This is a genomic window from Chryseobacterium sp. CS3K3.1 (genome assembly GCF_059515165.1).
This window is the reverse complement of sequence record NZ_JCAKRV010000020.1, coordinates 57,672-102,521: the sequence shown is the minus strand read 5'-3', so window position 1 is coordinate 102,521 and position 44,850 is coordinate 57,672. Positions and strand designations below refer to the sequence as shown.

General features: G+C 36.7%; 50 protein-coding genes (1 of these 50 cut by a window edge). 17 read left to right on the top strand and 33 right to left on the bottom strand.

Translation table 11 applies throughout. The features are described 5' to 3' along the window. Positions 1-47: 47 nt before the first annotated feature. The 3 genes from AC5YGI_RS17810 to AC5YGI_RS17800 form a co-directional block, all read right to left on the bottom strand. The gene (locus AC5YGI_RS17810) at positions 48-512 is read right to left on the bottom strand and encodes a hypothetical protein (protein WP_330746813.1); all 465 of its coding nucleotides are present in this window, start codon (positions 510-512) and stop codon (positions 48-50) included. A gap of 24 nt (positions 513-536) precedes the next feature. Continuing rightward, the gene (locus AC5YGI_RS17805) at positions 537-992 is read right to left on the bottom strand and encodes a lipocalin-like domain-containing protein (RefSeq protein WP_330746814.1); all 456 of its coding nucleotides are present in this window, start codon (positions 990-992) and stop codon (positions 537-539) included. A gap of 119 nt (positions 993-1,111) precedes the next feature. Beyond that, positions 1,112-3,121 (bottom strand): hypothetical protein, encoded by a 2,010-nt coding sequence (locus tag AC5YGI_RS17800; protein ID WP_442879189.1) that lies wholly within the window; start codon positions 3,119-3,121, stop codon positions 1,112-1,114. A 156-nt stretch (positions 3,122-3,277) separates the two neighbouring features. Between AC5YGI_RS17800 and AC5YGI_RS17795 the strand changes: the two genes are divergently transcribed. Beyond that, positions 3,278-3,892 (top strand): DUF4377 domain-containing protein, encoded by a 615-nt coding sequence (locus AC5YGI_RS17795; protein ID WP_330746816.1) that lies wholly within the window; start codon positions 3,278-3,280, stop codon positions 3,890-3,892. A gap of 156 nt (positions 3,893-4,048) precedes the next feature. Here the strand turns inward: AC5YGI_RS17795 and AC5YGI_RS17790 are convergent, their stop codons facing one another. Both AC5YGI_RS17790 and AC5YGI_RS17785 read right to left on the bottom strand, forming a co-directional pair. Further along, the gene (locus AC5YGI_RS17790) at positions 4,049-4,987 is read right to left on the bottom strand and encodes an SPFH domain-containing protein (protein ID WP_110010426.1); all 939 of its coding nucleotides are present in this window, start codon (positions 4,985-4,987) and stop codon (positions 4,049-4,051) included. A gap of 202 nt (positions 4,988-5,189) precedes the next feature. Then, a complete protein-coding gene (locus tag AC5YGI_RS17785) occupies positions 5,190-6,545 on the bottom strand; it encodes a deoxyguanosinetriphosphate triphosphohydrolase (protein ID WP_330747668.1) in 1,356 nt (451 codons plus the stop codon). 203 nt (positions 6,546-6,748) lie between these two features. Here AC5YGI_RS17785 and AC5YGI_RS17780 point away from each other — a divergent pair, with 203 nt between their 5' ends. Then, complete coding sequence (locus tag AC5YGI_RS17780; RefSeq protein WP_330746817.1) at positions 6,749-7,378, top strand: class I SAM-dependent methyltransferase; 630 nt, start codon at positions 6,749-6,751, stop codon at positions 7,376-7,378. A gap of 89 nt (positions 7,379-7,467) precedes the next feature. Continuing rightward, complete coding sequence (locus AC5YGI_RS17775; RefSeq protein ID WP_330746818.1) at positions 7,468-8,202, top strand: DNA-formamidopyrimidine glycosylase family protein; 735 nt, start codon at positions 7,468-7,470, stop codon at positions 8,200-8,202. Positions 8,203-8,353: 151 nt separating this feature from the next. Here AC5YGI_RS17775 and AC5YGI_RS17770 read toward each other — a convergent pair whose 3' ends face one another. Both AC5YGI_RS17770 and AC5YGI_RS17765 read right to left on the bottom strand, forming a co-directional pair. Then, positions 8,354-9,076 carry a LytR/AlgR family response regulator transcription factor gene (locus tag AC5YGI_RS17770; RefSeq protein WP_202838607.1) on the bottom strand — a complete coding sequence of 241 codons (723 nt, stop codon included), beginning with the start codon at positions 9,074-9,076 and terminating at the stop codon, positions 8,354-8,356. Further along, complete coding sequence (locus AC5YGI_RS17765) at positions 9,076-10,152, bottom strand: sensor histidine kinase (protein ID WP_330746819.1); 1,077 nt, start codon at positions 10,150-10,152, stop codon at positions 9,076-9,078. Before AC5YGI_RS17765 ends, AC5YGI_RS17770 begins: the two co-directional genes overlap by 1 nt. Before the next feature lie 187 nt (positions 10,153-10,339). Here AC5YGI_RS17765 and AC5YGI_RS17760 point away from each other — a divergent pair, with 187 nt between their 5' ends. Both AC5YGI_RS17760 and AC5YGI_RS17755 read left to right on the top strand, forming a co-directional pair. Then, the gene (locus AC5YGI_RS17760; protein WP_330746820.1) at positions 10,340-10,777 is read left to right on the top strand and encodes a hypothetical protein; all 438 of its coding nucleotides are present in this window, start codon (positions 10,340-10,342) and stop codon (positions 10,775-10,777) included. Positions 10,778-11,013: 236 nt separating this feature from the next. Beyond that, a complete protein-coding gene (locus tag AC5YGI_RS17755) occupies positions 11,014-11,670 on the top strand; it encodes a glycosyltransferase family 32 protein (RefSeq protein WP_330746822.1) in 657 nt (218 codons plus the stop codon). On the opposite strand, the gene AC5YGI_RS17750 is transcribed toward AC5YGI_RS17755, so the two are convergent. Continuing rightward, positions 11,667-12,002, bottom strand: coding sequence for a DMT family transporter (locus AC5YGI_RS17750; RefSeq protein WP_330746823.1), 336 nt, complete (start codon positions 12,000-12,002; stop codon positions 11,667-11,669). The genes AC5YGI_RS17755 and AC5YGI_RS17750 overlap by 4 nt on opposite strands. 1,026 nt (positions 12,003-13,028) lie before the next feature. Here AC5YGI_RS17750 and AC5YGI_RS17745 point away from each other — a divergent pair. From AC5YGI_RS17745 to AC5YGI_RS17725, 5 genes are all read left to right on the top strand, one after another. After that, a complete protein-coding gene (locus AC5YGI_RS17745) occupies positions 13,029-13,748 on the top strand; it encodes an AAA family ATPase (RefSeq protein WP_330746824.1) in 720 nt (239 codons plus the stop codon). Continuing rightward, complete coding sequence (locus AC5YGI_RS17740; RefSeq protein ID WP_330746825.1) at positions 13,745-14,485, top strand: YggS family pyridoxal phosphate-dependent enzyme; 741 nt, start codon at positions 13,745-13,747, stop codon at positions 14,483-14,485. Before AC5YGI_RS17745 ends, AC5YGI_RS17740 begins: the two co-directional genes overlap by 4 nt. Before the next feature lie 522 nt (positions 14,486-15,007). Beyond that, positions 15,008-15,181, top strand: coding sequence for a hypothetical protein (locus AC5YGI_RS17735; RefSeq protein ID WP_185114222.1), 174 nt, complete (start codon positions 15,008-15,010; stop codon positions 15,179-15,181). Between the two features lie 137 nt (positions 15,182-15,318). Continuing rightward, positions 15,319-16,215 carry a hypothetical protein gene (locus AC5YGI_RS17730; RefSeq protein ID WP_496169092.1) on the top strand — a complete coding sequence of 299 codons (897 nt, stop codon included), beginning with the start codon at positions 15,319-15,321 and terminating at the stop codon, positions 16,213-16,215. 76 nt (positions 16,216-16,291) lie between these two features. Then, positions 16,292-16,804 (top strand): hypothetical protein, encoded by a 513-nt coding sequence (locus tag AC5YGI_RS17725; RefSeq protein WP_202838600.1) that lies wholly within the window; start codon positions 16,292-16,294, stop codon positions 16,802-16,804. 272 nt (positions 16,805-17,076) lie between these two features. On the opposite strand, the gene gcvP is transcribed toward AC5YGI_RS17725, so the two are convergent. Further along, positions 17,077-19,935 (bottom strand): aminomethyl-transferring glycine dehydrogenase, encoded by a 2,859-nt coding sequence (gene gcvP, locus AC5YGI_RS17720; RefSeq protein WP_330746827.1) that lies wholly within the window; start codon positions 19,933-19,935, stop codon positions 17,077-17,079. A gap of 474 nt (positions 19,936-20,409) precedes the next feature. On the opposite strand from gcvP, the gene AC5YGI_RS17715 reads away from it, so the two are divergent. Continuing rightward, entirely contained in the window at positions 20,410-20,559 is a 150-nt protein-coding gene (locus AC5YGI_RS17715; protein WP_164723264.1) for a hypothetical protein, read from the top strand. Position 20,560: 1 nt separating this feature from the next. On the opposite strand, the gene AC5YGI_RS17710 is transcribed toward AC5YGI_RS17715, so the two are convergent. From AC5YGI_RS17710 to tpx, 23 genes are all read right to left on the bottom strand, one after another. Continuing rightward, the gene (locus AC5YGI_RS17710; RefSeq protein WP_496169091.1) at positions 20,561-21,208 is read right to left on the bottom strand and encodes a J domain-containing protein; all 648 of its coding nucleotides are present in this window, start codon (positions 21,206-21,208) and stop codon (positions 20,561-20,563) included. 356 nt (positions 21,209-21,564) lie between these two features. Beyond that, positions 21,565-22,209, bottom strand: a complete 645-nt coding sequence (locus tag AC5YGI_RS17705) for an alpha/beta hydrolase (protein ID WP_496169090.1) — start codon at positions 22,207-22,209, stop codon at positions 21,565-21,567. Positions 22,210-22,351: 142 nt separating this feature from the next. Then, a complete protein-coding gene (locus tag AC5YGI_RS17700; protein ID WP_330746830.1) occupies positions 22,352-22,609 on the bottom strand; it encodes a hypothetical protein in 258 nt (85 codons plus the stop codon). Positions 22,610-22,701: 92 nt separating this feature from the next. Beyond that, entirely contained in the window at positions 22,702-23,034 is a 333-nt protein-coding gene (locus AC5YGI_RS17695) for a hypothetical protein (protein WP_047433535.1), read from the bottom strand. Positions 23,035-23,045: 11 nt separating this feature from the next. After that, a complete protein-coding gene (locus AC5YGI_RS17690) occupies positions 23,046-23,600 on the bottom strand; it encodes an RNA polymerase sigma factor (RefSeq protein WP_228406519.1) in 555 nt (184 codons plus the stop codon). Between the two features lie 755 nt (positions 23,601-24,355). Beyond that, on the bottom strand, positions 24,356-26,359 hold the full coding sequence (locus AC5YGI_RS17685; RefSeq protein ID WP_330746831.1) for a S9 family peptidase: 2,004 nt from the start codon (positions 26,357-26,359) through the stop codon (positions 24,356-24,358). Positions 26,360-26,530: 171 nt separating this feature from the next. Then, the gene (locus tag AC5YGI_RS17680) at positions 26,531-26,989 is read right to left on the bottom strand and encodes a DoxX family protein (protein ID WP_330746832.1); all 459 of its coding nucleotides are present in this window, start codon (positions 26,987-26,989) and stop codon (positions 26,531-26,533) included. Between the two features lie 94 nt (positions 26,990-27,083). Beyond that, entirely contained in the window at positions 27,084-27,542 is a 459-nt protein-coding gene (locus AC5YGI_RS17675) for an SRPBCC family protein (protein ID WP_496169089.1), read from the bottom strand. A gap of 84 nt (positions 27,543-27,626) precedes the next feature. Beyond that, a complete protein-coding gene (locus tag AC5YGI_RS17670) occupies positions 27,627-28,055 on the bottom strand; it encodes an SRPBCC domain-containing protein (RefSeq protein ID WP_330746833.1) in 429 nt (142 codons plus the stop codon). Between the two features lie 143 nt (positions 28,056-28,198). Beyond that, positions 28,199-29,032, bottom strand: a complete 834-nt coding sequence (locus AC5YGI_RS17665; protein WP_454511174.1) for an SDR family oxidoreductase — start codon at positions 29,030-29,032, stop codon at positions 28,199-28,201. Positions 29,033-29,079: 47 nt separating this feature from the next. After that, the gene (locus AC5YGI_RS17660) at positions 29,080-29,946 is read right to left on the bottom strand and encodes a VOC family protein (protein ID WP_330746835.1); all 867 of its coding nucleotides are present in this window, start codon (positions 29,944-29,946) and stop codon (positions 29,080-29,082) included. Positions 29,947-30,081: 135 nt separating this feature from the next. Beyond that, the gene (locus AC5YGI_RS17655; protein WP_330746836.1) at positions 30,082-30,321 is read right to left on the bottom strand and encodes a helix-hairpin-helix domain-containing protein; all 240 of its coding nucleotides are present in this window, start codon (positions 30,319-30,321) and stop codon (positions 30,082-30,084) included. A gap of 36 nt (positions 30,322-30,357) precedes the next feature. Next, on the bottom strand, positions 30,358-30,771 hold the full coding sequence (locus AC5YGI_RS17650; protein WP_110010389.1) for an SRPBCC family protein: 414 nt from the start codon (positions 30,769-30,771) through the stop codon (positions 30,358-30,360). A gap of 79 nt (positions 30,772-30,850) precedes the next feature. Next, on the bottom strand, positions 30,851-31,282 hold the full coding sequence (locus AC5YGI_RS17645) for a VOC family protein (protein ID WP_062675266.1): 432 nt from the start codon (positions 31,280-31,282) through the stop codon (positions 30,851-30,853). 91 nt (positions 31,283-31,373) lie between these two features. Continuing rightward, on the bottom strand, positions 31,374-32,150 hold the full coding sequence (locus tag AC5YGI_RS17640; protein ID WP_496169088.1) for an alpha/beta fold hydrolase: 777 nt from the start codon (positions 32,148-32,150) through the stop codon (positions 31,374-31,376). A gap of 2 nt (positions 32,151-32,152) precedes the next feature. Continuing rightward, positions 32,153-32,653 (bottom strand): DinB family protein, encoded by a 501-nt coding sequence (locus AC5YGI_RS17635; protein WP_330746838.1) that lies wholly within the window; start codon positions 32,651-32,653, stop codon positions 32,153-32,155. A gap of 254 nt (positions 32,654-32,907) precedes the next feature. Beyond that, on the bottom strand, positions 32,908-33,321 hold the full coding sequence (locus AC5YGI_RS17630) for a hypothetical protein (RefSeq protein WP_496169087.1): 414 nt from the start codon (positions 33,319-33,321) through the stop codon (positions 32,908-32,910). Positions 33,322-33,346: 25 nt separating this feature from the next. After that, positions 33,347-33,757 carry a VOC family protein gene (locus AC5YGI_RS17625; RefSeq protein WP_137906013.1) on the bottom strand — a complete coding sequence of 137 codons (411 nt, stop codon included), beginning with the start codon at positions 33,755-33,757 and terminating at the stop codon, positions 33,347-33,349. Between the two features lie 96 nt (positions 33,758-33,853). After that, complete coding sequence (locus AC5YGI_RS17620) at positions 33,854-34,261, bottom strand: VOC family protein (protein ID WP_202838588.1); 408 nt, start codon at positions 34,259-34,261, stop codon at positions 33,854-33,856. A 77-nt stretch (positions 34,262-34,338) separates the two neighbouring features. Beyond that, positions 34,339-34,929: a Crp/Fnr family transcriptional regulator gene (locus tag AC5YGI_RS17615; protein WP_454511169.1), complete on the bottom strand. Its 591-nt coding sequence runs from the start codon at positions 34,927-34,929 to the stop codon at positions 34,339-34,341. 259 nt (positions 34,930-35,188) lie between these two features. Then, positions 35,189-36,403: a DUF763 domain-containing protein gene (locus tag AC5YGI_RS17610; RefSeq protein WP_496169084.1), complete on the bottom strand. Its 1,215-nt coding sequence runs from the start codon at positions 36,401-36,403 to the stop codon at positions 35,189-35,191. 107 nt (positions 36,404-36,510) lie between these two features. Then, complete coding sequence (locus AC5YGI_RS17605) at positions 36,511-36,858, bottom strand: VOC family protein (protein ID WP_330746843.1); 348 nt, start codon at positions 36,856-36,858, stop codon at positions 36,511-36,513. A 71-nt stretch (positions 36,859-36,929) separates the two neighbouring features. Then, on the bottom strand, positions 36,930-37,430 hold the full coding sequence (gene tpx / locus AC5YGI_RS17600) for a thiol peroxidase (RefSeq protein WP_062675275.1): 501 nt from the start codon (positions 37,428-37,430) through the stop codon (positions 36,930-36,932). A gap of 359 nt (positions 37,431-37,789) precedes the next feature. Between tpx and AC5YGI_RS17595 the strand changes: the two genes are divergently transcribed. Continuing rightward, positions 37,790-40,009 (top strand): NADP-dependent isocitrate dehydrogenase, encoded by a 2,220-nt coding sequence (locus tag AC5YGI_RS17595; RefSeq protein ID WP_330746844.1) that lies wholly within the window; start codon positions 37,790-37,792, stop codon positions 40,007-40,009. 5 nt (positions 40,010-40,014) lie between these two features. After that, complete coding sequence (locus AC5YGI_RS17590) at positions 40,015-41,313, top strand: hypothetical protein (protein ID WP_330746845.1); 1,299 nt, start codon at positions 40,015-40,017, stop codon at positions 41,311-41,313. 38 nt (positions 41,314-41,351) lie between these two features. Here AC5YGI_RS17590 and AC5YGI_RS17585 read toward each other — a convergent pair whose 3' ends face one another. Continuing rightward, positions 41,352-41,690, bottom strand: coding sequence for a winged helix-turn-helix transcriptional regulator (locus tag AC5YGI_RS17585; RefSeq protein WP_496169082.1), 339 nt, complete (start codon positions 41,688-41,690; stop codon positions 41,352-41,354). 100 nt (positions 41,691-41,790) lie between these two features. On the opposite strand from AC5YGI_RS17585, the gene AC5YGI_RS17580 reads away from it, so the two are divergent. The 4 genes from AC5YGI_RS17580 to AC5YGI_RS17565 form a co-directional block, all read left to right on the top strand. Next, positions 41,791-42,537 carry an SDR family oxidoreductase gene (locus AC5YGI_RS17580; RefSeq protein ID WP_496169080.1) on the top strand — a complete coding sequence of 249 codons (747 nt, stop codon included), beginning with the start codon at positions 41,791-41,793 and terminating at the stop codon, positions 42,535-42,537. 172 nt (positions 42,538-42,709) lie between these two features. Next, complete coding sequence (locus tag AC5YGI_RS17575; protein WP_496169078.1) at positions 42,710-43,693, top strand: heme-binding domain-containing protein; 984 nt, start codon at positions 42,710-42,712, stop codon at positions 43,691-43,693. Next, positions 43,690-44,133 (top strand): hypothetical protein, encoded by a 444-nt coding sequence (locus tag AC5YGI_RS17570; protein ID WP_496169076.1) that lies wholly within the window; start codon positions 43,690-43,692, stop codon positions 44,131-44,133. The genes AC5YGI_RS17575 and AC5YGI_RS17570 overlap by 4 nt, the downstream gene beginning before the upstream one ends. A gap of 77 nt (positions 44,134-44,210) precedes the next feature. Continuing rightward, positions 44,211-44,850: the 5' portion of a sensor histidine kinase gene (locus AC5YGI_RS17565; RefSeq protein WP_496169074.1), read on the top strand. The gene runs 374 nt beyond the window's last position; only the first 640 of its 1,014 coding nucleotides appear in the window; the start codon lies at positions 44,211-44,213; its stop codon lies beyond the right edge, outside the window.

The following is a 44,850-nucleotide window of genomic DNA, read 5'->3' as shown; positions in this document are numbered from 1 at the left end:
AACCTTTACTTTTAGATTGAGATTGCTTCACCTTCGGTTCGCAATGACTATATGTTGGTAGAATTCTGTTTATTCTGATGGAGTTTCTTCCCTATCATATATCCTGTTGAAGGCAGAATAAATGACAGTACAACCGGAAATAACAATGCTATGCCTGAGCCCTCAAGAATAACTGTCAGAGGAAAAAGATATCCGTTATAAACAAGCAGTGCCAATGTAAAAAGAAAACTGTCACTATTACCTGTAGAAAGAATATTAAAATCATTACCAAACTGATCAAACAAGCCGGAACAAAGGAATAAGAAGACATTCACAAAAAACATCCATAGGACCGTTCTGTAGATCATTCCTTTTTTTGCATTCAGATATCCGCCGAGGATCAGAAATAAAGACAAAATTCCGGAAACGACATAATCCAGTCCTGATACATCAACTTCACTGCCCATTCTTCCAAAGAAATACATGCCATACAATACCAGATTCAGGAGATAGATGACTGTTACATAATTCATACGTTAAAAATTTTATGTTTACGGTTAGTATTGTTTTTCAAGTATGTCGTAATGAACCGTGTTGGCTATTTTTTCAGCGAATGCATCTCCGTTTACTTTTTTCGGTTCAGGAATATAGCTTGAAAAGGTTATCGTATGATCTTTATTGATTGTTACTTCCACTTCTTCAAGGATATTTTTATCATCTACATAAAACTGGATCCTGTTTTCAACAATCCTCCAAAAAGACAGTCTTGGTTCAGATGGACTGCAGTCACCCGACTTCCCTTCTACATAATTATAAATGGCAAAACCATCTTCCCTGATGGCATAATTTCTCATCAGGCGGCAGTTATCGAATTCTTTTATCACTTTATTTTTACCTTCATAAAATCCGGCTTCCTTCAGTTTCCAGAATCCTGTAACGTTTTCTTTGGTTAATTTTTGGGCACTGACCAGAGAAACGGTCAGAAAAGAGGCAAGAAAAAATATCTTAGACATAATGAATTTGTGTTTTTTTGATTGTAAACGAATATAATAGTGAGTAAAGAATTACGGCGGGCGGCTTCGCCGCCCGCCGTAATTCTAAACCTTAAACTTTAAACTTTAAATTCAAAGCTCTATTTAAACTTCTTCTTAAAACTGAATTTAAGCATATTCATGAGTCCCGGTTCAATGATATCAATTCCCAATCCGAAATTGCTGTCGGCAACAGTATGATGATCTGTTCGGAATTGTTCAAACTCACTTTGCGGAATTTCAATATTGATCAGAGGATTGTATTCAATATAAACACTTGCCCCGTTTTTGTGTACTTTTTTTCGGCTTTTATAGTCAAAATACGGGTTGGATATTGTACTTTCCTGAACTGTATATTTTTCTTCAACATCAATTTTCTGATCCGTCTGCAAATTAATTTCATATTTCTCACTGTCGAAATTATGCCAGAAAGGTAAATCTTTATGGATGAAATCTCTTGCACTCGCCTTCACTACATTCCGGTCAAAGTACATCAGAAAACGGTTTTTCTGTGGATCCACAAAGTAAGGATTTTCAATGGTTGCAGTATATTGGATCTTAACTTCATTCAGTCTTTTATCATCACTTACTACATCAATAGCAGCATCTTTGAATACGTTTCGGACATCTGTACCATTGCGGTCGCCTGAATAATTAAGCGCATAGAAAAGGAAGCTGTTCCAGCTGTCTATAATTTCTCTTTTATTGGTACTTTTAAAATACCTTCTCATAGCATTGGCTCTGTTTCCTTTATAAGTCGTTGATAAAGTAAGCTTTCCGGTATTGCCCTGTGCATTTAAATCTACTCTTTCATCAATACAAAAATAAGGGAATTTATAAGATTTTCTTACCTGAAGCTCCTGATCTTTCTTCACTTCCAGATAATGCATAAAATAGATAAAACCTCTGTTTTCAATCAATCCGAATTCATCACGGATGGTTGCATCAATGAAATATTCTTCACCCTTATAATTCACTTTTACAACAACATGATTGAAACTTAACAAGGATGGCAGATAGTATTTAATATAATAATCCGTATTAAAATTAACCAGCACTACAGAGGCGTCTACTCCTATATAATCAAGGATTACTTTCAATAAAACCGATTTTGCCTTACAATCGCCCTGTTTATTTTCATACGTTACTGATGGTTCCTGTGGCTTATGACCATTCATTTCATCTGCATTGAAGACATAATAGATATGATTTTGTACATATTCTATGGCAAACTGCAGTTTTTCATCCTGATCAGCAATGGCATCCAGTTTTTCAACCAGATTGGGAGCAAAATCCTGTAAAGAAGACTTGTTAAAAATTTCCTCATAGAACGGTACAATATAGTTGGAAAGGTCTTTCCAGTTACTTTCTGTAGCAAAATCTACATAAGGAAAAATTTCACGACCTGAATCTACAGGGTTGATATAATTCTCTTCTTCAATGACAAATCTGTCTCCTTTTTTCAGATAACTGATCTCCGGTTCAAGGACATTTCCCTGCTCATCTCTGAAAAATGTTTTTTTATAGGCAATAGTCTGTTCACGTTCGTTGATGAACGTAAATTTAAAACTTCCATAAGCCCAATAGTTATCGGGACTTACCCAGACATACTTTGAGAATTCCTTTCTTAGAAAATCACGGTCTGTAAACTCTTTGATCCTTGAATCTTCCAAGATCAGAACATCATACAGCCTAAGATCTTTAATGGTAATATTGATTTTTTTATTACTGCTAAGAACTCCTCCACTGCTTTGGTTTTCACTGTCGAGAACCTTTATTTTTGTGTCCGGAATCTTATCGATCAGCACTCCATCCCTCAACACACTGATTCTGTGAATCTGGTAAACTTCATTTTCCTCCACAATCACATCAGAAACAGAAGCTCTTTCCAGGTTTCCAGGTTCGTTCAGAGTATACGCCATGCAGACGTACTCACTGTTTTCCGTATTGCTTGTATAGTATTTTTTGTCTAAAAAATAGCAGTAATCACGACCTTCATCAATTTGTCTTCTGGCAAATTCGGAGTCTTTGATTCGGTTCTTTATTTCCTCATCCCCGATATTTCCTGCCCACATTTCAGGTTTTTGAATCCTGTAATTTTCAACTTGCATTTGATTATCCATATTTATTATAAGAATTATATTTTGGTTAGTGTTTAAGAAATTCAAATTAAACAATTAAAAAAGTAAAAAACAATAGCAGAAGTACTACAAATTCAGTATTTTTTTTCGGCACAGTAATTGCGAGGTATGGGGAAAATCAAGTTTATGAAAAGTATAGCAACAATTCTAAAAGGGACAGCACCCGCATTAGCATTATTCGCAATGACGCAATGTACAACCACAGCCAATGCATCCGCAGGTGATGAAAAAACATTCATCGTAGGACCACAAACAGCAGATTGTACAGGAGTAGCTCCTATGAAATGTCTGCAGGTAAAAGAAAACGCTTCCGGAAACTGGACGAATTTCTACAGCAATATCGAAGGATTCACTTATGAACCGGGATATGAATATGTTTTAAAAGTAAAAACAGAAAAAATTGAAAATCCTCCGGCTGACGGATCTTCCATAAAATACACTTTGGTAAAGCAGGTTTCTAAAACGAAAAAAGCAGAACTGGCAGCCGATGAAAAAACAATTATCATAGGACCACAAACCGTAGAGTGTTCTGCCGGAGCCGGCCGTATGCAATGCATGCAGGTAAAAGAAAGTACTTCTGCAGACTGGACGAATTTCTACAGCCCTATTGAAGGCTTCACTTATGAGCCGGGTTACGAATATGTTTTAAAAGTAAAAACAGAAAAAATCGCTAATCCTCCGGCAGATGCTTCTTCCATCAAATATACATTGGTGGAACAGGTTTCTAAAACGAAGAAATAATCAATAAAAAACCGCTTCTGAAAATTCAGAAGCGGTTTTTTATTGCTGGAAGCTGGAAGAACGAAGCCAGAAGTTGCTTTTGGACGATCCGAAAAAGTCAGCAAATGATCCATTTTTAAGTGTTTATTTCTGTCTTTCTTTTTACTTTCTTTTATCTTAAAACCCAGTCTCTTTTTGTGGAGGATCAGGATATTTTCCTTTCGTAGCCTCTCCTACTGTGTTGGCTGTTGTCATCGCCACTACAAGATCGTTCAGCATTCCGCTGGCTGCTGTGGGTGAATTGGGAAGGAGTACAAGATTACTTCTGTTGCTGGCGCCCACAGAATGTAAAGTATCATAATGCTGTGTCACCACAATCAATGCTGATGCTTCATGAGAATTGATATCCACATTATTCAGCATTCTTACAGACTCTTCAAGCCCTTTGGCAATTTCTCTTCTCTGGTCGGCAATTCCCTGCCCTTGTAATTTCTTGGATTCTGCTTCTGCTTTTGCCACCGCAACAATTCTGATTCTTTGTGCTTCAGATTCGTATTCAGCAGCGGTTTTTTCTCTTTCTGCTGCATTGATCCTGTTCATGGCATGTTTTACCTGCTCATCCGGATCAATATCTGTTACCAAAGCTTTGATAATATCATATCCATAACTGTTCATGGCATCCTGAAGCTCGCTTTTCACCGCAATGGCCACGTCATCTTTTCTTACAAAAACATCATCAAGCTTCAGCTTGGGAACTTCTGCTCTTACGACATCAAAAACAAAAGAAGTAATTTGATTTTCAGGATTTTCCAAACGATAATAAGCATCTCCCACCTGGCTTCTGATGACCTGATACTGAACAGAAATTTTCATTTTGATGAAAACATTGTCTAATGTTTTGGTGTCAATCATGACATCCAGCTGCTGAATTCTCAGATTAAGTCTTTTGGCAATCTGATCTATGATGGGCAGCTTAAGGTGAAGACCTGAATGCTTTACCGCACGGAATTTCCCGAAACGTTCTATAATTGCTGCTGTTTCCTGCTTAACGACAAAAAACGAAGCGAATAAAATGATAAGCCCGAAGAAAATAACGGGTGCAAAATATATACTCATAGTTTTAATTTTTATTAATATGTTGTCACACCACCTGTTTTTGTTAAAAACATTTTTGTAAGTAGCTGCTTAAATATAAGAAAAATAAAAATAGAGTTAATTACAAATTTTAGAGTAAAAGTCACTCTAAACCATAAAAAAGCCTCCACTTTAATGCAGGCATTAATTGAAGAGGCTTGTGAATTATTACAGTAAATAGAATCTACACGGTCATTCCGATGTCTATTCCTTTAATTTTTCTATATAAATCGGTCGCATAATTATCTGTCATTCCTGAAACGAAATCAATCACGCCAAGAACTTTCTGATAATCAGTGCCGTCATTGTAAATAAATTGCTTTGGAATAAGTTTCAAAGCTTTTTCATCATAGGATTTTCTGTTGTCCTTAGACTTCAGAATAGAGGGAATAAAATGATCCAGCAATTCGTACATTACGTTATACCCTGCATTTTCAATTTCAACAACAGCTTTATGATTGTAAATTTTTTCTACCGAGAAACTCTCAATATCCTGTAATGCTTTGTTTTCTTTCTTGTAAATATCAAGTAAGCCGTTGCCAAGATTTCCTTCAAGAATTGTTTCAAAGTTATGCTTATACATCTCAATCGACTTATTGATCAAGGCATTGATTACTTTTGCTCTTAAATAAGAAATCTGTTCGTTTTCATTAGAGATGGAGCTTAATTTTGTTTCAATTCTCTGAACATCATCCGTCTCCGATTTTACCAGCTCGAAAAACAGGTTTTTGCAGTCTGCTGTGGAAACAATTCCCAATCTGTGGGCATCTTCCATATCAATGATATTGTAACAGATATCGTCAGCCGCTTCTACCAGCCACACAAAAGGATGTCTTTTGAAAATGTGAGGTTCTTCACTTTCGGAAATAAGTTGTGTTCCTTTGGCAATTTCCAGAAAAATATCTTTTTCATTCTGGAAAAACCCGAATTTCTTCCTGTGAATAATTCCTTTCTTTTTCGCTACCGCTTCACACGGATATTTTGCAATACTTGCCAGTGTAGAGAATGTCAGCTGGATACCACCAGCATCTTTTCCTTGCTGCTGTTGTGCCAGTACTCTGATGGCGTTGGCATTTCCTTCAAAATTAACCAGATCCGCCCACTCCTTTTCATTGAACTTAGATTTCAGATCCTTTTCATTTCGTTCAAAATAGCTTGCAATAGCATCTTCCCCGGAATGTCCGAATGCAGGATTTCCCACATCATGGCACAAACACGCTGCTGCAATTACATTTCCTAAGTTATAGAGATAAAAATTCTTTGAATCTTCAGTAAGGTCGTTTTTAAAATCTTCAGCAATAAATTCACCGATAATACTTCCTAAACTTCTTCCTACGGATGATACTTCCAGAGAATGCGTAAGTCTGTTGTGCACAAAAACACTTCCCGGAAGAGGAAAAACCTGCGTTTTATTCTGCAGTCTTCTGAAGGCAGAAGAGAAGATAATTCTATCGAAATCCCTTTGAAAATCAGTTCGCGAAGCTTTGGTCTGTGGATTGTTTCCTGTACGTTGATTGGTGAAAATCTGGTTTAAATTCATCATTTTTCAAAATTACTCCAAATTTTAATTGTACGGAATAGTATTTAGATTTTTATTAGTGAGATCTTCCATTCAAAAAATCTATTATAGTAAACGTTTTTTAGGGATCGGAAAACTTGATGAAATATTTTACATTTGGTGTAACTAATACATTGAAGATTATGAATGATTCTTCTTCATGTCAATTTTAAATTCTTAATACAATGACAGACAACACATGGCTCAACAGATGGGACGAAAGGTACAGCACCAAAGAGTTTGCGTATGGAACAGAACCCAACAATTATCTCAGACAACAATTAACACGGTTAACGCCCGGAAAAATACTTTTTCCTGCTGAAGGTGAAGGCCGGAATGCAGTTTTCGCAGCAACACAGGGATGGCAGGTTTCAGCTTTTGATATCAGTGCAAACGGCAGAAATAAAGCGTTACAACTTGCAGAACAACTGGAAACCACCATTGATTATCAGGTTGGAGAACTTTCAACGTTGAACTATCAGAAAGAACAATTTGATGCCATTGCTCTTATTTATGCTCATTTCCCGGGAGACATTAAATCTTCTATCCATCAGATGCTGAATCAGTATCTGCGTAAAGGCGGTTTTATTATTTTCGAAGCTTTCAGTAAAAACCATCTTGAATATATTGCAAAGAACGAGAAAGTAGGCGGTCCAAAGGATATTGAATCCTTATTTTCTATTGAAGAAATCAAAGCTGATTTTCCGGATTATGATATTATTGAATTAGCAGAAACAGAAATAGAACTCAATGAGGGACTATTTCACAACGGGACAGGTTCCGTCATTCGTTTTGTAGGACAAAAACTTGCCTAAAAATATTTTAAACAGGTTTGTTTTGGGATAAAAATCAGGTTTTATTCAGCTATGGAATATTATTTGAATCTTTATCTCAAAACAAACGTATGCCTGAAGGTCCATCCATCATATTAATGAAAGAAAGCCTGCAGCCATTTGCAGGACAGCAAGTGACAGAAGTTTCAGGGAATGCCCAATTTGAGAAAGATTCTTTCATTGGCCAGACTCTTCTCGAAATCCGTACTTTTGGAAAACAGACTTACCTCGTTTTTGAAAAAGCAGCCATCCGGATTCATTTATTAATGTTTGGCTCTTATAGCATTGATGAGCAGACCAAGCCGGATAAAAGTTTGCGTTTAGCCTTGTTTTTCGCTACCGGAAGTATTTATTTTTATACCTGCTCTGTGAAATCCGTAGATCTTGATTTTCTCTCCAGCATTGATTGGGAAGCCGATGTGATGAGCGATCAGTGGAATCCCAAAAAAGCAGAAGAGAAATTGAAATCCAATCCGAAAATGATGGTTTGTGATGCATTGATGAATCAGGATATTTTTTCGGGTGTGGGAAATATTATTAAAAATGAGGTTCTTTTCAGGATTGGCGTACAGCCGGAAAGCTTAGTGGGTAATCTTCCAGCTAAAAAAAGAAAAGAATTAATCGCTGAAGCCAGAAATTACAGTTTCGATTTTCTGAAATGGAAAAGAGAATTTGTTCTGAAAAAGCACTGGCTGGTTCATACAAAATCGGTGTGTCCGGTTTGTGGACAAAAATTGGTTAAGAAACAAACCGGCGTAGGAAAAAGAAGAAGTTTTTATTGTGAAAAGGATCAGAAGCTTTATTGAATAAACCGCTATTTTTATGTTTTGGCTGAAGCCGTTGATTGTTTTTATTTGTCTAACGGGCTTAGCTATTTTTTTCCACTGATTACACAGATTTACACCAATTTTCTAATCATTTGACTGATATTATAGCTCATTACCTATTACTCATGTATTAGTCTGAGTTGAGAAGACCTCCCGCAAATCTTGTAAAAAACTCGGAGCGGTAGACTTCACCAAGAGGAATTTCGGAATCTTCAATGTATATATTATGATTGTCAAATGAATCTATATAATTCATATTCACCACGTAGGATTTGCTGACTCTGATAAAGGTTTCCCCGGAAATCTTCTGATGAATGGTTTTCAAATTCATTGCAGTGATCAGCTTTTGCTGCTTTGTATGAATAACGACATAGTCTTTGAGCCCTTCAATAAATTTGATATCTGAAAAACTGATTTTATAGAACCTGCGTTCTGCCTTTATGAACAGGAAGTCTGCGGTATTAGATTCTACCGTATTTTTCACGGTATTCTTAGATAAAAGTTCGGTGTAAAGTACCGCTTTATCAATTGCTTTTTCCAGCCTTTGAGGATCAATAGGTTTCAAAAGATAATCTACTGCTTCCAGTTCATAGCTTTTCAGGGCATACTGGGAATAGGCAGTTGTAAAAATGATCAGTGATTTTTTCGGAAGCATTTCTGCAAATTCAAGACCTGTTACCATAGGCATTTCTATATCAAGGAAAATAAGATCTACCTCATTATCTTTAAGAAATTCGAGAGCAGAAAGCGCATTGGAAAATTCCCCAAGGATACCGATACCGGAAATTTCAGCGATCAGCGATCTCATCTCGGATCTTGCCAGAGGTTCATCATCAATTATAATACAATTCATCACACGGGAATTTTTAAATTTACACTATATTCTGTATCATCAGATTCTATCTTCAAATCAAAAGTATCATTATAAAGAAGTTCCAGTCTTCTTGTGATATTGGCGAGCCCAAGTCCACTGCTCCTTTTGTCCGCAGGAAGATAACCTGCACTTCTTGAATTCACACATCTGAAATAAAGCAGCCGATTATCGATATTGATTTCTATTTTCACACAGGATTCTCTTCCACTAAGATCCACACTATGTTTTACCGCATTTTCTACAAAAGTGGTAAACAGATTCGGAGGAATAAAGGTACTGCTTATTATTCTGTGATCAATATTGACCTGAATGTCAAAAGAGAAATTGTCCCGTCTTATTTTTTCAAGATTTAAAAAATTGGACAGGAAATCAATCTCTGAAGTCAGCAACGTTTTTTCTTCGCTGTTTTCATACAGCTGATATCTCAGAAACTCGGAAAGTTTTACAATGACTACAGATGCTTTGGCCGGATCTGTTCGGATCAATGCTTTTACATTATTCAGCATGTTGAACAAAAAATGCGGATTGATCTGGTTTCTCAATTCGTTCAGTTCCATATTCAGGGTAAGATTGCTCAGTTCATTGATTCTTTTATTATCACTGATCCATTTCTGCAGCAGTTTGATGGTTGTGGTTGTCATAATAATCGGAATGCACATCAGAACACCTTCATAGATTCCTCCCTTTTCATTTTCTCTGAGAATATTTTTCACCCTGAATTCTTCAAAGAAGGTTTTGAAGCCATACCCGATGAAATTAAGTCCCACCACACCCATAAGAACCAGCAGTACAAGATAAGTGACATATTTTGTTTTAAAGAAAAACCGGGGAACCAATACATATATATTAATGTAGACCATTGCGATCAGAATCACATACACAAAGAATAATACATAGTACTGATATATTCCGGAATACCAGTGCCAGAATCTTGCGCTGTACAGTAAAAAGAAAAAGAAGATCAGGAACAGCAGATGCCTTCGGAATCCATATTTCGCTTCCACCAGAAAATCGATCACAAAGGTTTCTTCAAATTTCCAAGGGCTATATTTCATATGGCAGGCTCATTTTATTACAAAAATAGGCAATAACGGAAATTAAAGTTGTTTTATTATACAAAACCGGTATTTTATTATACCAATGATCATCCTTCAGGATTTTGTATAAAATACCAGCCATTTTGTATAAAAACTAATTTGTGTTCTCCTTTTCTCTATTTCTTTGTGTTGTAAATGAACACATATGGAATTAACCACTTTTCAGGAACTGACTCAGGAAATATCACAGGAATGTTTTTTTATGACAGCTTCTCAACAGGAAGAAAAAGTAATACAGCTTATCGATCTTCATCATTTTATAGAATGTTTTGATGCAAAAATAAAAATTCTCAGCTATCTGCATCATTCCATTAATATTGTAAACCATGAAGGGAAGAAAAAAGGAATTCTGTTTTGTGACCTGAAACATTCTGCCGTTCCCGACAGCAATACATCTGAAGAGTTTAGAAGAAGATTTGGGCTCTCAGAACTCTGGTTTGTTTTTGTAGAGGAAACATTTGTGCCTGATACCGCCTGCTACACTGATGCAATTATTGAAAACAGCCTGGATATATTCTACGACAGGATTTTCACCTTCAATTTTTTCCAATCCATCATTCAGCCATTAAAAAAAGAAAACTGATTTTACAATATCTGAACTTATTATTAAAATTTACAATCTGGGAGATTAAAAAAAAATTAAAATTTTCTTCTTCCGGCTTTTAACCATTTCTTCAAAATACAATCAAAAAACAAAGCCGGCATAAGCTGTTTCAAATTTCAGGAATTCCCTCCTCCTTATGAAAACTCTTATTACTGCATGCACATCACTGATGAAAAGGATTTAAGAATTTGTATAAGGATTATTAAAAACAGGACATGGCAGTACCCAAACAAATATTTCAGACTTTTAAAACTAAAAAACTTCCTTTGATAACACGATATCACATCTGGAATATGAAAAGGAAGAACCCGGAATACAGCTATTTCTTTTATGATGACAGTGATATTGAAAAATTTCTCATAAAAGAATTTCCTCCCAACTATATTGAAACCTACCATAAACTGACAATTGGCGCTGCAAAAGCTGACTTTTTCAGGTACGCTGTTTTATATAAAAAAGGAGGCATCTATCTGGATATTGACAGCAGTATCGTAAAGCCTTTCCGTGAACTTATCAAAGAAAGTGACGAAGCGGTGATCAGTGCGGAAAGACATGCCAATTTATATGTGCAATGGGGACTTATTTTTAATAAAAACCATCCTTTTCTTAAGAAGACATTAGAACTGATGCTTGATAATATCAATAATCACCGGTATCCGAATGATGTACATGCTACTACTGGTCCTACTGTCTTCAGTAAGGGCATAAAACAGTCTCTTGCTGAAAATCCTTCTATTCCTTTTACTTTGTTTGACGGCATTGAGTTCAGGGGCTTTTTAAAGTTCAAATATAAACTGGGTAAGTTCTTTTTATACAAAAAAAGGTCTGAACATTGGAAGCAACAGCAAATGCAGCAGGATATTATTGTTTAATGAGTTCCCATTTTTGAGAATACATTGATAATAATCACTCCGGTTACAATCAGGGCAATACCAATGATAGCCGGCAGATCCGGTATCTGTTTGAAGGCTACCACTCCGATCATCGTTATAAATACAATCCCTACGCCGGACCAGATGGCGTAGGTAATTCCTACAGGAATCTGACGAAGGGTAAGGCTTAAAAAATAAAAAGCGCAGGCATATCCGGCAACTGTTACTACAGATGGCCATAGTTTGGAAAATTCCTCAGATTTTTTTAGAAAAGTAGTAGCAATAATTTCAAATATGATTGCTAAGGCAAGAAAAATATAACTGCGTCCCATAAATTCATTCTTTATACAAAAGTAGTAAAAGCCTCCGGGTAATTCAAAAACAAGGCATCCAAGCCATCAGTCAGCAGACAGTCTTATTTTCAGTTGTGACACAAACTTCTATTTCTCTCTGACATGAAATATGACAGCTGACAAAAATTCCAACATAGAAATCAGTGTTAAAAATAAATTTTATTAACATAAAAATCTGTATGAAGTAAAAAATTAACGTTCAAAAAATACGCTTTAAAACAATATTATGCTAAGCATTATTTATTATTTGTTTTATCAAGTCCAATATGGAAGTCGATAAACGATTAACACATTCACATAATTTTACAGATAGAATAATAAAAGTATTAATAAATTCCAAATAATATATTAATTTACTGTAAACAAAAATTCACCATTACATGAACCTGAAACACGCTAATACACTGATAAACATCATAGTATTTTACTTTGGCACATGATTTGAAAGTAGTAATATTGCAATTGAAAGATTGATAAAAAAAAGTCAAATAATTAAAAATAATACAAAATGATAACTTATATCGGTATCGCAACAGGTTTAGTCGTAATTACATCATATTTCATGACAGTAAGAAGAGAAAGAAACTAATCTTAAAACAAAACAAGCCTATAGAAAATCTATACTAATTATATTGTTTTATGTTTTTAGTCTGAGAGATCAGATCGCTCTTTTACCCATCGGGTAAAAGGGTCCAAAAACATAAGCAGAAAGATCTTAGTTTCATAACAAATTTTAATATCCAATGAATAAAGCCGGTCGCAAGTCTGGCTTTATTTTTTTTATCAGGAGATTTCTGTAAAATGTAAAAGGTGTATTTCCCACAGATTCCGAGGATTTTCAGCGATGTTTAGGAATATTTACAGAATATGCTGCTTTGTTCGTTAGCGGCCATTCATCATTTATAATCCATTTTACGCTGGACCAGCTGTTTATTATTTTTCAGGATTCTTTTTGACATCCAATAAAGCTTTATCTTTGTTTACTCAATATTTTTAATTGTCATTATGAATCTGTACAACCTTATTATTCAAGACAAAGAACAGGTAAATCTTAACGAAGTATTTCTCAACGCAAACAACAGGGAACAGCTTGTACAGCTTATCAAGGAGCATGCTTATGTTAAGGAACTGCAGGAATACGGCCTGCCGGTTAACCATAAGATTCTGCTTGAAGGAAGTTCCGGATGTGGAAAAACAATGACAGCCAAGGCCATTGCCAATGCTCTGGGAAAAAATATTATTATTTTAAACCTTAGTAATATTGTTTCTTCCCGTATCGGGGAAACGTCCCAGAATATCAAAATGATTTTTGACAAAGCCGCCAGAGAAAGGTCAGTACTTTTCCTTGACGAACTGGATCAGATCGGAAAAGCAAGAGGCAGCGATGATAAAGATGTAGGCGAAATGAGAAGATTAGTTAATACTTTGATTCAGCTGATTGATTATTATCCTGAAAATGCGCTTTTAATCTGTGCCACCAATCATCCTGAGATTATTGATACTGCCCTTTTAAGACGTTTCCAGCTAAAAATTAATTATGAAATGCCTTCCGCTGAAATTCTGGATTCGTACTACAATCAATTGTTAGCAAAGTTTCCGGAAGATTTGAGAACGATTGAAAGAAAATACTCTGTTTCTTTTGCTGAAGCTAAAGACCATGCTTTAACCGCCGTCAAAGCTGCTTTAATAAAAAAACTGGAGGCTAAAGAAATTATCCCATCATGAAAGAAGATATTCTCCACAACCTCACTTTGATCAATGAAAGAATAAGAAAGGCCTGTGAGCAATCCGGAAGGAATATTGATGATGTCAGGTTATTGCTCGCTACTAAAACTGTTTCTGCAGACCGTATCAAAATTACTTTGGAAAACGGACAGGAATTAATTGCAGAAAACAAAGTACAGGAATTGAAGGAGAAATATGAAGACCTGAAAGACATTCCTCACGAAAATCATTTTATAGGCCATCTTCAGACCAATAAAATAAAAGATATCCTGAAATATGATGTTACCTGCGTCCAGTCTCTGGATCGTCTGGAACTTGCTGAAAAACTTCATCAAAGACTATTGGCTGAAAACAGAACAATGGATGTTTTGATTCAGGTGAATACATCCAATGAAGAAAGCAAATTTGGAGTTAATCCTGATCAGGCTATTGAACTTACCCGAAAGATTTCCAACTACTCTACTTTAAAGATAAAGGGATTGATGACGATTGGCTTATTCAGTGCTGAAACTGAGAAAGTAAGAGCATGCTTTAAAATCCTGAAAAAACTTCAGCAGGACATCATCACCGAAAATATCCCCAACGTAGAAATGAAAGAGCTTTCCATGGGAATGAGCAGCGATCTGGAAACGGCCATTGAAGAAGGCGCCACGATTGTACGGGTGGGGACTGCTGTTTTTGGAGCAAGAATCTATCCGGACACTTATTATTGGGATGAAGGAAAAACAAATAACTAAGCTTACAACTATATGTTCCCATTTACTTATACTTTTGAGAGAGAAATTACAAAAGATAAAACCTCAGATAAGGTTATCTGCACAGTGCGTGATCTGTTAAGTAAGAAAAAGGTTCAAAATATTCTTTACGGACCTGGATTTGTTTCTTTTAATGAAGGTCTTTTCAAAGAAAGATCCAATTGGGACTATTTATCTTTAATTGATAGTGGAAAATTTAGGTATGATGAAAACAACAAAACACTGACCTATAAAGTCAACCTATGGAAGCTAAATCTTATTTCTGTTATTTTTTTCATTATTACCATGGTTTATTTTAGAGAGTTTTTCGGTAATCTACTTCCCTTTTCAGCATTTTTGATCAATCATTCCCTTTGCTATTTTGGAAACCGTGGATTAATAAAAAATATTGTCCATAAAATTAACTATTTGTCATAACGTAAATTCTTATAGAACATATTTTAAAAGTCTACAAATCCGGTATACTTTTTGCTATAAACATTTCGTAACCAAACAAATACATTTATGGATAAAAAATTACTATCGGTATGTCTGTTCATGACATTATTATTCTTTTTTTCATGTGAAAAAGAAAACACACAGATGAAAAGTGGAATTTCCATTGAAACCATTTCAATTATAACCTGCGTTACTATGGGCTTTGCTATTTTGCTGGCGTATAGTTTTAAACGAAGATAAAAAACCGGAATTTAAATACTAAGCACCTCTCAGTTTTTGGGAGGTGATTTTGTTTTAAAAATTTTAATTAAATGACTGGCATTTCATTAAAATATAATAAATTTCAAAAAATTTCTCTTTCGTAACTAATAACCCTAATGAAAAAAACATTCCTGTCAGCACTTTTATCTTTGCTCATTTTGAATTGTACTCACAAAAAAGAAAATGTTCAACAGACAGACAAAGAGAATCCCAACCTTACAATGTCTATCCCGCTTGAATATCTTGCGGATTACCCTTTAATTAAAGACTCTTCAAAATTTATCAAAAATCTTCAGCAAGCTTTTGATCTTCATGTCCATGAAAGTCCTGTTCAGCAAAAAGGTGAAAAGATAACGGTATTCAAAAAGGTGAAAATCAATGGTTCAGATCAGGAGTATTACTTTGTTGAATACAACTGGAAGACAGGACCAAATTCTGGATATCCGTGGAAAAATCAACTCTTATTAACACAAGAAGGGAAGCTTGTTAAAATTTTATCAGCAGAACGGTCTCAATTTGTTTCTATTTTCCCAAAACAAAATCCGTACTTACTGGCAACCTCGGTCACAGCACATGGAAACGGAGGTCATGAAATTTACAAAATAACAGCAGACTCTTTAGAAGATATCTATGGGGGTAACGTCAGAACATATGATGCTCATGAAGACAACAAAATTTATGAACCGTATGAGCTGCAATTAAAAATTAAAGACTACAATAATGACGGATTTAATGATATTGCTTTCACAGGAAAACTTGTATTGATCCAGAAGCGAACACCGGATGGATTCTGGTATGACAACACAACAATCAATGGCAGGAAAGTCAGTTATTCTGTTGATAACCCATACAAAAAAATTCCTGTAGAATATATTTTTCTTTACGATCAAAAAACGGGGCATTTTAAGCCAAAAGGAGACTATAGAGAAAAGTACAAACTATTCGATAAAGACTCCATCATTTGTAATACTCAATCCCGATCATCCAGACTGTTTTCCCCAATATTTCAATAGAATTGTTTACTTTTATCACAGAACGCGAACATTTCACAATAAATATTCTACATTTAAATTTCATCCTTTTTATTATATGATCCAAACCAATAACCAAAACTATCTCCTGCTAATCATCTTACTGATTCCCAATTTTCTTTTAGCTAATGCAGGTTCTCCCATGATTTGGTTTAGCTTTTTACATCTGATCTGGATCAACTTCATCATCGGAACCTTTGAAAGTAAACTTCTTGTAGAAAAATTCAATCTCCAAAACAGAAAGTGGCTGATCATTGCAGCCAACTATGTTTCTATGTTTGTAGGTTACTATTTCATTGCACCTCATTTTTCTTTGGTAAACGGATATCCAGACTTTTGGGGTATGAAATCAAGGGTAGGCGAATATGAACTGGGAGGATTTTTTATTGGTTTCTTGTACAGTTTTGGAGCAACTCTGGTTATTGAATTTCCATTTTACTGGCTTTCATTGAAAACAAAACAGAAGGGCTGGAAATTATTATTACCATTCTTCTTAGTCAATCTTTTTACAAATATTATGATGCTTGCTATTTATTTTGCAATTGTTGCTTTTGCTGCAAAATGGAATTAATTAGTAAAGTTGAGATTGCTTCGCTACGCTCGCAATGACAATGAACGTACAAATCTCGTAATTTGTCGAAAAAACACATCGTTTAACCTTTGCTGAGTGGAACGCCTCTGCGAACATTGAAACAATTAGTTCTCGAAAAATCCTCGCGACATTTGCGTTAAAGAGATTGCTTCGCTACGCCCGCAATGACGATTACTGCACAGAAAATACTCAATAAAAACAAAAATCCCTCTCATTAATGAAAGGGATTTTTTATCGTTAAAAAACTGAGATTACATATAAGCTTCAATCGGCTCACAAGTACATACCAGGTTTCTGTCTCCGTAAGCTTCATCTACTCTTGATACAGAAGCGAAGAATTTGTGGTCTCTTACCCACTCTAACGGATAAGCTGCCTTTTCTCTGCTGTATGGTTTATCCCATGAATCAGAGATTACCAGCTGTTCTGTATGAGGAGCATTTTTCAATACGTTGTTGGTAGCATCTGCTTCACCGTTTGCAATTTCATCGATTTCTTTTTTAATAGAGATCAACGCTTCAGCAAAACGATCAATTTCAGCCTTGCTTTCAGATTCTGTAGGCTCAATCATTAGTGTACCTGCAACCGGGAAAGAAACGGTAGGAGCATGGAAACCATAATCCATCAATCTCTTCGCCACATCAGCTACTTCAATTCCTAAAGACTTGAACTGACGGAAATCTACGATACATTCGTGAGCTACTCTTCCGTTTTCGTTTGAATATAAGATTGGGAAATGCTCTGCTAAAATTTCTTTCAGGTAGTTAGCATTCATGATGGCATGTCCTGTAGCCTTTTTAAGACCTTCAGTTCCTAACATTTTGATATAAGCATAAGAAATGTTAAGGATCAATCCTGAGCCGTAAGGTGCTGCAGAAATACCGTCAATTGCTTCTTTAGAACCAATTCTGATATTTGCATTGGAAGGAAGGAAAGGTACTAAGTGTTTAGCAACACAGATCGGACCTACTCCAGGACCTCCGCCTCCGTGAGGAATTGCGAAAGTTTTGTGAAGGTTAAGGTGGCAAACGTCAGCTCCGATATTTCCAGGACTTGTAAATCCTACCTGAGCATTCATGTTCGCACCATCCATATATACCTGTCCTCCGTGCTCATGGATAAGGTTGGTAATTTCTTTAATGTTGGCATCAAAGAATCCATAAGTAGAAGGATAAGTGATCATTACAGCAGATAAGTTAGCTGAATGAAGTTCTGTTTTAGCTTTAAGATCTTCGAAGTCGATCTCCCCGTTTTCAAGGTTTTTCACGACTACGATTTTCATTCCTGCCATAGCAGCAGAAGCCGGGTTGGTACCGTGTGCAGACTGAGGGATCAATACTACATTTCTGTGGTGGTCACCTCTTGAGATATGATATTGTCTGATCACCATTAATCCTGCGTATTCTCCCTGAGCTCCGGAGTTTGGCTGAAGAGAAGTTCCTGCAAAACCTGTAATTTCTGCTAAATCTTTCTCCAGTTCACGGATCATTTCCTGATATCCTTCAGCCTGGTTCACAGGTACGAATGGATGAACTGCTCCCCAGTTTTCCCATGAAAGCGGTAACATTTGAGTCGCTGCGTTCAGTTTCATAGTACAAGATCCTAAAGAAATCATTGAGTGGGTCAATGATAAGTCTTTTCTCTCAAGACGCTTGATATAACGCATCAATTCTGTTTCCGTGTGGTATTTGTTGAATACAGATTCTGTAAGAATTTCGTCTTTTCTTAAGTTTTCTTCCGGAATGCTGTATCCTTCTTTGATTTCTAATTTGAAAGTCTGCTTGTCTTTAAACTGAGCGAAAGAAGCCATCAGATAGTTTAATTTGTCTAATGTTGTACTTTCGTTGATTGCAATGCTTACTACTCCTTCTGTGAAATAGTTTAAGTTTAATCTGTGATCAAGCATCAGTCTTACTAACTTTGCTTTCTCTTCTTCAGGCATCGTGATTTTCACAGTATCGAAGATTGGCTCTTCCACTACCTGATACCCTAGTGCTTTAAGACCTCCTTTTAAAGCATTGGCTTTAAAGTGAATCTGATCAGCGATATAGTTTAATCCTTTCGGACCGTGATATACAGCATACATACCTGCCATTACAGCCAAAAGAACCTGGGCTGTACAGATGTTTGAAGTAGCTTTCTCTCTTTTAATGTGCTGCTCTCTGGTCTGTAATGCCATTCTTAAAGCACGTCTTCCGTACATATCCTGAGAAACCCCGATAATTCTTCCCGGAATATCTCTTTTATAATCTTCTCTACAAGCGAAGAAAGCTGCGTGAGGTCCTCCGTATCCTAATGGAATACCAAATCTCTGCGTAGTTCCTACGGCACAGTCAGCACCCATTTCTGCCGGAGACTTTAGTTTAACCAAAGCCATCGGGTCACAAGCCACTGCTACCTGAAAATCAAGTTTTTTATATTCTACGATATCTTCAGTATAGTCTAAAACGATTCCGTTTTTACCAGGATATTGTAATAGAACGCCATAATAAGAACCATCAAACTGGTGTGTTTTATGATCTCCTACTACAATCTCAATTTCTAACCCTTCAGCTTTTGTTTTTAATACAGAAACGGTTTGAGGAAGAACAAGATCAGAAATGAAGAACTTATTAGCTCCTGCTTTTTTCTGGTCTTTAGATCTGTTGTTGAAGAACATATGCATTGCTTCAGCAGCAGCCGTAGATTCATCCAATAAAGATGCGTTTGCCAGTGCAAAACCAGTAAGATCACATACGACAGTCTGGAAATTAAGAAGAGCTTCAAGTCTTCCCTGTGCAATTTCTGCCTGATATGGAGTATACGCTGTATACCAGCTAGGGTTTTCAAAAATATTTCTCTGGATTGCTGAAGGCAAAAGGGTATTGTGGTATCCGAATCCGATATAACTTGTATAATCAGTATTTTTAGATGCCAATTCTTTTGAGTGGTTCAACATTTCGTATTCAGAAAGTGGTTCCGAGATCTCAAGATCTTTCTCTAAACGGATAGAAGAAGGGATGGTTTGAGAAATTAACTCTTCAATACTAGAAACGCCAAGTTTCTCCAACATCGCCTGTTTATCGGCTTCATTAAGGGAAATGTGACGGCTCACAAACTGTTCTGTATTCATTTTTATTTATTAGATTTTGTTTGTAAAAAGATGGGTAAAATTACAATTTTTTGAATGATTTCACAAGAGTACCAGAGAGGTGATAATTCACACATCTATTTGTGACTTTTCTCACAATTTGCATTTCGTAAATTATGATAAGGTTAACATTAATTTCATCAAAAATAACCATTATTCTATACATAATACACAAGGAAAACCATCAATTTATATATAATTAAGTTCTTTGTTTATTATTAAATTAGTGTATATCATCAATAAATTTCACATTTATTATTGAATCTATTAAACGATTTTTTTTAAAAATATAATGTATTTAACATCTATTTTTTATACTTATACTGAAAGTGTCTGCCGTTCAAATTTAATTCCACTAAAACTCTTTAAAGTAATTTGCTACTGCTATTCATCAGGTTGTAAGAATTTTATGAAATTTTATTAATTATATTTATTCTAAATTAATATATTTGCAGCATGAATATGATTGTCCCATTTAAAGTTCCGCCATTGGCACCTTACTCATTCAATAACGAAGAGATGTTCTGTGAAAAGAAATCCTGTTGTAAAAAATTCAAAAAAGGGAAAAGATGTAAAAAATGCCCGGGAAGAAAGAAAATGGCATAAACTAGCTGAAATTTTTGATCAGCATATAGATCGCAATTGCCAGAATAATAATTCCCCAGATCAGCATCATAATCTTAGGCTGACCTGATTTGTTAATTCTTGTACTGGGCTGCTGCTTAAACATTTCTTCCACCGAGTTTTTGAACTTTTCAGAATCATTTTCAAAAACTTCTGTGATGGTGATTCCCTGAACAACCGTTTTGTGCAAAAGAGAATTCGTTGCATGAAGCAGAAGCTGGAATTTTCCGTCCTTAAATTCTGTGATCTTGAAGATCCTCTCTCCATACGGCTTTTCCAATCCAAAAGGCAATACCTTTACTACATCAGCATTGCTCGTCTGCCAGTTGATGATAATCTCCTCTCCTTTTTTCGCATGAATTTTATTCGCTGTAAAAGTTTTGATGGCTGGCGGAATATTATACCTGAAACTTCGCTGATGATTTTCCAGATTCTGATCATAAGTACGTCTGAGTGCGCGATCACTTAAGGTCTCATAGGCCTCCTGAATCTCACGGAAACGGTCTGCAAAAAAGTCGTCATTGTCATTTTTATCGGGATGATATTTTAAAGACAGTTTACGATAGGCTTTTTTGACGTCTTCTTCCGAAGCATCCTGTGATATACCGAGAAAATAGTAGTAATCTTTCATTGAGCAATACAAAAATAAGGATTTATTTTTCTTTGCGTTTGATGTTTACGGTAATTTTTTGTTGAAAATATGGATCAAAAAGTCATTGCGAACTGCAGGTGAAGCCATCTCAATATAGCTCGGAATTTATTGGTTGGAAAAACGCAAGGGCGCAAAGTTTTTTATAGCTGCCAGCATATTTTTAAGGCGCAATGATTTTATCTCCGATAAAATTTCAACGGCGAGTTTGTCATTCCGAGCAAAGCAAGGAATCTCAGCTTCATATTGAAGATATTTCCCGCAGATCTCGCAGATTGCGCAGATCATTTCGTAATAACTTCAATCATAAGAACAGAATGGTCATAGACCGACCGTAATTATTTACTGGAAACCCATTTCTTAGTGGGAGCAATCCACTCATCGAGTGCTTTGAAAAGAAAGCCATGGTTCAGTCCCGTATTAAGTTCTATTTCTTTAAAATCTTTTAGGTGAGATCTGACGAACCGCTGTTCATACGACATTGGCACATGTCCGTCATCTGATCTCTCTGTAATGGAAAGGATCCTTCCATACAATCTGAAATTTTTATCTTTTTCCAAAGAATCATCTTTGAAACTAGCTCCGATGAAGACAAACTTCAATTGTGGATTCTTTTCATAATAAGAGACATATTGTGCAATATAACCTCCCTGAGAAGTTCCTACCACTGTTATTCTTCCGGCAGGAATTCCTTTTTTCAGGAGACTATCAATCTGTTTCTTTACCATTTCAGCATACACAGATGGTTCTGTACCAGCTTTTCTTTTCTCAGAAATAACAACCGTATTTTGATCTCTCAGCTTGTTGAGTATTGTCTCATATTCTGCAACACCATATTTGGGATGTTTTTCCTCAAAAGAATGGTCTTCCAAAAATTTATTGTGTAAAAAGAAAACATATTGCTTTTGTTGTGACTTTTGGGCAAACAATACGATCGAAAAAAATGAAAATATGACAATCGAAATATTTCTAAACCTCATCATAACCGGAAATAGCTTTTAATTAGAAAGAAACAAATATAGTGTTAAAAAGTCTTTACTGGGACTATTTTATATAAAAATTCCGGCTCGGGAAGCTTCGCTTCCCGAGCCGGAATGTAACAATTTCAATTTAGTCCTGTATGGATTATGCTTCACACATATGATCCTTTTTGCAGCATCTTGAACGGAATTCTTTTTTGAATTTCCCTTTCAGTTCCTGATAGTCTTCCTCATTCATTTCTCTGATCTTATCTGCCAGTCCGAAAGGTGACTTTTCTTTGATTCCGTACTCATCAAAAATACCTTTGATAAATCTTCTTCTCTGTATTGCTTTTTTAGCGATTAAGGCTACACCTGCAACGGCTAATGCTCCAAGAGCCCCTTTTAATGCTGAATTTTTCATTTTTTCAAAATTTTAAATTTTACTACTTCTTGTTTTTTATAGAGACGAATGAATGCTGATTTTTACTTTACTACTTCTTTAAAAATTTCAGATTATTCGTTATTTCTGTTGAAGAATCCACCGGAGCATTTATTTCTCCAGACTTCTTTAAATTTCTCTCTTTCCTCAGGAGATAAACCTGCCATTTTTTCTCTCATCTTTCTTTCCTTGAAATCTCTCACTCCTTTACCAAAGTGGAAACCTCCGAAAAGAATTTTGCTTAGGATCAATATTCCCATGGCCTGCCAGAAAGTAATTGTTTTTGCTCCTAAAATCTCCGGAAGAAGGCAGTTCCAAAGCATCATGACAATCCATGTAACGGCAGCTAAAATTAATGGCGGGCACAGCAATAAAAAAATCCAACCCTTTTTGTGTTTATGATTCATAATTTCTTTTTCTAACTTTTTAAATCTTCGTATAATTTTCTCAATCTGTTTCTTAAGTGCTTCACAGCATAGTTTTTTCTGCTGATGATGGTTTTGATGTTTTCTCCCTGTTCATCGGCGATCTCCTGGAGGGTTTTGTCGTTCAGTTCATTTTCTACATAGACCAGCCTTTGTTTTTCGGGAAGTTCATCAAGCGCTTCAAACAGTTTTTTCCAGATCTCATCCTGAAACATCTTCACTTCAGGACCGGCACTTTCATCCATCAAAAGGATATCCTTGATAGAAAAACTGCCGTCTTCATCTTCATATACGAAATCTTCAAGATTTTCTGTTTTCTTTTTCCGGTAACGGTCTGTGATCTTATTCGCCGTCACCCTGTACAGCCAGCCCCCAACGTTTACGATCTCAGAAAGATTCGTAAGGCTACTGAACTGATACCACACTTCCTGCAGAATATCTTCCGCATCCTCCGTGTTTTTCACTTTCGGACGAATATAAGACATCAGCTTCCCTCCGTAGTTGGAAACGGTCTGTGAGATGATGCTTTCTTTCTCCTTCTGTGGCATTGTTATTTTTTCGACAACCTCCATACTGATATGACGGCTAGCCTTTTGGTTTTACTTTAATAAATTTAAAATATTTTTCTTACAATTCAATTTTTCTTTTATCCATCGTGTTTTTATCTCATAAATTTTCAGCAACTTAGGCATAAACTATTTTTTCAGAAGCTTTTTCCCGCTATCCGCTCATACTCCTCACGCCAAATTCCCCCATCTCTTACCCTCCGACTCTCCCACTCATGTTCCGGGGTAACCGCTGCTATCGGGGCTAAGTTGATGAGTGATAATTGGTAATTGATGAATGATAAGATTGCACAGTAATGTTATTTTCTTGTTGGAAAACGCAAAGACGCAAAAGGTTTAACAACGATATGTTTTAAAGCGCAAAGATTTTATCTCCGATAAAAATTGTACGGCTTTAAAAATGAAACGGATATTTCAAAGAAATATTTGTCATTCCGGGCGAAGCGAGAAATCCAAGCTCCGTATTAATAATAACGCATCTTATTAATTATGCAAATACCGATGAAAAACTGTTTAACTACCCTTGATTTGCAAAATAATCAATGATTATCGTTTGCTGAAAATCATTGATTTTCTTGCGCCTTAAAAACAATATAAAGATTAAAAAGCTTAGCGTCTTTGCGGTTATCCAACCTATTAAAGCCTAATGAGATTACCTCGCTTTGCTCGCAATGACTTTATGATAAAAAAAAACGGAAGACCTAAGTCCTCCGTTCAAATAGTATTTAATTAATAGTTTATTTATTAAAATTTTCTGCAAAGAATCCCAGCATCGATTTATAAAGCTCAATTCTGTTCGGCTCTTTTCCAAATCCGTGTCCTTCATCGTATTTTACCAGATAAGGAACTTCAAATCCTTTGGCACGCATTGCTTTTACAATCTGATCAGATTCATTGATGTTAACTCTAGGGTCATTAGCTCCCTGTACTACGAATAAAGGTTTCTTAATCTTATCAATCTGAAACACAGGAGATACTTCTTTAGCAATTTTAGCTTCCTCAGGATTATCAAGATCGTACCAGATCTGTTTTACCATTTCTTTATATGGTTTCCAGTATTCCGGGAAAGAATCAAAGAAAGTAAAGATGTTGGATACCCCTACATAATCCACTCCACAAGCATATAAATCAGGAGTTTTGATCAATCCCATCAATGTTGCATATCCACCGTGGCTTCCTCCGTAAATAGCAACCTTATCTTTATCTACCCATCCTTGTTCAATGGCATATTTTACACCATCTTCCACATCATCCATCGCTTTTCTTCCGATCTGCTTATAACCCGCTTTCTGGAATGATTTTCCGTATCCGCCGGAGATTCTGAAGTTCACCTGAAGGGTTGCATAACCTCTGCTGGCAAACAGCTGTGTTTCCGGATTAAATCCCCAACTATCCCTGATTCCCTGAGGGCCGCCGTGAGGATTTACAATCAAAGGAACTTTTTTACCTTCCAATGCTGCTTTAGGCAGGGTAATATATCCATGGATTGTCAACCCGTCCCTGCTTTTAAATTCAATAGGTCTCATTTCAGCCATGTCTTCTTCCTTCAGCTGTGGCATCAGGTTGTACAGAAGTTTGGTCTGCTTGGTTTTGGTGTCGTATTCATAATAGGTTCCATACAGCTTATCACTTCCTACAACAACCAGAAGTTTATCATTATTATCATCAGAAGAAGCAATTCCAAATTCCTTGTCTCCAAACTGAGATTTTAACTTATCATGTATTTCCTTATAGAATTTACTCACCGGAACCGTTTCTCCCTTGGTTCCTTCATAGCTGATATAATCAAGCTCATAGTTCCTGTTTTTACCCGCTGTGCTTATTGAGCTTACATCATATACAGGATTGGAATAAACCTCTTTAATCACTGCATTCTTCTTCAGATCATACAGGACGATTCTCGCTTTATCGCTATCCAGATTGGTTACTACATACGCTTCATCTTTATTTTTAGAATTTTCATTAAACTCTATAATACTGAAGGTATCAGACCAGTCTGCAGATTTAATCAGATTGAATTTCCCGGTCTGCAGATCTTTATAATAGGTTTTGGTGGTTAATCCGTTTTCAAGGACGCTATAACCTCTAAGATTTCCGTCTTTATCAAAAAGATAATCGTCGATAGGGCTGTTGACATCTTTATTTTCGTACAGCTGGGTCATTTCCCCGGTAATGAAATTGATTTTAAAAGGCTCAAAAATCTGCTTGTTGTTTTTATTCATGGTAACCACAACAAAATCAGTATCTTTTAGAGGAATAATACCCTGCACTTTTACTCCGTCAAAAGGTGTCAGATCCTTTTGATTCCCTCCGTCTGTATCGGTAGCATACAGGTGGATATTTTCATTTCCGCCCCTATCTTGTGTATAGAAAAGGCGTTTTTTGTTCAGCCAGCCATAGTTTCTTATCAGATCATCTTTTTCTACAATAGCTTTGGTAATTTTTCCGGTGCTAAGATCTTTTACATAAACATGATTTTTTTTCTCCTGATCTTTTTCTTTATAGGAAAGATATTTCCCGTCCGGAGAGATTTTAAATGCTGAGGCTTTTGGTCTTGCAAAGTAATCTTCAACTTTATATGTAAAGTTTCCTTTATCGTAAGAAATAAGCTTTTCAAGATTAGCCTTGGAAGATGGCAAAGTAGGATCTCCCGGCAGTTTGGCAGTAGAACTCTGTGCGTTGGTCATAATGGTGGATAGTACAATAAGGGCTGTACCGAAAATGTTGTGATTTAGATTCATAACTTCTGTTTTAAAGGTTAAAGTTATATAGGCATTTCATTTTTAGATTAATAAAAACTTATGCTTTTCTACAATAAGACTCTTTACACCTATAAAATGTTACATTTTCATCTCATTTAATTAAAAAAATCCCGATTATATAAAAAAGACAGCCTTTACAGACTGTCTTTTTTAATGTAAATAAATTCCGAAATACCAGGTCCAGACGATCAGAATAATCTGCATGGGAATCCTTTGAGTATAAAGATATTTCATTCCCGGCCCTGTGTAATCGGCTTTAAAAATATTAATCTTTTTTCTGGAAGAATTGATATTGGCTATAAAAACCAATACATAGAAAATAATGAGTAAAATTGCTGTTATCTCACGGATGGCCGGAATCATAAGCCCGATTCCTGCCGCAATCTCCAGAACTCCTGTACAATATACCCAAAACATTCGGGCAGGGATAAAATCAGGGATCATCATCGCCATTCCCTTTTGAAATTTAAAATGAGAGAAACCTGTAAATAGGATGAAAACAGCCATTCCCAGGTTTCCTGAAAATATAAAATCCGGCTTTCCCTGAAACAAAAAAGTCCCCAGCAAAGCCAGAATAAATGTTGCGAAAAGTATTACAAGTAATTTCATTTTTAAGCAGTAGGTTTTAGGTGGCAGGTAGCAGTATTCAGGATAAGATACCAACTCTAAACATTAAACTTTAAACTTTAAACGTTGAATTTCTTTACACTGAACCAAGGCTCACTCCTTCCGCAAGACTTTTGACAACCATCAATCCTTTTGTGAAGCCTGTATTCATATGATCCTGCCACTGTTTTTCTACCTGAACTTCTGCATGAAGTTTTGTTTTTCCGTCAAAGTCTATCAGAAAATACTTCTCAAAACTCCCGTTCCACTCCATGACTTCTTTGCTTTGGGTATCTTCATGCCCCTCTTTATCTACCATTCCAAGATGTTTGAACACAATATGATTGGGCTCGTCCATGCTGTCTATGGTTGAAACCATTCCTTCTCCCTGTGCATTCAGGAAATAGGTTTTCCCTCCTACTTTCCAGTCGGATTTTATAACAGACCCTGCTCCGAAATACTTAGTCCATTCACTATATGTTTCAGGATTCCATAGGATGTCCCACACTTTCTGCATAGGCGCATCAATTACTGTTTCGTATGATAAGGTTTCCATTTTTTATTTTTTTAGGTGGTCATTGCGGGCAAAGCGAAGCAATCTCAGAGCTCGCAGATTTTTCTTTAATTCTAACTCAATTATTTACAGCTGATTTTCTGAAAGATGTTTAACGAGTGACATCGCCTTTGGAAACTTCTCTTCAAAAAATTCTTTAAATTCTGGCGGTGTCTGAATTTCTGTTTTCAGTAAAGTGCCTTCTTCATTCTCCTCAAGAAAGTAAGCCTCTGTAGCTTCTCCCCAGTCCTGAGGAACTTCAATGCCTTCATAAATTTCTCCAAGGTGCAAAAATTTTATTTCCTCGTTGGGAATCATTTTTTCCACCCTGCTGTACATTCCGTTGTTTTTCGGATCAAGAAATTTGACAATATTATTTTCTTCAAGCGTTCCTTCATAAAAAGAACCTTCTGTAAATGCTGTTGTCCATTGTCTGTAGGTAATATCACCCCAAAGGACACTCCATACTTTTTCGGGTTCGGCATTGATTTCTATTTCGTATGATAATTTTTCCATATATTTTTTAAAGGATTAGGTGGTGGATATTAGGTTGCAGGTGACTGTGTTCGTGGTTGAGTTTGAAAGTCAGAGAGTAAGAGTGTTATTTTGGGACCGCTTCTAACTTCTAGCCTCTAGCTTCTGGCCTCTGGCTTCTCATTCTATCCTCCGACAAAATCACCACCATTGATATGAATAATTTCTCCTGTAATATAACTTGCATCCTTTGAGGCAAGAAAAACATAAGCTGGTGCTACTTCAGAAGGTTGTCCCGCACGTTTCAGCGGAGTGTCTTTTCCAAAGGTGGAAAGATCATCAAAAGCTTCTTTCACCAATGGCGTCCATATAGGTCCTGGTGCAATTCCGTTTACCAGGATTTCTTTTTCTGCAAGATTATCGGCCAGAGACCGGATAAAGGACAAAACAGCACCTTTTGTTGCCGCATAATCTAATAAGTGGTCACTTCCGCGGTACGCTGTAACAGAGGTTGTACAAATAATCCGTCCTCCTTTGGGTATCATCGGAAGAAAATTTCTGGTGAACGAAATCATGGAAATGATATTGGTATCAAATGTTTCCTGAATCTGTTCATCAGAAATTTTTTCGAGACTGCTTTTTGAGGTATGAATTCCTGCATTATTAACAAGAATATCAATATTCTTCCATTCTGTTTTAATCTTATCTGCGCATTTGGTTCTGAAAGTTTTCCGCGTCAGGTCACCTTTGATCAGAAGACAATTCTGTCCTTCTTTCTCAACCAGTTTCTGGGTTTCTCTGGCATCATCGTCACTTTCTTTATAGATAATGGCGACATCTGCTCCTTCCCGGGCAAAATGAACGGCCACCGCCTGTCCTATGCCGCTGTCTCCTCCGGAAATAACCGCTTTTTTACCCTGCAGCTTCCGGCTTCCCTGATAATCGTTCCGGATAATTTCCGGAAACACCCCTTCTTTAGGGACTTTTGACTTAGAGTCTGATTTGTTCTGTGTTTTCATATGCAAATCTTTTTTCTAAATCACATCAAACAATACGCCGAAAATATTTAAGAATTATAAGCATCTTCCAGATCCTGAATAATAATTTTCTGCATTTTCATCATCGCCTGAACAACTTTATAGGCTTTTTCCTGGTTAGAATCATTCATCAGCTGGATGAGTCTTTTAGGAACAATCTGCCAGCTCAGTCCGTATTTATCTTTCAGCCAGCCACACATACTTTCTCTGCCGCCATCGGCTGTAAAGGCATTCCAATATCTGTCCGTTTGCTCCTGGTCATCAGTCATCACAACTAAAGATATTCCTTCATTAAAGTCAAACGGGTGATCATAGGAATTATCCATACAGAATACGCTGTAATTATCGATTGTAAAATGAGCATGCTGAACATTTTCTGCCGGTTCCGGAATGTCATGTCCTTCGCTCCCTGCTCCGTAGGTCAATATATTTCCTATGCTTGAATTGGGAAAAGTTTTCGTGTAAAGTTCCATTGCTTCTTTGGCTTTGCCGTTGTTCGCATGGATAAACATCAAAGTAGGAATTATTTTCTGATCACTTGCTTTTTCTCCCAGAAACAACTGCCATGTTACACCGTATTTATCCTGAACCCATCCGTATTTCGGACTCCATGAGTAAGATCCCAGTTCCATCAAAGCTATTCCGCCATCCAGCAGATGATCCCAGTATTTTTGAACCTCATCTTCTGTTTCACAGATGACCATAAAAGAGATGGAAGCATTTTTTTTGAATTGAGGGCCTCCATTCAGAAGCATGATTCTTTGTCCAAACAAATCAATATTCATGACAACAGGAGTATCTGCTGTGATTTCGCCTCCAAAAACTTTACAATAAAATTCTGCAGACTGCTTGGCGTCTCCATCATACCAGAGACATGGGAAAATATCGTTATTCATAATTTTAATTTTTAACAGTGGTACTATATTTTTTATTCTCTGTACAACAGCAAAAGAAATCTTATGTCTTTGCATTTAAACAATATACTTTCGTTTTTAACGCAATGACACTACAAAATTTTCCTGTTGTATATATTATGCTTCTTTAAAGCAGACCTGATTTTCTTTCATGTAATTCTTCAGTTTCATCATCGCATTTTTACCGAAACCATGAAGTTGCATGATTTCTTTTTCGGAATAATCTGAAAGTTTTTCCAAAGAATTTATTTTTTCTTTTTCTAAGGCTCTTCTTGCCGGTATTGCAATAACTCCGTGAAGGAATTCTTCTTCAGAGTCGTAATTAAAAGAATAAATAGAGTTTAAACTCTTTGACATGATAACTAAATTGATCATGGCTACAAAAAAATATTGTTAATGATTCTCAACATATTTGTGGAAGTTGTTGAGAATAGCATACCAGCCATCCCGCTGCATTTCCACAGAATTTTGTTTTTCCGGATCGAAAATTTCAATCACTTTTGTTGTATTCTCATCTATTTTATCGAAAACAACTTCCACTTTTCGTCCGTCCTCCAGGTGATACTTAATGATCTCATGAGGAATTATTTCATCATATACGCCTTCAAAATCAAATCCGAAGCTTTTGTCTTTCGCTTCCATTCTGTTTTTGAATTTGCCTCCTACGACAAGGTTATTTTCAGAACTAGGACAGTGCCAGGTTTCGTGGGCGAAATTCCATTTCGTAATGTGTTTGGGTTCATTGAAATAATTCCAAACCTTCTCCACCGGTGCTAAAATTGTGATGTCTATTTTAATTGGATCCATAGTTCTATATTTTTAAAAGTTTAAATAAAGAGCTGCCCAAAAATGAGCATCTCTTTATTATCATTAGTTAAATATAAGATTATTTTGCAGATTCTTCATTATAGTTCACCATCCAATGAACACCATACTTATCCTGAAAACATCCGAAGTAGTCTCCCCAGAACTGATCTTCAATAGGCATTTCCACGTTTCCGCCATCAGAAAGTTCTTTAAAAATCCTGTCTGCTTCGCTTTTTGAATCAGGGAAAATAGACACATAATTATTATTTCCTACGGTAAGAGTCTGCCCGAATGCCGGTACAATATCGGAGGCCATTAACAGATCTCCTCCCACAGGCAAAGCGATGTGCATTACCCTGTTTTTTTCTTCTTCTGACAGGTTTTCGGTACCAGGAGCATTGCCCATTTTATGAATTCCACCAACGAATTCACCACCGAAAACACTTTTGTAAAAATTGAACGCTTCTTCAGCTGTTCCATCAAAATTCAGATACGGATTTAACTTAGCCATGATTTTTAATTTTAAAGTTATTATTATAAAATATTGTTTCTACTGTTGATCCATTAAGGATTAATTAATTTACTATGAATAAAAAAAACGCTTAATGGTTTAAAAATTTTTCTACTTCCCTGACGGTAAAGTCGATTAAGTTGGTATCAATACTTCCATCAAAATCCGGCATCATATAAGTACCATGAGTTGCGGGAAGTATCAATAACCGGGAGCCTTTCACCAACCGCCACATTTCGGCAGTATGTTCCGGCTTCATCACATCCTGATCGCCGCTGATAAATAATGCAGGTGATTTGATGGACCTCAGCACTTCATCATTCCAGTCCTGAAAAGTCTGCATCCTTGTACAATCTTTCTCAAAAAGGTTTTCAAGCTTTGAAAAATCAGGATTGAGGCTTAAGAAATTAATTTTAAAGGGTTCCGGCATTGATTCAAAAGTTGCTTCCTGCATTCCTTCAAAAAAACCGTCTATCATTCCACTTCTTTTGTAGAAAGCGGAGGCAACAACCAGTTTTTCAACAATGCCCGGATGTCGGTGGCCAATCTGCATCACCGTACTTCCTCCATTACTGAATCCCCAGAATGAAGCTTTTTCAATGTTGAGTTCAGCCAAAAGTTCTGCAACATCGTCTGCGTCCTGCTCAAAGGTTTCCGGAATATCGCGGTGCTCACTTCTGCCATGATTTTGTAAATCGATTCCTATCAGCTGGAATTTACCTTCAAGCCTTGCGATGACTTCTTTAAAATCATAAAGAATAGAAGAGCCTCCACCATGAATTAAAACCACAGGCTTTCCCGATCCGTAGATTTCATAGTATAATTGGATTCCGTTGACTTTTTTATAGCCTTTTTCTACTGGATTCATTGTTAATACTTAAGATTTTCGTCCACATCATATTTCATTCCCGGGTAATCCAAAATTCTGCGCATGAGACCTATCTGCCCGCAGAGATAGTCTTCACGGCCGATGCACATTCCTACAAAATTGAGTTTTGTTTCTTTAATGAAAGGGATGTTCATTCCTATTTCAAATATTTCATCCAGCTCTTCATCGGTTACTTCCTGAAGTTTTTGAAAGACTTTGGATGAAATTGTATGAAAGTTTTCTTTCAGTTCAGCAAGGGTTGGATATTTAAAACTTTCATCCAGTGCTTTTCCCTGGAAAAACAAATCATTGTATGGGTCTTCTCCCTGAAGTCCAAGTACTGAACCTAATCCGTAGCGCATATTGACAAAGTTTCCTGCCATCCATACGATATGATTGGTTTTATTTTCAATTCTTTTCAAGGCATCTTCTTCCGAAATGCCGTCCAAAACATTTATAAAGCTTTGGGAATGCATTCTGTAAGCCGGAATAACGAGCTCCATTTTTTTTGATTTTGGTGTGTTCATTTTTAATCAGAGATTAGAAGTTAGAAATTAGAGGTTAGTAGGTTGGAGAAACGCAAAGGCGCTAAGAGTTTTACAAACCATGCGTTTTTTAAGGCGCGAGGATTTTATCTTCGATAAAATTGTACTCACCTTAAAAGATAATACTAATATTTAAGCGAAGTAAGGAGTCTAAAAATAGCATGCTATTTTATAGCACCCGGTTTTCCTAAAATTCTGCGGAGGTAACCCAGCTACCCGCTGTGATAGATTTCATGAAGGCTTAAGGTTGATATATCTTTAACCATTTCAGGTTTAAAACTCTCAAGCGTGCTGAGCTTTGCTTCCAGTTTGTCCTGGGATTGTTTAAGATAGGATTTTAAATCTTCGAAACCAATCAATTTATCTTGATGATCTAAAGCAATTTCACCCCTGTTATAGAAAGAAAATTTTTCACTATCCCAGACAGATTCTTCTCCTAAAATATTCAGTAATGGATTTCTGATGTAAATTAAATGTCCAAGGATCCAGTTCATACAATTGGCTTCACCATTGGGAAAAATCACAGATTCTTCATGGGTAATACCATCGATATTCATCGTAATCACAAAATAGTTACTGGTTACCTGATTTTTTATGATTTCTATATCGTTTGATTGTGTTTCCATATGATATATTTTGTGGTGTTATGGATTATTCTGCAGGGATCTGAGAGGCATCACCATGCACAACTTCCCACTGATGGCCGTTGATATCAGCAAAACTGCTTTGATACATCCATCCGTAATCTACAGGCTCACTGTATTTTGACCCTCCGTTTTCGATCGCTGTTTTTACCATACCGTCTACTTCTTCCCGGCTGTTGACTCCGATAGCAAGAAGTACCTGAGTAGTATCTCCTTTCGCAAAAGGCCTGTTGGTAAAGGTTTGGAAAAATTCTTCTTTAAGAAACATGGTGTAGATATGATTTTCTTTCATGACTACGCATATTGCTTTCTCATCTGAAAACTGTTCATTAATAGAAAAGCCAAGCTTCGTCCAGAATTCTCTGGTTTTTTGAACGTCTTTTACAGGTAAATTGACGTAAATATCTGTAATATTCATTTTGTAAATTTTAGTGGTGATTGTTATCCAAAATTACCGGGATTCGGTAAGAATGTGCTTGCCCTATGGCAAGATTTATTTTTTATTTGGATTAATTTATTCAGCAGGCATTTGAGACATATCTGCAAAAGTAATATTCCAGCCATGCCCATCCGGATCCCAGAAGGAGTTCTGATACATCCATCCGTAATCCTGAGGCTCTTCATGCTGCCGTGCTCCGTTCTCTACAGCAGTGTTTACTATTTTATCTACTTCTTCACGGCTGTTCAAACCTACCGCTACAAGAACCTGACTGGTATTTTCTTTGGCCACCGGTTTATTGGTGAAGGTCATAAAATAATCTTCCTGCAGAAACATCACATAGATGGTATCATTCAAAACAACGCAGGTTGCTTTATCATCAGAGAATTGTTCATTGATAGAAAAACCTACCTTAGTCCAGAATTCTTTGGTTTTCTGTACATCTTTTACCGGAAGGTTCACATAAATTTGATTGACTTTCATTTTTTGTAATTTTAGTGTTAAATTGTAATCCAAAATTACCGAGGTGCAATGAAAATCTACTTGTCATAAGGCAAGATTTAATTTTTCTTAGGGTGGGAAACGATTTCTTTACGGATGCGGCTGAGAGAAGTGTCTGTAACTCCAAGATAGGAAGCAATTTGTTTCAAGGGTGCCCATTGTACGACTTTAGATTTCTGCTCCAGCAGATTAAGGTATCTTCTGGTGGCAGAAAGGGTAAACATTTCTACAGATCTTTGTTTGTAGGCAAAAAGCTCCTGAGACATCCACGATCTTCCCCATTCCCTGAGGTTGGGGATTTTATGGAACAACTCCTGGAAGGTATCATAATCCAGCCTCCAGCACTCGCAGTCGGTAATACAAACAATATTTTCCTGAGACGGAACCCGCTGAAACATTGACAAAACCTCAATAATGACTTCATTTTCTACAAAAAAATGGGTGGTTACTTCATTTCCATTGAAATCATTCACATAGGAACGCGCCAATCCGCTTTCAAGAATATAATATTCATTGGCCGTTTTTCCTTCCTCAAGAATGAAATCGCCTTTCTGGAAAGATTTTTTTTCATGAGCCTGAAATATTTCAGCAAGCTCTTCGGGGAAAAAGAAAGGGAAATCATAGCAGATTTCTAAGGCTTTATTGGTCATTGGTGTCAATTTTTTTAAGTCTTTAAAAGTAAAATTTTTAATTGAATTAAGAGCAAGAAACATTAAACAAAGAATGTAACACCTTTATAAAAAGCCATGTACTACACTATAACAAATATTATTTTAAAACCTACAATGTTAAACAGCCATTTAAACCACCCCGTCAAAAATTCTTTGAATTTTCGCCACCCCTCCGGAGGATGGGAATGACTATTGGCCGATGATAGTAATCATAAGCTTTTTAAAAAAAATAGAAAATCTAAAACAGAGAGAGCTGTATTGGCTTAGGAGGACTATTGGGTTTCTGGGCATCGCCAAATACGGTTTTTCCGCCAAAACGCCAGGAATTCTGTCTTTCATCTTCAATCAACTGCTGAATATCAAAATCCGGAGTGAAATCTTTTTCTGCTTTTGTTATGATCTGATGAAGTTTATTTAAAGAATTCAACTTATCAGAATTGCCAAGTTTGGATTTTTCAATCCCTTTTCTAAGGATGCTGATATTTTCATCATACGTATTGATCGGCACCGGGAAAGGGTGTCCGTCTTTACCGCCATGAGCAAAGGAAAACCTTGCCGGGTCTGCAAATCTTGACGGCGCTCCGTGAATCACTTCACTGACCAGAGCCAATGACTGCATGGTTCTTGGTCCTACTCCTTCCAGCATCAGCAGGTCTTCAAAATTCTGTGGCTGCTGCTCTCTGGTAACATATAAAAGTGCTCCCAGTCGTTTCAAATCAACATCAGAGGCCTGCACATCATGGTGGGCAGGAAGAATCAGTCTTGCAAAATCTTTCATCACTTCCGCAGAATCGGTGTGGGAAATATCCAGAATTCCTTTCCTGTTCTCTGAGGCTTCAGTATCGGTAAGGTTAAGAATTCTTCCTCTTGAAATCCCATTGATTCCTGTGTGCGGCTGTTCTACAAAAGAGGTAATATTTTCCGAGTGCCAGTGATAACGTCTTGCTGTCCCGTCGGATTCATGCATTCCCTGCTGAATGACGCTCCAGTTTCCATTGTCTGAAAGAATGAAATTGTGCAGATACAACTGATAGCCATCCTGAATAGCCGTATTATCTACTTTTGCAGAAAGCTTGCTAGCTCTTACCAGGTCTGTTCCGTTCAATCCGGTTTTATCTGCAATTTTAATGAGCTCTGATGGAGTTTCGCGGGAAAATTTACCTTTTCCGCCACAGATATAAAGTCCCAGCGATTGAGAATTCGGGTTAACAGAACGTTTTAAAGCTCCCATAACGGAAGTGGTAATCCCCGAAGAATGCCAGTCCATTCCCATCACCGCTCCAAAGCTCTGGAACCAGAATGGATCTGCCAGACGGCGTAAGACCTCGTCTTTACCGTAATCCATGAGAATGACTTCAATAATAGAAAGCCCTAGAACAGACATGCGTTCATACAGCCATGGCGGTACTTTGCCATAGTGAAGAGGTAAATCTGCTGTTCCTGATCGTTTCATTCTAAGATTAAAGTGTAAAGGTAAGTTTTATTCACCTTATAATTTAATGATCCGGATCATTATTAATAATCAACTACGGTAAAACATACGGATCCATAGAACCGTTTTTATTGGTGAGACAGTATATTAATTAGCCTATCAAATGGATCTATAACGAAAAATCTTCGTACTCCCCATTCTTCATGGGTAAGTTCATAAGTGATTTCAAAGCCTGCCTTTTTCATTTTATCATAGATTTCATCCACATTATCCACTTCAATGGACAGGTCGGGAACTTCTGTATTATTTCCTCCCTGTTCAGCAAAGCTGATCTGAACTTTGGCTTCTTCCTCATTACCCAATGTTTTAATCCAGCCATGATCCATCAAAACATCCAGTCCCAGAATTTCCTGATAAAACCGGCTGGCTTTTGAAATAGTATTCGTTTTAATATTGACTACGATTCTTTTTACCATGTTCAAATTTTTTGATTAAAAAAGCCTTGCAAAAATGACATTCACAAGGCTTTTCTACAAAAATTATTTTATTACTTCAATGCTGCAAGAGCGGCATCGTAATTAGGTTCATTGGCAATTTCAGGAACCTGCTCAGTATATACTACTTTGTTGTTTTCGTCTGTAACGATCACGGCACGGCTCAACAACCCTTTCATCGGAGAATCCGCAATGGTCACTTCATAATCGTCTCCGAAGCTGCTTCTGAAGTCTGAAAGTGTTTCTACATTATTCAGCCCTTCAGCTGCACAGAATCTTCCTAATGCAAATGGAAGGTCTTTAGAAACATTGATGATCACCGTATTATCAAGCTTTGAAGCTTCCTCATTGAATTTTCTGGAAGAAGCGGCACAGGTAGGGGTATCAATGCTTGGGAAAATATTGAATACTTTTTTCTTTCCGTCAAAATTTTGAAGGGTTTTCACATTTAATCCTGAATCTACCAATGCAAAATCTTTTACCGTGGTTCCTACTGATGGTAATGCTCCTATTGTGTGTACTTCGTTTCCTTTTAAAGTGATTGTCGTTGACATAATATTTTATTTTTTATTTTTTCAAATGTAATCAAAAAAGAAAATTTTTCCGGTTTTATTATGGTTAAATTAATCTTAAAGTGAAAATAAAAAACATCTTATTGATAATCAGTTTTATCAGACAAAATAATTCTATAACGGCAGCCTTGAAAAAGCATGATTTCAGCGACAAAAAGTTCAGCCTCTGAACATTATAAAATTATTTCTAAAATAAATGTAACCGGAAGGTGAACATAAATTAAGCAGATATCAGTATAAAGACTCAAAAGCCTCTTTTTTTTATGGAAATATCTTCAATAAAACAATGATATTTACTAAATTTGTGGGACTTAAAATTTCAAATAAAAAATAACAGTATAATGTCAGAAAAATCAAAAATCTATTACACACTTACTGATGAAGCTCCAATGCTGGCTACTCACTCGTTTTTACCTATCGTAAAAGCTTTTACAAAATCAGCAGATATCGAAATCGCAGTACCGGATATTTCTTTGGCAGGAAGAATTTTAGCCAACTTCCCTGAGTTTTTAAAAGACGACCAAAAGATCGGTGATGCTTTGGCAGAACTTGGAGAACTGGCAACACAACCTGAAGCCAACATCATTAAGTTACCGAACATTTCTGCTTCTGTACCTCAATTGGATGCAGCGATTGCTGAATTACAAGGTAAAGGTTTCGCAGTTCCAAACTATCCTGCAGAACCTAAAAATGACGAAGAAAAGGCAATTAAAGCTAAATATGCCAAAGTATTGGGAAGTGCTGTAAATCCTGTATTAAGAGAAGGAAACTCTGACAGACGTGCTCCAAAAGCTGTTAAAAACTATGCAAAAGCTAATCCTCACAGAATGGGTGATTGGGCATCTGACAGCAAAACTGACGTAGCTCACATGAACAATGGTGATTTCTATGGTACAGAAACTTCTACAACGTTAGAAAACGCTACAAAATACAGAATCGTATTCAAAGGTAATGATGGTTCCGAATCTGTATTAAAAGACTTCGCAGGTCTTCAGGCTGGTGAAGTAATTGATTCTTCTGTTATGAACTTAAAAGCTTTAAAAGCATTTGTTCAGGAGGCTATCGAAGAAGCTAAAAACAGAAATGTACTTCTTTCTGCTCACCTTAAAGCAACGATGATGAAAATCTCTGATCCTATCATTTTCGGGGCTATTGTTGAGACTTTCTTCAAAGAAGTATTCACTAAATATGCTGAGACATTCAAATCTTTAGATATTAATCCAAACAACGGTCTTGCTGATCTTTTCGAAAAAATCAAAGGAAATGCTCAGGAAGCTGACATCAAAGCTGATATTGAAAAAGCTCTTGCTGAAGGACCTAGAGTGGCTATGGTAAACTCTGATAAAGGAATTACCAACTTCCACGTGCCTTCAGATATCATCGTTGATGCTTCTATGGCTGCTCTTGTAAGAGGCGGAGGTAAAATGTGGAACAAAGACGGAAATGAAGAAGATACCGTTTGTATCATTCCGGACCGTTCTTATGCAGGTTTCTACCAGTCTGTGATTGACGATATGAAAGCGCATGGAAAATTGGACCCTACCACAATGGGATCTGTTCCAAACGTAGGTTTAATGGCTCAGAAAGCTGAAGAATATGGTTCTCACGATAAAACTTTCCAATTATCAGCTGACGGAACTGTAGAAGTTCAGGATGAAGCCGGAAACGTTCTTCTTTCTCAGAAAGTAGAAAAAGATGATATCTTCAGAATGTGTCAGACTAAAGATGCTCCTATCCAGGACTGGGTAAAATTAGCGGTAAACAGATCAAGATTATCTGATACTCCTGCTATCTTCTGGTTAGACAAAGGAAGAGCTCACGACAGAGAAATCATTAAAAAAGTAGAAAAATATCTTGCTGATCACGATACAACAGGTCTTGACATCAGAATCCTTGATGTAAAAGACGCTATGACTGAAACATTGAAGAGAGCAAGAGAAGGTAAAGATACAATCTCAGTTTCCGGAAACGTATTGAGAGATTATTTAACTGACCTTTTCCCAATCCTTGAGCTTGGTACTTCTGCAAAAATGCTTTCTATCGTTCCATTGATGAATGGTGGTGGTTTATTTGAAACTGGTGCCGGAGGTTCTGCTCCAAAACATATTGAGCAGTTCCTGGAAGAAGGATACCTAAGATGGGATTCTCTGGGTGAATTCTTAGCACTTCAGGCTTCTTTAGAGCATCTTGCACAAACTCAAGGGAATACAAAATCTCAGGTTTTAGCTGATGCATTGGATGAAGCTAATGCTAAATTCTTAGCTACAGATAAATCTCCTGCAAGAAAAGTAGGTCAGATAGACAACAGAGGTTCTCACTTCTATCTGGCAATGTATTGGGCTGAAGCGTTGGCGAACCAGACTGCTGATGCTGAACTGGCTGCTCAGTTTGCTCCTGTTGCTCAGGCACTGCAGGAAAATGAGGAAGTAATCAATGCTGAATTAATTGGTGCTCAGGGTAAACCTCAGAACATTGAAGGTTACTACAAAGCTGATACGTATAAAACATATGCAGCCATGAGACCTAGCACTGTTTTAAATGAAATTATTGACGGAATCTAAAATTTATGAAAAAAACTATAACCTTATTATTTGCTTATTTATCAATATTTTCATGCAGCAGTTCAAACGATGATATTACGGAGGTGGTCACAGTAACACCTCCTGTTATTGAAAATAAGATCAATTTAACTTCAACTTACAGTGATACCACTGAAACGGTAAGCTTAAAATGGACGCTCAGCGGAGATGCCACTTATAATCATTATAAAATTGTAAGAAGTGATTCTCAAAATGGGATACAATCCGAAATTGGTAATAGCTATCCGAATCAGTTTACATTTACTTCAGCCGTACCATTTAACCCTTATGTAGAATATCAGGTTATTGGTATTAAGGCTAATGGTGAAGAGGTTAAAAGTAACATTATAAAAATTGAAAGACCTGAGATCAAATTGGTTAATCTTAAAACTTTTGATGCCCAATTTGATAAAAACTCCGGAAAGCTGTACCTATTAGATACGGATGGGAAAATTGCTATTTATGATGTGAATACAAACTCTGTTACCCATCAGATCAGCACAAATGCAACTTTAGGCTACTCTGATATTGGAACCTATAATGGAAGTGTAGAACTATATGTTCCCAGAAATGATGGTTGGGTAGATATTTATGATGGAAATGATCTGACATTGAAAGCTCAGGTGAGTTTCGGAATGCCGCTCATCAGTACTGTATATCATAACGGTATACTTTACGGTTCTTCAAATAGTAATAGCAGTTCCAGTGTGATTAAGTCAGCAAGCAGGGCTACAAAAGCTATCATTTCTCAATCACCTCAGCTTTATTATAATAGCGGAAGGATGAGAAAAGCTGTAGGAAGTTCTGTGCAATTATATACCATAACACAGAATATTTCACCTGTAGATATGGATCTTTATAATTTTGATCTTAATGGTAATTACATCAGTCATCAGGACGATACTTATCATGGAGATCACCCACTTAATTACAGGATATTTGAAGCATTTCCTGATGGAAGAATCATTACGGCAAGTTCAGGTTCTGTCTATAATTCGCAAATGATTTATCAGAATGATCTGCCTTCCGGAAATTCCAAGCTATCAAGTTTTGATTTTGATAGTAACAGTATTATTGCAGGAACTACAAGTAAGACCATTGAGCTTTATAACATCAATTCTTACACAAAAACCAAGACAATCAATACAAAGAGATATCCTTATAAAGTGTTCAGCTATAATAATAAGGTAGTCTGTGTAAGTTCAGTTACTCAGCTCAACGTTCAGTCTTATGATTATTCGGGAATAATTCCTGACAATGTAATGATCGAAATTTTTGACAAATAGTTATAAACCTCTCCTTCGTGAGAGGTTTTTTGTTGGTATTATTTTCTATCCTCCACAATCACTCTCCTATGCTCCCTACCCCAGTTGATCATTTCCTGAATGATATTTCCAAAGGTTCGGCAGTATTCTGTGGATTCATATTCTATTAAAACAGGAGTTTCGGGATAAACGGTGCGTTTTAGCAGTTTATTCAGTTCCATATCTTTCAGTTCTTTGGAAAGCATTCTGGTGGTAATTCCGGGAATACTTCGTTCAATTTCCCTGAAACGTCTGTTTCCGTTACAAAGTGAATTGATAACAGGAATACGCCATTTTCCTCCGATAAAATAAAGGGTATCCTGTAACGCTCTTAGTTCTTCGTTTTGGTTTCTTTCCATAGTTGCAAAATTAAGTGATATCATGAATGATACTGATATACTCTGTGATACTGGTTACAAAAGTATACCATTTTGAAATAACTTTGTCAAAAAATTTACAATGAAAAAATTCAGTAATAAACTGGCTATCGTAACAGGAGGAAACAGCGGGATCGGATTCGCTGCGGCAAAAGAACTTATTTCAGAAGGAGCAACCGTGATCATTACCGGAAGGCGAAAAGATGCTGTAGAAATAGCAGCCCGCGAACTTGGTGCCATTCCGTTTATCGCAGATCAGGCCAACCTTAACGATATTGATCTTTTAAAAGAAAATATTGAGAAACAGTTCGGGAAAATAGACATCCTGTTTATCAATGCAGGAATTACAGGTACACTGACTCCTATTGAAAAAATGGATATCGAAAATTTTGATCAGGTGATGAATATTAATTTCAGGGGAGCTTATTTTACTTTAAGCAAATTCATTCCATTATTAAATGATGGTGCTTCTGTCATCTTTTTATCTTCTATTGTGGCTTCTACTTATAAACCCAACAGTTCCGCTTACCAGGCAAGCAAAGCAGCATTAAATTCTATTGCCAAAACGGCAGCAGCAGAATTAGCTCCAAGAAAAATCAGAGTAAATATGATAAGCCCGGGTCCTATACAAACCGAAATCATGAGTAAAGCCGGGCTGGATGAAGAAACGTTGAAAAATATTCAAAATCATCTCATAGATCAGATCCTATTAAAGAAAATGGGAACTGCTGAGGAAGTTGCGAAACTGGTTACTTATTTAGCCGATAACGATTCTTCCGGGTATGTCACCGGAACTGAAATTGTGATAGATGGTGGTATTACTTTATAAACAACAGATTTAATCAAATCCCGGTAATTGTGTTACCGGGATTTTTCATGTGAATTTTCGGGGTTAAAAATTCCGGATTCGCCTTTTGATTTGTCCAGCTCAGTCTGTTTTCCATTTCACAGTACGGGCTTCCCAGCTACTTTTGAATCAGAAAATAAAAACAATACTCATTATGGATACCGTAAAGAAAAAAAGAAATCCCATCGCCATTGTCTTTCTGGCAATATTAGGAATCTTCGGAGGGCTGCAGTTATTCAGTAAACCTTTGGAAGGAAAACCGGTTACAAGGAAAATTGAAGCTCCAAAGGAAGTGATCAGTATTCTTGAAAACTCATGTTTCAGCTGTCATTCCAATCAGCAGAATTTAAGCTGGTATGATAAACTTGCTCCTGTTTCCTGGGCTGTAAACAAAGATATCAAAAGAGCCAGAGAAGTCCTGAACTTCTCAGAATGGGAAAAGTTATCTCCTGCAGAACATCAGGGAAAAATGTACGCTATTCTCAATATGATGCAAAGTGGTAAAATGCCTCTCCATGAGTACACCCTTCTGCATCCTTCAGCTAAGATTACGGCAAAAGATATTGAAACGATCAAAAAATATACACTTTCATTATCCTCAGCAGATCCTTCTGTTCAAAAAAAGATTGAGACACCTCAGGTATCATCCACTGTACCTGTTCCGGCATCAACCAATTTCCCGGTTTCTCCCAATGGGGTTCGATACACCGATGATTTTAAGAACTGGAAAGTAATCAGTATGAGTACGCTGTTTGATAACTCTATTCGTGTAATTTATGGAAATGATATTGCGGTAAAGGCTGTGGAAATTGAGAATTTTCATCCGTGGCCGGACGGAAGTGTGGTAGTAAAATCCGTATGGAAACAAGAAGAGCTTCCGGATGGAGAAATCAGACCCGGAAAGTTTATCAACGCACAGTTTATGGTTAAAGATTCCAAGCAGTATCAAGATACAGAGGGTTGGGGATTTGCAAAATTTTCCGGAGATGATCTTCATCCGACAGGAAAAACCGCTTCTTTCGCCAAAGAATCCTGCATTGCCTGCCACAGACAACTCGCTGAAAAAACAGGATATCTGTTTGATGTTCCCATGAAAGTAAACACCCAAAGACTCATTCAAAATTTACAGAAAAAATGAAAAATACAATCCTGATCTTATTGGTAAGCCTTGTTTCTCTTACCGCCTGCAGCAAAGAAAATAGTAATACGGATAATGGCCTTTCAAGGGTTGTTTTTGACCCGGGACCTCTCAAATTTATCTCTAATTCTTTAAATCCTAAAAAAGAAACTATGTCTGCCTTATATGGGAACGAAAAAGCACTGGAATCTTTAACAAAAGAAATCCAGACCCCTGAAGCAGGTGCTGTGATGAAACTGGTTACCTGGAAATACCATGACAATCCTCAGTATATTGGCGGAACCATCACCGGAGAACTGGTAAGTATCGAAACTGTTCAGGCAGACAGTGCCGGAAATGTCTCTTATGATCTTAAAAATGATCAGCCTGAGAATACTTTCTCAAACCCAAAAGAAAGAATACAGTATTTCATGAGCTACCGTCCTGTAGTGAGGCCATAATAAAATTTCTGTTTCACTATTTATCATAATATTTCCAATAAAAACATTAATTTAACCTTTTCAAATCAGCAGATTTCATGCAACAGCAAAAAATAAAAATCTCACCGGCCATCATCTGGATAAGCTCCGTTTTCCTGGGAGTTCTATCTTCTGTACCCCAACTGGCGTCTCATGAGTTCAACTGGAAAGAGGCCGCAGTAAACTCGGCCATTACAGCAGCATTTTCCGTCATCATGTGGTATATCAATATCTATATGCTGAACCGTACAGGAAAACGCAGACAGCATATCTCTTATTCCAGATTGATGGTGGTACTGGCTTTCGGGATGGTGATTATGTTTGGACTGGCATGGATTCAGCAGCTGATTCTGTCTCATATCAATTTTGGTCCTGTAATGCTGATGGTGGAAGTAAGGGGTATTTTAATCAACCTGGTTTGCTATATGTTTCTTACGCTGCTTCAGAACAACTATACAGGGCAGCAGATACAGCTTGAACTGGAAAAGGTAAAGAGTGATAATCTGGGTGCTCAGTATGAATTATTAAAACAGCAGATCAATCCGCATTTTCTTTTCAACAGTTTGAATACGTTAAAATTAATGGCAGAGACTCATGACGAAGAAACCGTTGATTTTATTGTCAAGCTTTCTGATTTTTACCGTTTTACACTGGAAAGCCGTAAGCTGGATCTGATCAGCGTTCAGGAAGAAATGAAAA

Coding starts and splice junctions, on each gene's coding strand:
- AC5YGI_RS17590 (WP_330746845.1), top strand. CDS start 40,015: ATGAAAAAAACTATAACCTTATTATTTGCTTATTTATCAATATTTTCA.
- AC5YGI_RS17760 (WP_330746820.1), top strand. CDS start 10,340: ATGGAATTAACCACTTTTCAGGAACTGACTCAGGAAATATCACAGGAA.
- AC5YGI_RS17610 (WP_496169084.1), bottom strand. CDS start 36,403: ATGAAACGATCAGGAACAGCAGATTTACCTCTTCACTATGGCAAAGTA.
- AC5YGI_RS17750 (WP_330746823.1), bottom strand. CDS start 12,002: ATGGGACGCAGTTATATTTTTCTTGCCTTAGCAATCATATTTGAAATT.
- AC5YGI_RS17790 (WP_110010426.1), bottom strand. CDS start 4,987: ATGAGTATATATTTTGCACCCGTTATTTTCTTCGGGCTTATCATTTTA.
- AC5YGI_RS17640 (WP_496169088.1), bottom strand. CDS start 32,150: ATGAATCCAGTAGAAAAAGGCTATAAAAAAGTCAACGGAATCCAATTA.
- AC5YGI_RS17635 (WP_330746838.1), bottom strand. CDS start 32,653: ATGGAGCTCGTTATTCCGGCTTACAGAATGCATTCCCAAAGCTTTATA.
- AC5YGI_RS17620 (WP_202838588.1), bottom strand. CDS start 34,261: ATGAAAGTCAATCAAATTTATGTGAACCTTCCGGTAAAAGATGTACAG.
- AC5YGI_RS17570 (WP_496169076.1), top strand. CDS start 43,690: ATGAAAAATACAATCCTGATCTTATTGGTAAGCCTTGTTTCTCTTACC.
- AC5YGI_RS17645 (WP_062675266.1), bottom strand. CDS start 31,282: ATGGCTAAGTTAAATCCGTATCTGAATTTTGATGGAACAGCTGAAGAA.
- AC5YGI_RS17700 (WP_330746830.1), bottom strand. CDS start 22,609: ATGAAAAATTCAGCATTAAAAGGGGCTCTTGGAGCATTAGCCGTTGCA.
- gcvP (WP_330746827.1), bottom strand. CDS start 19,935: ATGAATACAGAACAGTTTGTGAGCCGTCACATTTCCCTTAATGAAGCC.
- AC5YGI_RS17690 (WP_228406519.1), bottom strand. CDS start 23,600: ATGCCACAGAAGGAGAAAGAAAGCATCATCTCACAGACCGTTTCCAAC.
- AC5YGI_RS17765 (WP_330746819.1), bottom strand. CDS start 10,152: ATGAAATATAGCCCTTGGAAATTTGAAGAAACCTTTGTGATCGATTTT.
- AC5YGI_RS17680 (WP_330746832.1), bottom strand. CDS start 26,989: ATGAAATTACTTGTAATACTTTTCGCAACATTTATTCTGGCTTTGCTG.
- AC5YGI_RS17735 (WP_185114222.1), top strand. CDS start 15,008: ATGGATAAAAAATTACTATCGGTATGTCTGTTCATGACATTATTATTC.
- AC5YGI_RS17670 (WP_330746833.1), bottom strand. CDS start 28,055: ATGGAAAAATTATCATACGAAATAGAAATCAATGCCGAACCCGAAAAA.
- AC5YGI_RS17580 (WP_496169080.1), top strand. CDS start 41,791: ATGAAAAAATTCAGTAATAAACTGGCTATCGTAACAGGAGGAAACAGC.
- AC5YGI_RS17805 (WP_330746814.1), bottom strand. CDS start 992: ATGTCTAAGATATTTTTTCTTGCCTCTTTTCTGACCGTTTCTCTGGTC.
- AC5YGI_RS17585 (WP_496169082.1), bottom strand. CDS start 41,690: ATGGAAAGAAACCAAAACGAAGAACTAAGAGCGTTACAGGATACCCTT.
- AC5YGI_RS17685 (WP_330746831.1), bottom strand. CDS start 26,359: ATGAATCTAAATCACAACATTTTCGGTACAGCCCTTATTGTACTATCC.
- AC5YGI_RS17675 (WP_496169089.1), bottom strand. CDS start 27,542: ATGGAAACCTTATCATACGAAACAGTAATTGATGCGCCTATGCAGAAA.
- AC5YGI_RS17575 (WP_496169078.1), top strand. CDS start 42,710: ATGGATACCGTAAAGAAAAAAAGAAATCCCATCGCCATTGTCTTTCTG.
- AC5YGI_RS17625 (WP_137906013.1), bottom strand. CDS start 33,757: ATGAATATTACAGATATTTACGTCAATTTACCTGTAAAAGACGTTCAA.
- AC5YGI_RS17615 (WP_454511169.1), bottom strand. CDS start 34,929: ATGACCAATAAAGCCTTAGAAATCTGCTATGATTTCCCTTTCTTTTTC.
- AC5YGI_RS17785 (WP_330747668.1), bottom strand. CDS start 6,545: ATGAATTTAAACCAGATTTTCACCAATCAACGTACAGGAAACAATCCA.
- AC5YGI_RS17650 (WP_110010389.1), bottom strand. CDS start 30,771: ATGGATCCAATTAAAATAGACATCACAATTTTAGCACCGGTGGAGAAG.
- AC5YGI_RS17770 (WP_202838607.1), bottom strand. CDS start 9,076: ATGAATTGTATTATAATTGATGATGAACCTCTGGCAAGATCCGAGATG.
- AC5YGI_RS17810 (WP_330746813.1), bottom strand. CDS start 512: ATGAATTATGTAACAGTCATCTATCTCCTGAATCTGGTATTGTATGGC.
- AC5YGI_RS17595 (WP_330746844.1), top strand. CDS start 37,790: ATGTCAGAAAAATCAAAAATCTATTACACACTTACTGATGAAGCTCCA.
- AC5YGI_RS17780 (WP_330746817.1), top strand. CDS start 6,749: ATGACAGACAACACATGGCTCAACAGATGGGACGAAAGGTACAGCACC.
- AC5YGI_RS17740 (WP_330746825.1), top strand. CDS start 13,745: ATGAAAGAAGATATTCTCCACAACCTCACTTTGATCAATGAAAGAATA.
- AC5YGI_RS17775 (WP_330746818.1), top strand. CDS start 7,468: ATGCCTGAAGGTCCATCCATCATATTAATGAAAGAAAGCCTGCAGCCA.
- AC5YGI_RS17655 (WP_330746836.1), bottom strand. CDS start 30,321: ATGTCAAAGAGTTTAAACTCTATTTATTCTTTTAATTACGACTCTGAA.
- AC5YGI_RS17660 (WP_330746835.1), bottom strand. CDS start 29,946: ATGAATAACGATATTTTCCCATGTCTCTGGTATGATGGAGACGCCAAG.
- AC5YGI_RS17710 (WP_496169091.1), bottom strand. CDS start 21,208: ATGAAAGATTACTACTATTTTCTCGGTATATCACAGGATGCTTCGGAA.
- AC5YGI_RS17730 (WP_496169092.1), top strand. CDS start 15,319: ATGAAAAAAACATTCCTGTCAGCACTTTTATCTTTGCTCATTTTGAAT.
- AC5YGI_RS17800 (WP_442879189.1), bottom strand. CDS start 3,121: ATGCAAGTTGAAAATTACAGGATTCAAAAACCTGAAATGTGGGCAGGA.
- AC5YGI_RS17715 (WP_164723264.1), top strand. CDS start 20,410: ATGAATATGATTGTCCCATTTAAAGTTCCGCCATTGGCACCTTACTCA.
- AC5YGI_RS17605 (WP_330746843.1), bottom strand. CDS start 36,858: ATGGTAAAAAGAATCGTAGTCAATATTAAAACGAATACTATTTCAAAA.
- AC5YGI_RS17725 (WP_202838600.1), top strand. CDS start 16,292: ATGATCCAAACCAATAACCAAAACTATCTCCTGCTAATCATCTTACTG.
- AC5YGI_RS17705 (WP_496169090.1), bottom strand. CDS start 22,209: ATGATGAGGTTTAGAAATATTTCGATTGTCATATTTTCATTTTTTTCG.
- AC5YGI_RS17745 (WP_330746824.1), top strand. CDS start 13,029: ATGAATCTGTACAACCTTATTATTCAAGACAAAGAACAGGTAAATCTT.
- AC5YGI_RS17695 (WP_047433535.1), bottom strand. CDS start 23,034: ATGAATCATAAACACAAAAAGGGTTGGATTTTTTTATTGCTGTGCCCG.
- AC5YGI_RS17630 (WP_496169087.1), bottom strand. CDS start 33,321: ATGGAAACACAATCAAACGATATAGAAATCATAAAAAATCAGGTAACC.
- AC5YGI_RS17665 (WP_454511174.1), bottom strand. CDS start 29,032: ATGAAAACACAGAACAAATCAGACTCTAAGTCAAAAGTCCCTAAAGAA.
- AC5YGI_RS17755 (WP_330746822.1), top strand. CDS start 11,014: ATGGCAGTACCCAAACAAATATTTCAGACTTTTAAAACTAAAAAACTT.
- AC5YGI_RS17795 (WP_330746816.1), top strand. CDS start 3,278: ATGAAAAGTATAGCAACAATTCTAAAAGGGACAGCACCCGCATTAGCA.
- tpx (WP_062675275.1), bottom strand. CDS start 37,430: ATGTCAACGACAATCACTTTAAAAGGAAACGAAGTACACACAATAGGA.